The sequence below is a fragment of the Streptomyces sp. NPDC000594 genome (genome assembly GCF_040299965.1).
Lineage (GTDB): Bacteria > Actinomycetota > Actinomycetes > Streptomycetales > Streptomycetaceae > Streptomyces.
In genome coordinates this window covers 114,408-172,078 of the sequence record NZ_JBEPCY010000009.1, presented here as the reverse complement: position 1 = coordinate 172,078, position 57,671 = coordinate 114,408, and the positions used below count along the sequence as shown (strand labels likewise).

48 protein-coding genes and 1 tRNA gene (1 of these 49 only partly in view) are annotated in these 57,671 nt (G+C 72.1%); 27 read left to right on the top strand and 22 right to left on the bottom strand.

From position 1 onward, the window contains the following. Positions 1-2,786, top strand: partial view of an ATP-binding protein gene (locus ABT354_RS16100; protein ID WP_351493972.1) — the 3' portion only. Its footprint begins 547 nt before the window's first position; 2,786 of the gene's 3,333 nt are visible here — the last part of the coding sequence; the start codon falls outside the window, past its left edge; the stop codon is at positions 2,784-2,786. On the opposite strand, the gene ABT354_RS16095 is transcribed toward ABT354_RS16100, so the two are convergent. Then, positions 2,752-3,576: a hypothetical protein gene (locus ABT354_RS16095; RefSeq protein ID WP_351493970.1), complete on the bottom strand. Its 825-nt coding sequence runs from the start codon at positions 3,574-3,576 to the stop codon at positions 2,752-2,754. The two genes, ABT354_RS16100 and ABT354_RS16095, sit on opposite strands and share 35 nt — an antisense overlap. Positions 3,577-3,843: 267 nt before the next feature. Then, positions 3,844-5,451 carry a penicillin-binding transpeptidase domain-containing protein gene (locus tag ABT354_RS16090; protein ID WP_351493968.1) on the bottom strand — a complete coding sequence of 536 codons (1,608 nt, stop codon included), beginning with the start codon at positions 5,449-5,451 and terminating at the stop codon, positions 3,844-3,846. A 197-nt stretch (positions 5,452-5,648) separates the two neighbouring features. On the opposite strand from ABT354_RS16090, the gene ABT354_RS16085 reads away from it, so the two are divergent. Continuing rightward, entirely contained in the window at positions 5,649-6,077 is a 429-nt protein-coding gene (locus tag ABT354_RS16085; protein WP_351493966.1) for a PPOX class F420-dependent oxidoreductase, read from the top strand. A gap of 84 nt (positions 6,078-6,161) precedes the next feature. On the opposite strand, the gene ABT354_RS16080 is transcribed toward ABT354_RS16085, so the two are convergent. Both ABT354_RS16080 and ABT354_RS16075 read right to left on the bottom strand, forming a co-directional pair. Beyond that, complete coding sequence (locus tag ABT354_RS16080; protein WP_351493964.1) at positions 6,162-6,779, bottom strand: DUF805 domain-containing protein; 618 nt, start codon at positions 6,777-6,779, stop codon at positions 6,162-6,164. Between the two features lie 183 nt (positions 6,780-6,962). Continuing rightward, a complete protein-coding gene (locus ABT354_RS16075; protein ID WP_351493962.1) occupies positions 6,963-8,735 on the bottom strand; it encodes a dolichyl-phosphate-mannose--protein mannosyltransferase in 1,773 nt (590 codons plus the stop codon). Between the two features lie 114 nt (positions 8,736-8,849). On the opposite strand from ABT354_RS16075, the gene rsmI reads away from it, so the two are divergent. From rsmI to ABT354_RS16005, 14 genes are all read left to right on the top strand, one after another. Continuing rightward, complete coding sequence (rsmI, locus tag ABT354_RS16070; RefSeq protein ID WP_502983427.1) at positions 8,850-9,905, top strand: 16S rRNA (cytidine(1402)-2'-O)-methyltransferase; 1,056 nt, start codon at positions 8,850-8,852, stop codon at positions 9,903-9,905. 182 nt (positions 9,906-10,087) lie between these two features. After that, positions 10,088-10,603: a hypothetical protein gene (locus tag ABT354_RS16065; protein ID WP_351493960.1), complete on the top strand. Its 516-nt coding sequence runs from the start codon at positions 10,088-10,090 to the stop codon at positions 10,601-10,603. Between the two features lie 85 nt (positions 10,604-10,688). Further along, the gene (locus ABT354_RS16060; protein WP_351493958.1) at positions 10,689-11,558 is read left to right on the top strand and encodes a TatD family hydrolase; all 870 of its coding nucleotides are present in this window, start codon (positions 10,689-10,691) and stop codon (positions 11,556-11,558) included. A gap of 160 nt (positions 11,559-11,718) precedes the next feature. Further along, positions 11,719-13,077: a resuscitation-promoting factor gene (locus tag ABT354_RS16055; RefSeq protein WP_351493956.1), complete on the top strand. Its 1,359-nt coding sequence runs from the start codon at positions 11,719-11,721 to the stop codon at positions 13,075-13,077. A 19-nt stretch (positions 13,078-13,096) separates the two neighbouring features. After that, the gene (rsmA, locus tag ABT354_RS16050) at positions 13,097-13,987 is read left to right on the top strand and encodes a 16S rRNA (adenine(1518)-N(6)/adenine(1519)-N(6))-dimethyltransferase RsmA (RefSeq protein WP_351493953.1); all 891 of its coding nucleotides are present in this window, start codon (positions 13,097-13,099) and stop codon (positions 13,985-13,987) included. Further along, positions 13,984-14,895 (top strand): 4-(cytidine 5'-diphospho)-2-C-methyl-D-erythritol kinase, encoded by a 912-nt coding sequence (locus ABT354_RS16045; protein WP_351493951.1) that lies wholly within the window; start codon positions 13,984-13,986, stop codon positions 14,893-14,895. Before rsmA ends, ABT354_RS16045 begins: the two co-directional genes overlap by 4 nt. A gap of 392 nt (positions 14,896-15,287) precedes the next feature. Further along, positions 15,288-17,084, top strand: a complete 1,797-nt coding sequence (locus tag ABT354_RS16040; RefSeq protein WP_351493948.1) for an ABC-F family ATP-binding cassette domain-containing protein — start codon at positions 15,288-15,290, stop codon at positions 17,082-17,084. A 235-nt stretch (positions 17,085-17,319) separates the two neighbouring features. Then, a complete protein-coding gene (locus tag ABT354_RS16035; RefSeq protein ID WP_351493946.1) occupies positions 17,320-19,194 on the top strand; it encodes an outer membrane protein assembly factor BamB family protein in 1,875 nt (624 codons plus the stop codon). Positions 19,195-19,353: 159 nt separating this feature from the next. Beyond that, positions 19,354-21,084, top strand: coding sequence for an outer membrane protein assembly factor BamB family protein (locus ABT354_RS16030; protein ID WP_351493944.1), 1,731 nt, complete (start codon positions 19,354-19,356; stop codon positions 21,082-21,084). Between the two features lie 223 nt (positions 21,085-21,307). Beyond that, entirely contained in the window at positions 21,308-22,015 is a 708-nt protein-coding gene (locus ABT354_RS16025) for a response regulator transcription factor (protein WP_351493942.1), read from the top strand. A 254-nt stretch (positions 22,016-22,269) separates the two neighbouring features. Further along, positions 22,270-23,313, top strand: coding sequence for a galactose-1-phosphate uridylyltransferase (gene galT / locus ABT354_RS16020; protein ID WP_351493940.1), 1,044 nt, complete (start codon positions 22,270-22,272; stop codon positions 23,311-23,313). Beyond that, complete coding sequence (gene galE, locus ABT354_RS16015) at positions 23,310-24,269, top strand: UDP-glucose 4-epimerase GalE (protein WP_351493938.1); 960 nt, start codon at positions 23,310-23,312, stop codon at positions 24,267-24,269. Before galT ends, galE begins: the two co-directional genes overlap by 4 nt. Beyond that, the gene (galK, locus tag ABT354_RS16010; RefSeq protein ID WP_351493936.1) at positions 24,266-25,420 is read left to right on the top strand and encodes a galactokinase; all 1,155 of its coding nucleotides are present in this window, start codon (positions 24,266-24,268) and stop codon (positions 25,418-25,420) included. The genes galE and galK overlap by 4 nt, the downstream gene beginning before the upstream one ends. Positions 25,421-25,744: 324 nt before the next feature. Further along, positions 25,745-26,524 (top strand): LuxR C-terminal-related transcriptional regulator, encoded by a 780-nt coding sequence (locus ABT354_RS16005; RefSeq protein ID WP_351493934.1) that lies wholly within the window; start codon positions 25,745-25,747, stop codon positions 26,522-26,524. Here the strand turns inward: ABT354_RS16005 and ABT354_RS16000 are convergent. After that, a complete protein-coding gene (locus ABT354_RS16000; protein WP_351493932.1) occupies positions 26,483-26,980 on the bottom strand; it encodes a MarR family winged helix-turn-helix transcriptional regulator in 498 nt (165 codons plus the stop codon). The two genes, ABT354_RS16005 and ABT354_RS16000, sit on opposite strands and share 42 nt — an antisense overlap. A 153-nt stretch (positions 26,981-27,133) precedes the next feature. Between ABT354_RS16000 and ABT354_RS15995 the strand changes: the two genes are divergently transcribed. Beyond that, positions 27,134-28,039, top strand: coding sequence for a trans-aconitate 2-methyltransferase (locus ABT354_RS15995; RefSeq protein WP_351493930.1), 906 nt, complete (start codon positions 27,134-27,136; stop codon positions 28,037-28,039). Positions 28,040-28,166: 127 nt separating this feature from the next. Here ABT354_RS15995 and ABT354_RS15990 read toward each other — a convergent pair whose 3' ends face one another. Then, positions 28,167-28,850 (bottom strand): TetR family transcriptional regulator, encoded by a 684-nt coding sequence (locus ABT354_RS15990; RefSeq protein WP_351493928.1) that lies wholly within the window; start codon positions 28,848-28,850, stop codon positions 28,167-28,169. Next, a complete protein-coding gene (locus ABT354_RS15985) occupies positions 28,847-29,824 on the bottom strand; it encodes an acyl-CoA desaturase (protein WP_351494109.1) in 978 nt (325 codons plus the stop codon). The genes ABT354_RS15990 and ABT354_RS15985 overlap by 4 nt, the downstream gene beginning before the upstream one ends. A 218-nt stretch (positions 29,825-30,042) precedes the next feature. Here ABT354_RS15985 and ppc point away from each other — a divergent pair, with 218 nt between their 5' ends. Continuing rightward, the gene (gene ppc / locus ABT354_RS15980; RefSeq protein WP_351493926.1) at positions 30,043-32,772 is read left to right on the top strand and encodes a phosphoenolpyruvate carboxylase; all 2,730 of its coding nucleotides are present in this window, start codon (positions 30,043-30,045) and stop codon (positions 32,770-32,772) included. Positions 32,773-33,171: 399 nt separating this feature from the next. Here ppc and ABT354_RS15975 read toward each other — a convergent pair whose 3' ends face one another. The 6 genes from ABT354_RS15975 to ABT354_RS15950 all read right to left on the bottom strand — a co-directional run bounded on the left by ABT354_RS15975 (position 33,172) and on the right by ABT354_RS15950 (position 37,922). Beyond that, positions 33,172-33,624: a hypothetical protein gene (locus ABT354_RS15975; protein ID WP_351493924.1), complete on the bottom strand. Its 453-nt coding sequence runs from the start codon at positions 33,622-33,624 to the stop codon at positions 33,172-33,174. 43 nt (positions 33,625-33,667) lie between these two features. Next, positions 33,668-34,267, bottom strand: a complete 600-nt coding sequence (pth, locus tag ABT354_RS15970) for an aminoacyl-tRNA hydrolase (RefSeq protein WP_351493922.1) — start codon at positions 34,265-34,267, stop codon at positions 33,668-33,670. 119 nt (positions 34,268-34,386) lie between these two features. Beyond that, positions 34,387-34,968 carry a 50S ribosomal protein L25/general stress protein Ctc gene (locus ABT354_RS15965; RefSeq protein WP_351493920.1) on the bottom strand — a complete coding sequence of 194 codons (582 nt, stop codon included), beginning with the start codon at positions 34,966-34,968 and terminating at the stop codon, positions 34,387-34,389. Positions 34,969-35,205: 237 nt separating this feature from the next. Beyond that, positions 35,206-36,180, bottom strand: coding sequence for a ribose-phosphate diphosphokinase (locus ABT354_RS15960; protein ID WP_351493918.1), 975 nt, complete (start codon positions 36,178-36,180; stop codon positions 35,206-35,208). A gap of 115 nt (positions 36,181-36,295) precedes the next feature. Then, the gene (gene glmU, locus ABT354_RS15955; protein ID WP_351493916.1) at positions 36,296-37,744 is read right to left on the bottom strand and encodes a bifunctional UDP-N-acetylglucosamine diphosphorylase/glucosamine-1-phosphate N-acetyltransferase GlmU; all 1,449 of its coding nucleotides are present in this window, start codon (positions 37,742-37,744) and stop codon (positions 36,296-36,298) included. Positions 37,745-37,851: 107 nt separating this feature from the next. Further along, positions 37,852-37,922 (bottom strand) — tRNA-Gln (locus tag ABT354_RS15950). Positions 37,923-38,203: 281 nt separating this feature from the next. Between ABT354_RS15950 and ABT354_RS15945 the strand changes: the two genes are divergently transcribed. Together ABT354_RS15945 and ABT354_RS15940 are read left to right on the top strand one after the other, a co-directional pair. Further along, positions 38,204-39,529, top strand: a complete 1,326-nt coding sequence (locus ABT354_RS15945; protein ID WP_351493914.1) for a sensor histidine kinase — start codon at positions 38,204-38,206, stop codon at positions 39,527-39,529. Positions 39,530-39,699: 170 nt separating this feature from the next. After that, positions 39,700-40,572: a MerR family transcriptional regulator gene (locus ABT354_RS15940; protein WP_351493912.1), complete on the top strand. Its 873-nt coding sequence runs from the start codon at positions 39,700-39,702 to the stop codon at positions 40,570-40,572. Positions 40,573-40,674: 102 nt separating this feature from the next. Here the strand turns inward: ABT354_RS15940 and ABT354_RS15935 are convergent, their stop codons facing one another. Continuing rightward, a complete protein-coding gene (locus ABT354_RS15935; RefSeq protein ID WP_351493910.1) occupies positions 40,675-41,166 on the bottom strand; it encodes an SUKH-3 domain-containing protein in 492 nt (163 codons plus the stop codon). Between the two features lie 10 nt (positions 41,167-41,176). After that, the gene (locus ABT354_RS15930) at positions 41,177-41,692 is read right to left on the bottom strand and encodes a YwqJ-related putative deaminase (protein WP_351493908.1); all 516 of its coding nucleotides are present in this window, start codon (positions 41,690-41,692) and stop codon (positions 41,177-41,179) included. Positions 41,693-41,944: 252 nt separating this feature from the next. Between ABT354_RS15930 and ABT354_RS15925 the strand changes: the two genes are divergently transcribed. From ABT354_RS15925 to ABT354_RS15915, 3 genes are all read left to right on the top strand, one after another. Beyond that, positions 41,945-42,991 (top strand): SMI1/KNR4 family protein, encoded by a 1,047-nt coding sequence (locus ABT354_RS15925; RefSeq protein ID WP_351493906.1) that lies wholly within the window; start codon positions 41,945-41,947, stop codon positions 42,989-42,991. A gap of 7 nt (positions 42,992-42,998) precedes the next feature. Next, complete coding sequence (locus ABT354_RS15920; RefSeq protein ID WP_351493904.1) at positions 42,999-45,464, top strand: SUKH-4 family immunity protein; 2,466 nt, start codon at positions 42,999-43,001, stop codon at positions 45,462-45,464. 120 nt (positions 45,465-45,584) lie between these two features. Next, a complete protein-coding gene (locus ABT354_RS15915) occupies positions 45,585-46,472 on the top strand; it encodes a coiled-coil domain-containing protein (RefSeq protein ID WP_351493902.1) in 888 nt (295 codons plus the stop codon). Positions 46,473-46,889: 417 nt separating this feature from the next. Here the strand turns inward: ABT354_RS15915 and ABT354_RS15910 are convergent, their stop codons facing one another. Then, positions 46,890-47,132, bottom strand: coding sequence for a hypothetical protein (locus ABT354_RS15910; protein ID WP_351493900.1), 243 nt, complete (start codon positions 47,130-47,132; stop codon positions 46,890-46,892). Between the two features lie 555 nt (positions 47,133-47,687). On the opposite strand from ABT354_RS15910, the gene ABT354_RS15905 reads away from it, so the two are divergent. Continuing rightward, positions 47,688-49,007 (top strand): NsdA family TPR-like regulatory protein, encoded by a 1,320-nt coding sequence (locus ABT354_RS15905; RefSeq protein WP_351493898.1) that lies wholly within the window; start codon positions 47,688-47,690, stop codon positions 49,005-49,007. Positions 49,008-49,073: 66 nt separating this feature from the next. Here ABT354_RS15905 and ABT354_RS15900 read toward each other — a convergent pair whose 3' ends face one another. After that, entirely contained in the window at positions 49,074-49,379 is a 306-nt protein-coding gene (locus ABT354_RS15900; protein ID WP_351493896.1) for a hypothetical protein, read from the bottom strand. After that, positions 49,372-49,596, bottom strand: a complete 225-nt coding sequence (locus tag ABT354_RS15895) for a hypothetical protein (RefSeq protein ID WP_351493893.1) — start codon at positions 49,594-49,596, stop codon at positions 49,372-49,374. The genes ABT354_RS15900 and ABT354_RS15895 overlap by 8 nt, the downstream gene beginning before the upstream one ends. 332 nt (positions 49,597-49,928) lie before the next feature. Here ABT354_RS15895 and ABT354_RS15890 point away from each other — a divergent pair, with 332 nt between their 5' ends. Continuing rightward, entirely contained in the window at positions 49,929-50,510 is a 582-nt protein-coding gene (locus tag ABT354_RS15890) for an XRE family transcriptional regulator (protein ID WP_351494107.1), read from the top strand. Positions 50,511-50,525: 15 nt separating this feature from the next. Here the strand turns inward: ABT354_RS15890 and ABT354_RS15885 are convergent, their stop codons facing one another. From ABT354_RS15885 to ABT354_RS15875, 3 genes are all read right to left on the bottom strand, one after another. Next, positions 50,526-50,858 carry a hypothetical protein gene (locus ABT354_RS15885; RefSeq protein WP_351493891.1) on the bottom strand — a complete coding sequence of 111 codons (333 nt, stop codon included), beginning with the start codon at positions 50,856-50,858 and terminating at the stop codon, positions 50,526-50,528. Between the two features lie 189 nt (positions 50,859-51,047). Further along, the gene (locus ABT354_RS15880) at positions 51,048-51,356 is read right to left on the bottom strand and encodes a hypothetical protein (RefSeq protein WP_351493889.1); all 309 of its coding nucleotides are present in this window, start codon (positions 51,354-51,356) and stop codon (positions 51,048-51,050) included. 130 nt (positions 51,357-51,486) lie between these two features. Further along, positions 51,487-53,073: an MFS transporter gene (locus ABT354_RS15875; protein WP_502983426.1), complete on the bottom strand. Its 1,587-nt coding sequence runs from the start codon at positions 53,071-53,073 to the stop codon at positions 51,487-51,489. A 400-nt stretch (positions 53,074-53,473) separates the two neighbouring features. Here ABT354_RS15875 and ABT354_RS15870 point away from each other — a divergent pair, with 400 nt between their 5' ends. Further along, a complete protein-coding gene (locus ABT354_RS15870; RefSeq protein WP_351494103.1) occupies positions 53,474-54,244 on the top strand; it encodes an ABC transporter ATP-binding protein in 771 nt (256 codons plus the stop codon). Next, on the top strand, positions 54,241-56,817 hold the full coding sequence (locus ABT354_RS15865) for an ABC transporter permease (protein ID WP_351493887.1): 2,577 nt from the start codon (positions 54,241-54,243) through the stop codon (positions 56,815-56,817). Before ABT354_RS15870 ends, ABT354_RS15865 begins: the two co-directional genes overlap by 4 nt. 71 nt (positions 56,818-56,888) lie before the next feature. Here the strand turns inward: ABT354_RS15865 and ABT354_RS15860 are convergent, their stop codons facing one another. Continuing rightward, on the bottom strand, positions 56,889-57,455 hold the full coding sequence (locus ABT354_RS15860) for a SigE family RNA polymerase sigma factor (RefSeq protein WP_351493885.1): 567 nt from the start codon (positions 57,453-57,455) through the stop codon (positions 56,889-56,891). Positions 57,456-57,671 lie beyond the last annotated feature (216 nt).

Here is a 57,671-nt window from a genome sequence, read left to right as displayed (position 1 = left end):
GCGATCTGGTCACCCGGCACCCGCTCCGCGAACGGCTGCGGACCGCCCGGATCCGCGCCCTGTATCTCGCCGGGCGGCAGAGCGAGGCGCTCCAGGGGTACGAGGAGCTGCGCGCCCTTCTCGCCGATCAGCTCGGCGTGGACCCCGGGCCCGGACCGGCCGCCCTGCACCGGGCGATCCTCACCCAGGACCCGGCGCTCACCGCCCCGCCGCCGCCCAGTACCACCGCCGCCCGGCCGCCCTCCGACCTCCCCGGCCCGCTCACCGAGCTGATCGGCCGGGAGACGGCCCTCCGGGAGCTGGACACCGCCCTCGCCGGGCACCGGCTGGTGACCCTCACCGGGCCCGGCGGTGTCGGCAAGACGCAGCTCGCGCTCGCCGCCGCCGCCCGGCGGACGGCGGACTTCCCCGGCGGGGTGTGGCTCGTGGAGTTCGCCGCCCTCGACCACCGCTGCCCGGGGCTCGGGGCGGACGAGGTGCGCCGGCTGGTCGCCGGGGCGCTCGGGGTACGGGACGACACCTCCCCGCGACCCGCCCCCGACACCGGCACCCGCACCGGTCCCGGTGGCCTCGTCGACCGCATGGCCCACGCCCTCGGCGACCGGCCCGCCCTGCTCGTCCTCGACAACTGCGAACATGTCGCCGCCCCCGTCGCCGCACTCGTCCACGACCTCCTCGCCGCCGCGCCCCGGTCGCGGATCCTCACCACCAGTCAGGTGCCGCTCCAGGTCCGGGGCGAATGGCTGTACGAGGTGCTGCCGCTGGACGGGGCCGACGCCGTGGCCCTCTTCACCGCCCGCGCCCGCGCCGCCGCGCCCCGGCTCGAACTGGACGGCGACCGCGCCGCGACCGTGGCGTCCATCTGCCGCCGCCTCGACGGCATCCCGCTCGCCCTGGAGATGGCCGCGACCCGGGTACGGGCCCTCGGCGTCACCGAGCTGGCCGCCCGGCTGGACGACCGCTTCCCGCTGCTGGCCTCCGGCGCCCGCGACGCCCCCGCCCGGCAGCGCACCCTGCGCGCGGTGATCGACTGGAGCTGGTCGCTCCTGGACGAGCGGGAGCGCACCGTGCTGCGGCGGCTCGCCGTCCACGCCGACGGCTGCACCCTGGAGGCCGCCGAGGAGATCTGCCCCGCCGGCGGGGTGGACCGCTCCCAGGTGCTGGATCTCCTGGACCGGCTGGTGGCGGCCTCCCTGGTGGTCGTCACCGAGGCCGCCGACAGCGCCGACGGGCCCCGCTACCGGCTGCTCGAATCGGTCGCCGCGTACTGCCGTGAACGGATACAGGAGCACGGGGAGTCGGCCGCGCTGGAAAGGCTCCACCGCGACCATGTCACCCGCTTCGCCGAGCGGGCCGAGAGCGGGCTGCGCGGCCCCGGACAGCGCCGCTGGCTGCGCCGGCTGGACGCCGAGAGCGCCGATCTGCGGGTCGCCCTGGAGACCGCGTTCCGCGACGGCGACACCGAACGGGCCCTGCGGCTGGTGAACGCGCTCGCCTGGTACTGGCATCTGCGGGGCCGCTACAGCGAGGCCCGCCGCTCCCTGGCCCAGGCCCTGGCGCTCGCGCCGCCCGCCGGGTCACCGGAGGGGGCGATCCCGGACCCCGCGCGGGCCGCCCGGGTCGCCACCGCCACCGCCTGGCTCGGCGGGATGACCCTGGCGCTCAGCGGCAGCACCGACCCGGTGGCCCACTACCGGGCCGCGCTGGAGCCGTACGAGCGGATCGCCGACCCGGCCGGCCGGGCCCGCGCCCAGTGGTACCTCGGCTCCCATCTCTACGGCATCGCCGACCTCGCCCCGAGCGAGGAGCTGGTCACCGGGGCGCTCGCCGCCTTCCGCGCCCTGGGCGACACCTGGGGGCGGGCCGTCGCCCTGGCGAGCCGGGCCTTCCAGGCGAAGCTGCGCGGGGACTTCGACGCGGTGCGCCGGTACGGCGAGCAGAGCCTCGACCTTTTTCACGACCTCGGCGACGGCTGGGGCCGGCTCCAGGCCCTGGTGCCGCTCCAGACCCGGGCCGAGGCGGTCGGCGACTACGCCCGCGCGGGGCGGCTGCTGCGGGAGGGGCTGCGGCTCGCGGAGGAGCTGGAGCTGTGGACGGAGGTCTCCCACCATCTCTCCGGGCTCGGCCGGATCGCGATGCTGACCGGCGATCAGCCCCGGGCGCGGGAGTTCCACGAGCGGGCACGGCGGCTCGCGGTGGAGCAGTCCGACCTCTTCGGGGAGCAGTACGCCGAGACGGGGCTCGGGATGGGGGCGCGCCGCGCGGGCTCCCTGGATGAGGCCGAGGAGCATCTGCGGCGGGTGCTGCGGCTGCACCGCAGGATGGGGTACCGCACGGGTGAGCCGCCGCTGATCCTCGCGGAGCTGGGCTTTGTCGCGGAGGCCCGGGGCGAGGCGGCGGAGGCACTGCGGCTCCAGTGCGAGGGTCTCGCGGCGGCGCGCGTCCACGGTGATCCACGGGCGGTGGCGCTGGCCCTGGAGGGGCTGGCGGGGGCCTCCCTGCTGAACGGTGACGCCCGGGAGGCGGCGCGGCTGCTGGGGGCGGCCCAGGCGGCGCGGGCCTCGGTGGGGGTGCCGCTGCCCCGGGGGGAGCGCGGCGATGTCGACCGTATCGCCGGGGCCGCCCGTACCCGGCTGGGCGAGGCGCGTTACACGGAGGCGTTCCACGACGGCGCCGCTGGACCGGTCGGCGGCGGGGACGACGAAGGCCCCCCGGACGGCCGTCCGGGGGACCCTGTCGAAGCGGGAGGGGTCAGCGCACGTCGACGAAGTCACCGGCGGTCGTGACCGCCGGGGTGGTCGAGGTGCCCGCGAAGGCGTAGCGGTAGTAGCCGTCCGCCGTGGCCTTCACCGTGGTCTTGAGGTTGCCCTTGGAGTCGGTCTTCACCGTCTTCAGGGTGGTGTAGCTGGTGGCGTTCTTGGCCCGGTACTGGAGCTTCACCGGCTGCGCGGTGTAGCCCTTGTAGTTCAGGCTCTCCCAGTTGGCGCGGGTCAGGGCGCCGGTGACCGTGAGGGTCTTGCCCTTGACGACCGGCTCCGGGGCGGCGTTCACCGTCAGCTTGGAGGCACGCTGGAGGGTGACGGTCCGGTAGTTGAACTTCACCTCGCCGTCGGCGTCCTTGCCCTCGGCGAAGACCGCGAGCTTCCAGGCGCCCGCCCGGTCGTTGATGTAGAGCTTCGTCGGGTCCAGCGTGAAGGTCACCTTGCAGGTGCCCTTCGTGCCCTGGTTGGAGCAGCTGAACTCCTGCTTGTCGGCGAGGATGCCGTCGGTGGCCTTACCGGCGCTCTTGCCCCGCCACAGCCAGGCGCCGCCGACCCGGATGCCCTTGCTGTCGGTGGCCGTGATGGTCGCGGTGACCTTCTTCTTCTCGGAGACCCCGAGGACGATCGGCTTGCCACCGTTGATGGAGACGCCGGTGATACGGGTGTCGCCGTCGCGGATGTCATCGGCCGTCGCGGCGAATCCCTTGACGGCCGAGCGGGCGCTCTGGCCGTCGGCGGCCTGGGCGGCGGGGGCGGCGAGGGCGGTGGCGGCGAGGGCGCCCGACACCACGGCGACAGAAACACGGAAGCGCATGCAGTTCCCAGTTCACAGGGGGCCCCGGCGCATGGATCGCATGCGCCGACAGGGGCCCGGGGGCAGAAGGTGAGTCAGTCGACTCACCCACCAGACCCCTGACACCGGTACATGGTTGTACGGCTCATGGAAAAAGTTCCCCGTGAGCCGCGCCACAGCCGGTGGGCACGAGCGCCGAGTGACCTCGGGCGGACGTCGGGGGCCGGCCCCGAACCCCGCTCCTCAAACTCCCGGACCCCCAGGGGGCTTGATTTTCGGGTACGGGTATCAGCGCGCGTTCAGGAGGTCGGCGACGACCGGGCCCGCCGACTCGCCGCCCCGGCCGCCCGCCTGGACGACCGCTGCCGCCGCGAGGTCGTCCGCGTACCCCGTGAACCAGCTGTTGGACTTGCCCTGCCCCGCGACCTCGGCGGAGCCGGTCTTCGCGCCCTTGTCGCCGGAGACCGGCGCCATCGGCTCGGCCCCGCTGCCCGAGACCGCCGTGGCCCGCATCATCTCCCGCAGCCCGGCCGCGATCGGCGCGGGCAGCGGTTCGGTGGTCGCCAGCGGGCGGCCGTCCAGGTCGGCGGGGACCAGCAGGGGCTGCTTGAAGCCGCCGTTCTTCACGGTGGCGCTGATGGAGGCCATGTTCAGGGCGTTCATGGTGATCCGGCCCTGGCCGATGTACGAGGCGGCCGTCTCGGTCCCGTTGGACACCGGCACATCGCCGTCGAAGCTGGGCACGCCCGACTTCCAGTCCAGTCCGATCCCGAAGTACTTCCCGGCCGTCTCGCTCAGCGCCGAGCCCGACTTCGCGCCCAGCTTGGGGATGGCCTTGATGAAGGTGGTGTTGCAGGAGCGGGCGAACGCCTCCCGGAACGCGGGCGTCCCCGGGATGTCGAACTTCTTCAGATTCTGGAAGGTGGCCCCGTCCCAGACGACCGTCGCCGGACACTCCACCTTGGCGTTCGGGCCGTCGACGACACCCCGGTCCATCATCATCGCGGCGGTCACGATCTTCATCGTGGAGCCGGGGGCCTGCTTGCCCAGCATCGCGGCGTTGAAGCCGCCCGCCGGGCTGTTGGCGACCGCCCGGATCTCCCCGGTGCTCGGCCTGATGGCCACCGCCGCCGCCTGCTTGTGCTTGCCCACCGCCCGCTCGGCCGCCGCCTGCACCTCCGCGTCGAGCGTGGTGGTCAGCGTGCCGGGGGTCCCCTTGCCCAGGGTGAGCAGGGTGTGGTCGGCGACGCCCTCCCGGGAGGAGGTGACGACCAGTTCGACGCCGGGGGTGCCGCCGGCCTCCTTGCCGTACTTCTGCCGCAGGACATCAAGGATCGGGCCGAGGGAGGGGTACTTCTCCCGGGTCAGCTCCCGGCCCTCCCGGTCCACCGCCTTGATCGGCGGGGCGCTCGACGCGGAGGTCTTCAGCGAGGTCGTCGTCGTGAGCTTGGGGTGGACCACGGTCGGCTTCCAGTCGACCAGCGGCCGTCCGGTGGACTTGCCCCGGACGACGGTGAGCGATCCGGAGTACGACCAGGGCTTGCTGACACCCTCATGGGTGACGGTCGCCTCCACCGTGAAGGGGACCTTGGTACCGGCCGGCGTCCCCGGGGTGATCACCGCCCTGGAGACCTTGGCGTCCTTGCGGTAGCCGATGAGCAGCGGCTCGGCCTGCACCGGCTGGTTGGTCAGCCGGGCGGCCTGGGGCCCGCGCCCGGCGGCCCAGGCGGCGAGGAAGTCCCGGGACGCCTGGTCGATCTCCTCGGTGGTCAGCGGTCCGGTACGGATCTCGGGCTCGTCGGAACTGGTGAGATAGGCATAGCCGCCGTACCCCGCTCCGCCGGCGGCGATCAGAAAAACCCCGCCGGCTATGGCGACCTTCGCTCCGGTGCGCACGGCTCGCAGTTCCCTTCTCATCGCCGGGCCCACCAGAACGCGTTCAAGCAGGCGATACCCCAGTGAACCCTAAGGGACGGGGTGTGTCCGCCAGGGAACCGAGGGTCCCTTGTTACGGGAACGGGACGGTAGGCACAGGGGTCACCCACCCGGCGAGCCTGACCGTTCGTCACCCCGGACTGTCGGAATATGGCCAAATGGCGAAAACGATGACGAGGGGCGAGTGGCACAGGTTTGTCTCCGAGGGCACGCGTACCGCGAAGCTCGCGACCGTACGGGCCGACGGCAGTCCGCACATCGCTCCGGTGTGGTTCCTCCTCGACGGGGACGAGCTGGTGTTCAACACCGGTGCCGGGAGCGTCAAGGGGCGCAATCTGGCCCGGGACGGCAGGGTCGCGATCTGTGTGGACGACGAACAGCCGCCGTTCGGGTTCACCGTGCTCCAGGGGGAGGCCGAGATCAGCGACGATGTCGAGCAGGCACGGCACTGGGCGACCCGGATCGCCGCCCGCTACATGGGGGAGGAGCGGGCGGAGGAGTTCGGCACGCGCAACGGGACCGAGGGAGAGCTGACCGTACGGGTGAAGGTGAGCAAGGTGGTGGCCCTGGCGGGGCTCACCGACTGACACCCGGCGCGGGAACGGCGAAGGACCGGCGGGGAGCGGTTCCCGCCGGTCCTTCATCGGTGTCGGACACGGCCCGACGCGCCGTCAGTTCTGCGGCGGCTGACCGTAGGGGCCGGGCTGCTGGCCGTAGGGACCGGGCTGGCCGGGCTGCTGACCGTACGGGCCGGGCTGGCCCGGAGCCGGGTACTGGCCGGGCTGCTGGCCGTACGGGCTCGCGTCGGGCGCCGGGTACTGGCCGGGCGCGGGGTACTGGCCGGGGGCGGGGTACTGACCCGGCTGCTGGCCGTAGGCGCCGGGCTGGCCGGCGATCGGGTACTGGCCCGGGTACGGCGCGTCGTAGCCGCCGCCCAGCTCGTCGTGCTTCGGGTTGGAGCCCCACTTGTTGAGGTGCGGATCGCCGTCCAGGCAGGTGAAGACGAGCAGCACGATCGCACCCACCAGCGGGACCAGGGCTATGAGGTACCACCAGCCGGTGCGGCCGGTGTCGTGCAGTCGCCGGACGCCCACCGCGAGGGCCGGGACGATGGTGCCGAGGAAGTAGAGAAGGGCCAGCCAGCTGTCCGGCGACCAGAGCACCCAGTCCACGACCGTCACCGCGATGGTCGCGATGAGGTGGAACAGGGTGAACATCCAGTATTCCTTGCGCCGGGCGCGCCCGGAGAAGGTGGCGTACTTCCTGAAGGCTTCCAGGTAGTAGTTCATCGAGCGGACCTCCGGGGGACGGCGACAGGGAAAAGCCCGCTCCGCGTGCGGAGCGGGCTGGAGTCGCCGAACGCTATGTGTCATGAACTGGACGGGTCAAGCCGATTCCGGGTGATGACAAGCGGGTATATCGTTTTGTCATCTTTATGTAATGAGGAGGGACATGAGACGTCCTGTGGGGCGTCAGACCCAGGTGTCCAGCCACATCCGGTCCCGCCACTCCTCCATGGGAATGGGCGCGCCCGTGTAGAGCGGGTGGAAATAGATGAAGTTCCAGATGATCAGGAGCACCAGCACCCCGGAGGCGACGGCGCCGATCGCGCGCCGCCGTTCGTCCGACCCGGGCGGCCCCAGCATCGCCCCGATCATCATCGCCACCGCCAGACAGAGGAACGGGACGAAGACCACCGCATAGAAGAGGAAGATCGTCCGCTCCTGGTAGAGGAACCACGGCAGCCAGCCCGCCGCGACCCCGCAGACGATGGCCCCCGCCCGCCAGTCCCGGCGGAAGACCCAGCGCCACAGCACATAGACGAGGGCGAAACACGCCGACCACCACAGCAGCGGGGTCCCCAGCGCCAGCACCTCGCTGGCGCACTGCTTCCCGGCGTCCGCCGGACAGGCGCCCGTCCCCGCCGCCGGGCTCTCGTAGAAGTACGAGACCGGGCGGCCCAGGACGATCCAGCTCCAGGGGTTCGACTCATAGGTGTGCCCGGACTTCAGATTCACATGGAAGCTGTAGACCCCGGACTCGTAGTGCCAGAAGCTGCGCAGCGACTCCGGCACCCAGTCCATGCCGAACTGCGGCAGATCGATCCGTCCCAGCAGCGGCAGGGAGATGTGGTCGGGGGAGAGGCCGGAGCGGCCCTCGGCCCAGTCCCGGGCGTAACCGCCCTTGGTGGCGAACCAGCCCCACCAGGAGAGCAGATAGGTGACGACCGCCACCGGCACGGTCGACACGAAGGCCGGGACCACATCGCGGCGGAGCACCGCGCGGTACGGACGGACCGCGCCCGCCGTGCGCCGGGCGCCCACGTCCCAGACCACCGCCATCAGACAGAAGGCGACCAGGACATAGAGCCCGTTCCACTTGGTGCCCGCCGCCAGACCCAGCATCACCCCGGCCGTGATCCGCCAGGGGCGGGCGCCGAAGCGGAAGGTCTCGGCGATCCGCGCGTCCGGGCGGAGCATCCCCTCCTCGTCCTCGGGGAGCGCGGCGGCGAGCCGGGCGCGTGCCCGGTCCCGGTCCACCACCAGGGCGCCGAACGCGGCCAGCACGAAGAACATCAGCACCAGATCGAGCAGCGCGGTGCGGCTCATCACGAAATGCAGACCGTCCACGGCGAGCAGCAGCCCCGCCAGACAGCCCAGGAAGGTCGAGCGGAAGAGCCTGCGGCCGATCCGGCAGAGCATCAGCACCGAGAGGGTGCCGAGCACCGCGACCATGAACCGCCAGCCGAAGGGCGTGAAGTCGAACATCTTCTCGCCGAGACCGATCACCCACTTGCCGACCGGCGGATGGACCACATAGCCGGGGTCGGTGGGGACGGCGACATCGCCGGGGGCGCGCAGGATCGCCTTGTCGATGTCCTTGGGCCAGTGGCCCTCGTACCCCTGGTTGATGAGGGCCCACGCGTCCTTGGCGTAGTACGTCTCATCGAATATCACCGCATCGGGCTTGCCCAGGTTCCAGAACCGCAGCACCCCGGCGACCAGGGCCACCAGCAGCGGGCCCAGCCAGGCGGAGAGCCGGACCAGGGTGTCCGCCGCCACCGGGCCGATGCCGAAGACCGGCCACAGCCGCTCGGACGGGCGGCTCCAGCCGGGGACGAGGCGCTCCCGCAGCCCCGGCCCGGACGGAGGTGTGTAGCCGAATCTGCGCAGCCGCCGCTGCCAGCCCGGGGGGTCCTGGCCGGTGTCCCTGTCCTGCACGGTCTCTGGCGCGGTACTGGTCACCGCGCCATCGTAGGGAACGTCCGTGTGCGACGGGCCGCGTCCGGGTACGGGGTGGCGCCGGGGGTGCTCGCGGGGATCCCGGGCGGACCGCCCCGGCCTGGGAGAATGGGGTACGTGACCACTGCGCATGCCGCCACCGGACCCACCGGAGCCACCGGACCGATCAGTCCCGCTGAGCCGGACGAGCACGACGAGCAGCCCTGGAAGGACGCCGAGCACGCCGAGGACGCCGACGACGGCGACGACGGCCGGGACGCCGAGTACGGCGAGGACGCGGAAGGCGGGCCCGTGGCGGCTCCCGGGCCGGTCCCGTCCGGCGGCGCCGGGCTGCTGGTCCTCGCCGGGACCCCGATCGGCGACACCGCCGACGCCCCGCCCCGCCTCGCCGCCGAGCTGGCCCACGCCGATGTGGTCGCCGCCGAGGACACCCGCCGGCTGCGCCGTCTCACCCAGGCGCTCGGGGTCCGCCCCTCGGGCCGGGTCGTGGCGTACCACGAGGTCAATGAGGTGGCCAGGACCCCGCAGCTGGTCGAGGCGCTGACCGGTGGCGCCCGGGTGCTGCTGGTCACCGACGCCGGGATGCCCTCCGTCTCCGACCCCGGCTACCGGCTGGTCGCCGCCGCCGTCGAGCACGGGGTACGGGTCACCGCCGTCCCCGGGCCCTCCGCCGTGCTCACCGCGCTCGCCCTCTCCGGGCTGCCCGTGGACCGCTTCTGCTTCGAGGGCTTCCCCCCGCGCAAGCAGGGCGAGCTGCTGGCCCGGCTGCGCGAGAACGCCACCGAGCGGCGCACCCTCGTCTACTTCGAGTCCCGGCACCGGCTCCCGGCCACCCTCGCCGCGATGGCCGAGGTCTTCGGCGCGGACCGCCGGGCCGCCGTCTGCCGTGAGCTGACCAAGACCTATGAGGAGATCAAGCGCGGCGGCCTCGGGGAGCTGGCGGACTGGGCCGAGGGCGGCGAGGTGCGCGGCGAGATCACCATCGTGGTCGAGGGCGCGACCGCCACCGCCTCGGCGGAGCTGGGCCCCGAGGAGCTGGTGCGCAGGGTCCGGGTGCGCGAGGAGGCGGGCGAGCGCCGCAAGGAGGCCATCGCCGCCGTCGCCGTGGAGGCCGGGCTGCCCAAGCGGACCGTCTTCGACGCGGTCGTGGCGGCGAAGAACGCCGGGGGCTGAGCCCCGGCGGTCCCGCCGGCAGGTGCCCGGAAAGGGTAAAGGACTACCGTGGAAGGCAAAGCGCAGACCGGCTCCGGTGCCGATTCGGCATGGGAAGGCCAAAGAGCCCTTCAATAATCGACAGACGCTGATGCGCTCCCGCCGGAATGGGCGTCCACTGGAACAGGTGGAGAGGAGCTGGCATGACTGAGATCGTTGGCGCCGCCAAGGTCCACGAGGCATACGCCTTCGCCTGTATGCGCTGCGGGTACGGCTGGGAACAGGGCTATGAAATCGAGCACCACCTGGATGCCGCCGGTCATGAATATGTCGTCTACCGGGCGAACGGCGAACGGGTGCCGTCCCCCCTGTCGAGTCCGACCTGTATGAGCTGTGGGGGGCATGTCGTCCGCATCATGCGGTCCGGCCGGGTCTCCACCGTGCTGGACATGATGGCGCGCACAGCGAGCCCGTCCCGGATCTCCGGCACGGTCCGGGAGACCGGCCCGGCGCCCATCGCCGGACCCATCGGTGCCGAGGCGCTCGCCGAGCCCCCGGCCACCGGCCCACAGCCCCCCGGTCCCCAGGAGCCCCCGTCCGCCGGGCCCCCGACCTCGGTGGACGGGCCCGCCGGGCAGGAGGCGAGTGCGGAGCGGGCCTCCAGACCGCAGCCCCCGTGGCGGCTCACCGATCTGTTCCACCCCTTCCGGAGGCGCTAGCCCCCAGGAGCCCGGCCGCCCGGTCCCGGCCCCGCCCCCCCCGTGGGGCCGGGACCGGAGCGTACGGCCTCGTAGGATCGCGGACATGACCTCGAAGTCCACCCCGCCGCCGCTGCCCGAACCGCTCCGGGTCCCTGTCGCCGACTCCCACACCCACCTGGACATGCAGGAGGGCACCGTGGAGGAGGCGCTGGCCAGGGCCGCCGCCGTCGGGGTGACGACGGTCGTCCAGGTGGGCTGCGACCTCAAGGGCTCCCACTGGGCCGCGCGGACCGCCGCCGAACACGAGCGGGTGCACGCGGCGGTGGCCCTGCACCCCAATGAGGCCCCCCGGATCGTGCTGGGCGACCCCGACGGCTGGTCCCGCCAGGGTGAGCGGCCCCCCGGCGGCACGGCCGCCCTCGACGACGCCCTCGCCGAGATCGACGCGCTGGCCGCCCTGGCGCAGGTGCGCGCGGTCGGCGAGACCGGCCTCGACCACTTCCGTACCGGACCGGAGGGCATCGCCGCCCAGGAGTACTCCTTCCGCGCCCATATCGAGATCGCCAAACGCCATGGCAAGGCGCTGGTGATTCATGACCGGGACGCGCACGCGGATGTGCTGCGCATTCTGGCGGAGGAGGGCGCGCCGGAGCGCACGATCTTCCACTGCTATTCCGGTGACGCGGAAATGGCGAAGGTGTGCGCGGGCGCGGGCTACTACATGTCCTTTGCCGGGAATGTGACCTTCAAGAATGCCCAGCCGCTGCGGGACGCCCTCGTGGTCGCCCCGAAGGAACTCGTCCTGGTGGAGACGGACGCCCCCTTTCTGACCCCGGCCCCCTACCGGGGACGGCCCAACGCGCCGTATCTCATCCCGGTGACCCTGCGGGCGATGGCGGCGGTGAAGGGGCTGGACGAGGACGACCTCGCGGCGGCGGTCGCGGCCAATACGGCCGAGGCGTTCGACTACTGACCCACCCACGTCCGCCGGCCCGCGCCCGGCGGAGGGCGGCGAAGCGTACCGCTCGCAACGCCGAGTAGTCGAATGCTTGGGAGAGTGACGGTCGCTCGGGTACCGTCCCGGGGCCGGGCCACTCCTCAGCGGGCCGGCCCCGGATCTGTGGAGCGTGGTCGTGACCGATCTGAGCCTGCTGGGCAGCCGTGGGCGGGGCGGGTACCGGACGGAGGCGGGACAGCCCGCGCAGCCGCCGCCCCCCAGGAGATACGGGGAGTACGGGGAGTACGGGGAACACCGCGCGTACCGGGAGCCCCGGGAGCCCCGGGCGTACGACGAGGATCTCGTCCTCGGCACCTTCCGCCCGCTGCGCGAACCCGAGCCCCGGCCCCGAAGACGCGCCGCCCACCGCGCCCCCGGCAGCCATCGCCGGGCCCCCGCCGAGGGCACCGCGCTGCGCAGGCTCATCCCCCAGGCCCTGGTGATCGCCTTCCTCGCGGGCGGCACCGCCGCCTTTGTCGCGGGCGACCGCGCCGTCCGGCTCACTGTCGACGGCCGCACCCGCACCCTGCACACCTTCGCCGACGACATCGGCGAGCTGCTGGCCGCCGAGGGCATCGGCACCGGCCCCCGCGACCGGGTGACCCCCGCCCCGGACACCGCCCTCACCAGCGGCGACGAGGTCGTGGTCCACTACGGCCGCCCCCTCGACCTCACCCTCGACGGACGGCGCGGCCGGATGTGGACCACCGCCCGGACCGTCGGCGAGGCCCTCGGCCGGATCGGGGTCCCGGTCGACACCGCCCGGCTCTCCCGCCCCCGTACCCAGCCGATCCCCCGGGACGGTCTGGCGCTGGAGGTACGCACCGAACGGAGCGTGACCGTCCGCGCCGACGGCTCCCACCGGGCCCTGCGCACCCACGCGCTCACCGTCCGCGAGGCCCTGCTGGACGCCGGGATCGCCCTCGCCGGTCTGGACACCACCACCGTCCCCCTCGACAGCTTCCCGCGCCACGGCCAGACCATCGTTGTACTCCGGATCACCGGCACCCGGGAGCTGCGCGAGGAGCCCGTCCCGTACGACGTGATCCGGATCCCCGACCCCGGGCTCTACCAGGGCACCGAGATCGTGGACCGGCAGGGCGGCCCCGGACTGCGCCGGGTCACCTATGAGGTGCGCACCGTCGACGGGGTCCCGCGCGCGCCCCGGCGTATCGCCGAGATCGTGCTCCGGCCCCCGGTCGTCCACCGGGTCCTGGTCGGCACCCGGCCCCCGCCGCGCTCCGTGCCCGGCGCCGACCGGCTGAACTGGCACGCCCTCGCCCAGTGCGAGTCCGGCGGCCGGCCGGGCGCGGTCGACTCCACCGGCACCCATGGCGGGCTCTACCAGTTCGACACCGGGACCTGGCGCTCCCTCGGCGGCGCCGGACGCCCCCAGGACGCCTCCGCCGGGGAACAGACCTATCGAGCCAAGAAGCTCTATCTGCGGCGCGGAGCGGCCCCCTGGCCCCACTGTGGCCGTACGCTCTTCCGCTGAACACCCGTAGGCTGTATCGGTGAGCACCACTGACCCCTCCGGCCCCCCCGACGAGACCCCCGACCCGACGGCTCTGCTCGGCCCCGCCGACATCCGCGAACTCGCCTCGGCGCTGGGCGTACGCCCCACCAAGCAGCGCGGCCAGAACTTCGTCATCGACGCCAACACCGTCCGCCGGATCGTCCGCACCGCCGGGGTCCGCGAGGACGACGTGGTCGTGGAGGTCGGGCCCGGACTCGGCTCGCTCACCCTGGCGCTGCTGGAGGCGGCCGACCGGGTGGTCGCCGTCGAGATCGACGATGTCCTCGCGGGCGCCCTGCCCGCCACGGTCCTCGCCCGGCTGCCGGAGCGGGTCACCCGCTTCTCGCTGGTCCACTCCGACGCGATGCTCGTCCGGGAGCTGCCGGGGCCGCCGCCGACCGCGCTGGTCGCGAACCTCCCGTACAACGTCGCGGTGCCGGTGCTGCTCCATATGCTCGAACACTTCCCCACCATCGAACGCACCCTGGTGATGGTGCAGGCGGAGGTCGCCGACCGGCTCGCGGCGGGCCCGGGGAGCAGGGTGTACGGCGTCCCGTCGGTCAAGGCGAACTGGTACGCCGAGGTGAAGCGCGCCGGGTCGATCGGGCGCAATGTCTTCTGGCCCGCGCCCAATGTCGACTCCGGACTGGTGTCGCTGGTGCGCCGGGACCCGCCGCAGACCACGGCGACCCGCAAGGAGGTCTTCGCGGTGGTCGACGCGGCCTTCGCGCAGCGCCGCAAGACCCTGCGGGCGGCCCTCGCGGGCTGGGCGGGATCGCCCGCTGCGGCGGAGGCGGCCCTGGTGGCCGCCGGGGTCTCCCCCCAGGCACGCGGGGAGTCCCTGACAGTGGAGGAGTTCGCACGGATCGCGGAGGCGAAGGCGGCGTGAGCGGGGTCACGGTACGGGTACCGGCGAAGGTCAACATCCAGCTGGCGGTCGGCGGAGCCCGGCCCGACGGCTACCACGACCTCGCCAATGTCTTTCTCGCGGTCTCCCTCCACGACGAGGTCACCGTCCGCCCGGCGGACCGGCTCACCCTCACCTGCGAGGGGCCCGGCGCGGAGCAGGTCCCCCTGGACACGACCAACCTCGCGGCCCGTGCCGCCCTGCTCCTCGCCGAGCGCCATGGCATCGCCCCCGATGTCCACATCCATATCGCCAAGCGGATCCCCGTCGCCGGGGGCATGGCGGGCGGCAGCGCGGACGGCGCGGGCGCGCTGCTCGCCTGCGACGCCCTGTGGGGGCTCAAAACCCCCCGTGACGAGCTGCTGGAGCTGTGCGCACGGCTCGGCAGCGATGTGCCGTTCAGCCTGGTGGGCGGGGCGGCGCTGGGCGTCGGCCGGGGCGAGCTGCTGACGCCGCTGGAGGTCGGGGGCACCTTCCACTGGGTCTTCGCCGTCGCGGACGGTGGGCTCTCCACTCCGGCGGTGTACGGGGAGTTCGACCGCCTCACCGAGGGGGTACGGGTCCCTGAGCCCCAGGCGTCGCGCGCCCTGCTGGACGCGCTGCGGGAGGGGGACGCGCCGGGCCTCGGGGCGGCCCTGGTGAACGACCTCCAGCCGGCGGCGCTGGCGCTGCGGCCGTCGCTGGCGCGGACGCTGGACGCGGGGGTCGCGGGGGGCGCCCTCGCCGGCCTCGTCTCGGGCTCGGGCCCGACGACCGCGTTCCTGACCAAGTCCGCCGACGCCGCCGCCGAGGTCGCCCACACCTTGCGCACCTCGGGCACCTGCGCGACCACCCACATCGCGACTTCCCCCGCGCCGGGAGCGAGCCAGGTCAGCCCGTCCGGCGATTGAGGACGTCCCTGGCGCCCGGGGGCTGGAGAGGGGCCGGGGCGCCAATTTCCAGCCTCGACGGGCAGGTAAATCCAGCCCCTCCGGCGATTGAGGAGCGGGGGCCTCGGGGGCCGGCCCCCGACACGGGCCTCAAAATCCAGCCCGTCCGGCGTTTGAGGACGGACCCGAGCCCCGAGCAGCCTCGGGCACACGTCGGGGCCAGCCCCGAACCCCGCGCCTCAATCGCCGGCGAGGCTGGATTGTGAGGCCCTCGTCCAGGGCGACCCCCTGAGCCTGGGTTTGCCGTGGCCGGGGCCGGGGCCAGGGCCAGGGTCGCGGGGACCGTGGGACGCGGGGGTGGGTGGGCGGACTACCCTGGAAGGCCGTACCCATTACGGCGAGCATGGAGTGAAATGGCCGTCAATCTGGTCAATGTCGAGGCCGTCAGCAAGGTCTACGGCACCCGCGCCCTGCTCGACACCGTCTCCCTCGGAGTCTCCGAAGGCGACCGCATCGGTGTCGTCGGACGCAACGGCGACGGCAAGACCACCCTCATCAGAATGCTTGCCAAGCTGGAGGACCCGGACAGCGGCCGGGTCACCCAGAGCGGCGGGCTGCGCCTCGGCGTGCTCACCCAGCACGACTCGCTCGACCCCGACGCCACCGTCCGCCATGAGGTGATCGGCGACCTCGCCGACCACGAGTGGGCGGGGAACGCCAAGATCCGCGATGTGCTCACCGGACTCTTCGGCGGGCTCGACCTGCCCGGCTTCCCGCAGGGTCTGGACACCGTCATCGCCCCCCTCTCCGGCGGTGAGCGCCGCCGGGTCGCCCTGGCCAAGCTGCTCATCGCCGAGCAGGACCTGATCGTCCTGGACGAGCCCACCAACCATCTGGACGTGGAGGGCATCGCCTGGCTCGCCCGGCACCTCCAGGTCCGGCGGTCCGCGCTGGTCTGCGTCACCCACGACCGGTGGTTCCTGGACCAGGTCTGCACCCGGATGTGGGACGTCCAGCGGGGCTCGGTCTACGAGTACGAGGGCGGCTACAGCGACTATGTGTTCGCCCGGGCCGAGCGCGAGCGCATCGCCGCCACCGAGGAGGCCAAGCGCCAGAACCTGGTCCGCAAGGAGCTGGCCTGGCTGCGCCGGGGCGCCCCCGCGCGTACCTCCAAGCCCCGTTACCGCATCGAGGCGGCCAATGAGCTGATCGCCGATGTGCCGCCGCCCCGGGACACCAGCGAGCTGATGAAGTTCGCCGGGGCCCGGCTCGGGAAGAGCGTCTTCGAGCTGGAGAACGTCACCGTCCAGGCCGGTTCCAAGGTGCTGCTGAAGCATCTGACCTGGCAGCTGGGGCCCGGCGACCGGATCGGCCTGGTCGGGGTGAACGGCGCGGGCAAGACCTCGCTGCTGCGGGCGCTCGCCGACGCCTCCCGTTCGGAGGGCGAGATCCAGCCCGTCGCCGGGCGGGTCACCGTCGGGAAGACGGTCCGCCTCGCCTATCTGTCGCAGGATGTCACCGAGCTGCCCGGCACCCTGCGGGTGCTGGAGGCGGTCCAGCAGATCCGGGACCGGGTCGACCTCGGCCAGGGCCGGGAGATGACCGCCGGACAGCTCTGCGAGCGGTTCGGCTTCGGCAAGGAGAAGCAGTGGACCCCCGTCGCCGACCTCTCCGGCGGTGAGCGGCGCAGGCTCCAGCTGCTGCGGCTGCTGATGGACGAGCCGAATGTCCTCTTCCTGGACGAGCCCACCAATGACCTCGACATCGAGACCCTGACCCAGCTGGAGGACCTCCTCGACGGCTGGCCCGGCTCGATGGTGGTCATCTCCCACGACCGGTTCTTCGTGGAGCGCACCACCGACCGGGTGCTCGCCCTGCTCGGCGACGCCACCCTGCGGATGCTGCCGCGCGGCATCGACGAGTATCTGGAGCGCCGCCAGAAGATGATCGAGGCGGCGGCGCCCGCCCCGGCCGCGCCCCCGGCGCGGGTGAAGTCGGCGGTCGAGGCCCGTGCCGCCCAGAAGGAGCTGGCCCGGATCGAGCGCCGGCTCGACAAGATCTCCGAGAAGGAGGGCACCCTCCACGAGGGGATCGCCCAGAACTCCACCGACTTCGAGAAGGTCGGCCGGCTCGACGCGGAGCTGCGGGAACTCGCGGCCGAGCGGGAGGAGTTGGAGATGCGCTGGCTGGAGCTGGCCGAGGACTCCTGATCCACCCGGGACCCCGTGGAGCGACCGCCCCACGGGGTCCGTCCCCTGGACCGCCCCCGGTCCGGGGAGGTGCCGGGTGATAGAAAGAAGCCCCGCTCCAAGTGATGTGAACACGCGGGACCGATGTCCGAAAACGCTCCTTTCCGGCAGGCGGCAGCACTGGGTGCCCGCCCCGGCGCCCACCGGAACAGCGGGGGAGGCCGTTCGGGCAGCGGCCCGTAGGAAAGGGGACGTGATGTCCCAGCCGCCCAGCCCGCCCCCGCCGGACGGCTTCGGCGCCCCGCCCGATCCGCCGCCGGTACCCACCGCGTGGGATCCGCCCGCCCAGGGTGGCCATGAGCAGTCGGCCGGGTACGGCGGCGACCCGATGGGGCACTCCCCCTACGGGCAGCCGCCGTACGAGCAGCAGCAGCAGCCGTACGGGCAGCCGGCGTACGGGCAGACCCCGTACCAGCAGGCTCCGTACGGCCAGGCCCCCTACGGGCAAACCCCCTACGGGCAGACCCCGTACGGCGCCCCGGCTCCCCCGCCCGTACCGCCGGGATATCCCGTACCGCCCGGACACCCCGCTCCGTATGTGTGGCCCACCCCCGCCCCGGCACCGCCCGGCGGTACGGGCGGCGGGCGGAAGGGGCTCCTCCGGCGGAAGCCGGGCGTGGTGGTGGCCGGGGCCGTCGCCGCCCTGCTGGTGGTCGGTGGCGGTGGCTGGATCGCGCTCTCCGGCGGCAGCGAGCCGACCTCCGACCGCACCGCCGGGACCGCCTCCGAGCGGGACGGGGGAGAGCGGGCGAAGGGCGCGGAGCAGGGCGGCGCGGAGGCCGCTGGACCCGACCGCTCCGGTGACGGGGACAGTGACGGTGGTGAAGGGTCCGGCGACGGGCTCACGGAAGGGCGCAAGGCGGGCGAGGCCCGGGTCGCCTTTGTCACCACCAACGACATCGACCTGCCCCGTAACGGTGTCGACGCCTTCGGCCCCTGGGTCGCCGGGGACATCGTCGCCCGCGCCTACCACCGGGGGATGGTCGGCCACTCCACCGCCGACGGTGGCAAGAAGTGGTCCCTCCCGGTCCCCACCGATGTCTGCTCGGCCACCCTGAACCCGTCCGCCGGCGGCAAGGTCGTCATCGGGGTCAAGGACGGCACCGGTGAGCGGGCCGAGTGCCTGGAGCTGTGGATGGTGGACATCCGCACCGGCGAGGTGGGCTGGAAGAAGCGCCTCACCACCGGCGAGGGCTTTGGCTCCCTCACCGACTTCACCCTCACCATCAGCGGGAACACCGTCGGGGTCGCCGGGCTCGGCAACTCCTTCGGCCTCTCCCTGGCCGACGGGAAGCAGCTCTTCAAGGGCCCGGCGAGCGGCTGCAAGCCCTTCGCCTTCGCGGGCGGCCCCCGGCTGCTCGCGGCGGCCGCCTGCCCGGTCAAGGACTGGACGAAGCCCCGCCACCGGCTCCAGGAGATCGACCCCCGTACGGGGAAGGCGAAGTGGACCTATGAGGCCCCCGAGGGCTGGGAGGTCGAGAAGGTCTTCTCCGCCGACCCGGTCGTCATCTCGCTGAAGCAGACCCAGGAGAAGAAGTGGGGGGTCGTCGCCCTCACCGGCAAGGGCACCGAGCGTTCCCGCGTCCAGGGCGGAACCGACCGTTTCCAGCCACGCTGTGGGGGCAACTTCGTGGTCCTCGGGGAGCATCTGGAGGGCTGTATCGGGGTCGCCGCCGATGACGACGCCCTCTATATGGCCACCCAGCCGCAGCGCCCCGGCGGGGCCAACGAGATCGTCGCCTTCGACCTCGACACGGGCAAGCAGAGCTGGCGCAGCCCCTCGGGCGGGGACAGCACCATCATGCCGCTGCGCATGGAGGGCTCCGCCGTGCTCGCCTACCGTGAGCCGACCTATGACCGGGGCGGTCTCCTCGCCACCGTCGCGCCCACCGGCGGTGCGCCGAAGCCGCTGCTGAGGCTGCCGGACGCCACCGCCGGGACCGAGTCGTCCTTCTACTCGCCCCGGCTGGTCTACGAGGGCGGTACGTTCTTCATCGCCAGCGGCCGGGTCAGCGCGCGCAATGACGCCGAGGAGAAGCAGACCCGGACCATGATGGCCGTCACCCGGTGATTCCGCCCCGGGGCCGGGCGTTTCCGCGCCGGCCCCGGGGTCTCTCCTTCCCCCGCCGTCCGTCCTCGCCGTCCGTCCCGCAGCCGTCCCCGCAGCCGTCCTCGCTCCGTGCCCGTGGACCGTCCGGGCCGGTCCGCCGATCCTTCGAGGTGCCTCCGTATGAGCCAGCCACCGCCGCCCCCGGGCTTCGGCCCGCCGCAGCCACCGCCGCAGGGCGGTTTCGGCCCGCCGCCGTCCTTCCCGCCGCACGGCCCGCAGGTCCCGCAGCCTCCGCACGGCCCGCAGGTCGCTCACGGTCCGCAGGGCCCTCCGGGCGCCCCCGGTCACGGGATACCCCAGGGAGCCCACGGGTACGGCCCGTACGCCGCCCAGCAGCCCCTCGGCCCTCCAGGCCCGCCCGGGCCCCCGCTCCCGGCCGGACCGCCCGCGCCGCAGGGTTCCGGCGGCGGCCGGCGTACCCGGATCCGGATCGTCGTCGCCGCCGTCACCGCGATGGCGGCGATCATCGGCGCCGGGGTCTGGTACTCCGCCACCCGCGACGAGGGCGCCCCCGCCGCACAGGAGAGCCGGGAGCGGGCGAAGGGGTCCGGTGGCGAGGAGTCCGGCGGCAAGGGCGCCCCCGGCGGTGGCGGCAGCGAGAAGGCGCCGGCCGATGTCGCCGCCCGGCTCTCCTTCCGGCTCCCCGAGCCGCCCGTCGAGGACATCACCGATGTCGGCGGCTCCTGGGCCACCGAGAAGCTCGTGGTGAAGCCCGCCATCCACGCGATCGTCGGCCACCGCCCCAAGGACGGGAGCACGGCCTGGAAGCTCACCCTCCCCGGCCAGATCTGCGCGGCCTCCCGCCATCAGTCCGAGGACGGCCGGGCGGCGATCGTCTTCGAGGCGGCCAAGCGCACCGCGCCCCGCTACTACCAGCCCTGTACCGAGGTCGGGGTGGTCGATCTGCACACCGGTGAGCTGCTCTGGCGGAAGTCCGTGACCAGTGCGCTCAGCGGTGACGAGAAGGTCTCCTTCAGCGAGGTCACCCAGAGCGGGCGGACCGTCGCGGCGGGCGGGGTCAGCGGTGGCGCCGCCTTCGACCTGGCCGGCGGCGATGTCCTGTGGAAGCCGTCCGCCGCCGACGACGGCTGCTACGACCGGGGGTACGCCGGCGGCCCGGCCCTGGTCGCCGTCCGGCAGTGCGGATCGCCGAGCGACCCCCGGTTCACCGTGCAGCGGGTCGACCCGCGCAGCGGCCGCCCGGTCTTCTCGTACCGGCTCCCCGACGGCACCGACAATGTGAGCGTGGTCTCGGCCGAACCGCTGGTGGTCGCCGCCGATGTGGGCGACAACGCCGGGGCGGGCGGATTCTCGGATCTGTTCTCGGTGGACGGGAAGGGCCGCCAGCTGGCTCGTATCCCGGCCACCGGCGACGCCTTCGCCGCCGACTGCCGGGTCACCGAGGTGGAGGGGTGCGAGCGGATCGCCGTCGGCAATGGCCGGGTCTATCTGCCGACCGCCGAACGCGAGGGCGCGTCGGGCTTCCGTAACACCAATGACCTGGTCTCCTACGACCTCGCCAGCGGAAAGCCCACCAGCGACCGGCTGGAGGCGGGCGACAAGCACATGATCTACCCGCTGCGGATGGACGGCGGGAATGTCATCGCCTACCGGGGTCCCTCGTACGAATCCGGGGGCCGGGTGCTCAGTGTGGACGGCGGCACTTTCCGGCCGACGGTGCTGATGACCAACCCGGACGAGAAGGAGGCGCTGGCCGCCGAGAACTCCTTCGCGGGCGGCGGCGACGAGATCCTCTACGACCGGGGACGGCTGTATCTGAGCGCCACCCTGATGAACAAATCGACCGCGCCGGACCGGCATCTGATTCTGGCCTATACGACCGCCGACTGATTTTCTCGCTACGTCTGAACCCGGGGCCCGGTATATCGGTACTTCGATATGCCGGGCCATGGTCATGCGTTGGTCATGGTGTGGTCATAACTGTCCCTTCTCCGCGACTGATTCAGCACGATGGGGGACTTCTGTCGATGTACGGCCGCGCACAGTCGAACAAGCGTGTAGCTTGCCGGGGCAGGGCCGGGGGCGATGACAACGGGGGAGTGGGGGTTGCCCGATGGGCGTGCGGCTCATGGTGGTCGACGATCACCGACTGCTCGCGGAGGCGCTCGCGTCGGCCTTGAAGCTGCGCGGGCACCGGGTGCTCGCTGCGGCTGCTCCGGCGGCGGGCGCCGCCGATCTGGTGGTCAGCAGAGCACCTGAGGTCTGTCTGCTGGGTACGGCCGGTCCGGCCGAGCCCGGCGCCTTTGATCCGGTGGTGAAGATCAAACGGGAGCGGCCCCAGGTGGCGGTGGTGGTCCTCGGGCCGGTGCCCAGCCCCCGGGGGATCGCCGCCGCCTTCGCCGCGGGCGCGTCCGGTTATGTGCGCCACGACGAGCGGATCGAGGGCGTGGAGCGGGCCATGATGAAGGCGCGCGCCGGGGAGGCGGTGGTGGCTCCCGCGCTGCTCCAGGGCGCCTTCGCGGAGCTGCTGAACCCGGTGGCCCAGCCCGACGACGAGGGGCAGCGGCTGCTGCGGCTGCTGACCCCGCGCGAGATCGAGGTGCTGGTCAGGGTCGCGGAGGGGGAGGACACCCGGCTGATCGCGGCGGGTATGGGCATCGCGCCCAGCACCGCGCGCACCCATGTCCAGCGGGTGCTGATGAAGCTGGGTGTCGGCTCCCGGCTGGAGGCGGCGGCGCTCGCCGCGCGGACCGGGCTGCTGGACCGGGCCACCACGGCCGCCGCGCCGCTCGCCCGGGTCTCCCGCCTGCCCGGCCGCTGACCCGCGCCTTCTCCCCACCGTCCGACCGCTGATCCGCACATTCTCCGTACTGTTCCCTGTCGTTCCGACCGCTCTTCGCGCCCGCCCGGGTCTCACCCGGGCGGGCGCGCGCGTTATCGGTCATCTTCCCTCCGAAACATGAGTAGATATGAGGGTGTTTGGCGTGAAGTCCCCAGCACACCGGGCCCATTGACGACTCTGTTGACTCATGATTTGTTGTGTGCGGTTATGTTGGGGGAGGTGAGGGAGTCTCCGTGAAGAAGACGTCGACCCGGCTCGCCGACGGTCGTGAACTGCTCTACTACGACTCCCGTGACGACACCGTGCGCGACGCCGTCGACCGCCGCCCGCTCGGCCCCGTCGCCACCCGGACCGAGATCCGGCACGACCCCCTCCTCGGGGACTCGGTCGCCGTCGCCGCCCACCGCCAGGACCGCACCTACCGGCCGCCCGCCGGTGAGTGCCCGCTCTGCCCCTCGCGCGGCGGCCGGCTCAGCGAGATCCCCGCCGACGACTACGACGTGGTCGTCTTCGAGAACCGCTTCCCCTCCCTCGCGGGCGACACGGGCCGCTGCGAGGTCGTCTGCTTCACCCCCGACCACGACAGCTCCTTCGCCGACCTCGGTGAGGAACAGACCGCGCTGGTCCTCGCCGCCTGGACCGACCGCACCACCGAACTCGCCGCACTCCCCCAGGTCGAGCAGGTCTTCTGCTTCGAGAACCGGGGCACCGAGATCGGGGTCACCCTCGGCCATCCGCACGGGCAGATCTACGCGTACCCCTTCGTCACGCCCCGCACCCGGCTGATGCTCCGCACCGCCGCCGAACACCGGCTCCGGACCGGCCGCAACCTCTTCGAGGACGTGGTGGAGCGGGAGCGGGCCGCCGGTGAGCGGGTCGTCCTCGCCACCGGCCACTGGCTGGCCTTCGTCCCGTACGCCGCGCACTGGCCGTACGAGATCCACCTCTACCCCCGGCGGCGGGTCGCGGACCTGCGGGCGCTGGACGCCGCCGCCCGCGCCGAGTTCCCCGGCGTCTATCTGGAACTGCTGCGCCGCTTCGACCGGGTCTTCGGCGACGGCCAGCCCCCCACTCCGTACATCTCGGCCTGGCACCAGGCACCGTTCCACGCCGAGGGGCGCGCGGACCTCGCCCTCCATCTGGAGCTCTTCACCGTCCGCCGCACTCCCGGCAAGCTGAAGTTCCTCGCCGGTTCGGAGTCGGGCATGAGTGTGTTCATCAATGACGTGCCGCCGGAGACCGCGGCACGGCGACTGCGAGAGGCGGCGAGCGTGTGAGCAGGTACCTGGTGACGGGCGGGGCGGGATATGTCGGCGGAGTGGTGGCGCTGCGGCTGCTGGAGTCCGGCCACCAGGTCACCGTCCTGGACAACCTCTCCACCGGCTTCCGCGAAGGCGTCCCCGAGGGCGCCGAGTTCATCGAGGGCGATGTCCGGGACGCCGCCAAATGGCTCGACCCCAGCTATGACGGGGTCCTGCACTTCGCCGCGTTCTCGCAGGTCGGCGAGTCGGTCACGCACCCCGAGAAGTACTGGGAGAACAACGTCGGCGGCTCCCTGGCCCTCCTCGCCGCCATGCGCGCGGCCCGGGTCGCCACCCTGGTCTTCTCCTCCACCGCCGCCACCTACGGCGAGCCGGCCCGCACCCCGATCGCGGAGACCGACCCGGCGGTGCCCACCCATCCGTACGGCGCCTCCAAACTCGCCGTCGACCACATGATCGCCGGGGCGGCCCGCGCCCATGGCCTCGCCGCCGTCTCGCTGCGCTACTTCAATGTCGCGGGCGCCTACGGCGGGCAGGGCGAGCGCCATGACCCCGAGTCCCATCTGATCCCGCTCCTCCTGGAGGTGGCCCTCGGCCGCCGGGAGTCGATCGCGGTGTACGGGGAGGACTACCCCACCCCCGACGGGACCTGTGTACGGGACTACATCCATGTCGCCGACCTCGCCGAGGCCCATCTGCTGGCGCTGGCCGCCGCCCGCCCCGGTGAGCATCTGATCTGCAATCTCGGGAACGGCAACGGCTTCTCGGTACGGGAGGTCGTCGACACCGTGCGCCGGGTCACCGGGCATCCGGTGCCGGAGCGGACCGCCCCGCGCCGGGCGGGCGACCCGGCGGTCCTGGTGGCCTCCGCCGCCACCGCCCGGGACCGGCTCGGCTGGGAGCCCCGCAGACCGGGGCTGTCCGGGATCGTCATGGACGCCTGGGAGTTCGCCCGGGGCCGGTACGCGTGAGCGCGGGCAGGGGGGAGGCCCCCCGCGCGGGCGTCCGGGAGGCCGCGGGCGTCTGGGAGGCCCCCGGCCGGGTCAATCTGATCGGCGAGCACACCGACTACAACGACGGTCTGGTGATGCCCTTCGCCCTCGATCTGACCGTGGTCGCCGAGGCCCGGCGCCGGGACGACGGGGTGCTGCGGCTCTCCTCCGACGGGGCGGAGCCCGGCCGCGAGACGGTGCGGCTGGAGGTCGCGGACCTCGCCCCCGGGCACGGGCCACGCGGCTGGACCGACTACCCGGCGGGGGTGGTCTGGGCGCTGCGCGCGGCCGGCCACCGGGTGGGCGGCGCCGAACTGCGCTACACCTCCACCCTGCCCGCCGGGGCCGGGCTCTCCTCCTCCGCCGCGCTGGAGGTGGTGACCGCGCTCGCCCTGAACGATCTGTACGGTCTCGGCCTGGACCGGACCGAACTGGCGCTGCTGGCCCGCCGGGCGGAGAACGACTACGCCGGGGCACCCACCGGGATCATGGACCAGATGGCCTCCGCCTGCTGTACGGAGGGGCGGGCGCTGGTCCTGGACACCCGCGACCTCACCCGCCGGGACATACCCTTCGACCCGGGCGCCGAAGGGCTCGCGCTGCTGCTCCTCGACACCCGGGTCACCCATGCCCACAGCACCGGCGAGTACGGCCGGCGGCGCGCGGGGTGCGAGGCGGCGGCCCGCGCGCTCGGGGTACGGGCCCTGCGGGACATCGGCCCGGGGGAGCTGGCGGACGCCCTCGGCCGGCTCGGCGACCCGGAGCTGCGGCGGCTCACCCGCCATGTGGTCACCGAGAACGAGCGGGTGGCGCGGGTGGTGGCGGCACTGACGGCGGGGGACGTCCGGGGGGTGGGCCCGCTGCTCACCGAGGGGCATGCCTCGCTCCGGGACGACTTCCGGGTCTCCTGCCCCGAGCTGGATCTCGTGGTGGCGGCGGCGCTGGACGCCGGGGCGCTGGGGGCACGGATGACGGGCGGGGGTTTCGGCGGCTCGGCGATCGTGCTCACGGAGGTGGCGACGGCGGCGGCGGTGACCGGCGCGGTGGAGCGCGCGTTTGCGGAGGCGAGCCTCGGGGCGCCGGTCGCACGGATGGCCCGGCCCGCCGGGGGCGCGCGCCGGCTGGCCTGAGCGAGCCCGTTCTTCCTGGGCGCGAACCCGTTCTTCCGGGCTCGGGGACCCGGCGATCTCTGTGGACTCGCGCCCCAGTTCAGAACTTCCGGCTCAGCTTGCACACAGCAGGCAAACAGTTCTGCAAATAGCCTTCCCCAGCCGTCGACCACCCGTACTCTGATGCTCAGCACCGGTGGGGGCCGGTGTTTATCAGGGGGCGAGAACAGTCGGGTACGACGCCCGGGGCGGGGCAGTGGTGCGACCACGGCGGCGGTCGTGCGCATCCTCCCGTTCCCCGGGCGCCGTGCCCGCGCCATCCGTCCTCCGAGCCTGGGGGTGTCTGTGATCCGTATCCGGGTCCTGGTGGTGGACGACCACCGAATCTTCGCCGAATCGCTGGCCGCGGCGCTCGCGGCCGAGCCCGATGTCGACGTGGCCGCGGCCGGGAGCGGCCCGGCGGCACTGAGATGTCTGGAGCGCGCGCTCGCCGACGGGCGGGCCTTCGATGTGATGCTCGTCGACACCGACCTCGGCGCCATCGCGGGGCAGCAGCCGGTCCGCGCACCGGTCGCCCGTGCCGTGTCCGACGACGGGGACGAGGGGCTGGTGGACGGGATCACCCTGGTCACCGGGGTCCGTTCGGCCCATCCCGCGGTGCGGACGGTGGTCCTCGCCGAGAAGGACGACCCGCGCCGGGCGGCGCTCGCGCTCCAGGCGGGGGCATCCGGCTGGGTCGCCAAGGACTGCTCGCTCCAGCGGCTGCTCGCGGTGATCCGGGGGGTGCTGCGGGACGAGACCCATCTGCCGCCCGCGCTGCTCACCGGGGTGCTGAGGGAGTTGACGGCGGCGCGCAAGCACCGTACCGAGAGCGAGCGCCTGGTGGAGTCGCTGACCCCGCGCGAGCGGGAGGTGCTGCGCTGCATGGTGGCGGGGCTCGGCCGCAAGGCGGTCGCCGAGCGGCTCTTCCTCTCGCCGCACACCGTCCGCACCCATATGCAGAACGTGCTGGGCAAGCTGGGGGTGCACTCCACCCTGGCGGCGGTGGCGCTGGCCCGGCGGGCGGGGGTCGGCCCCGTCGATCTAGCCGGGGATGTTGTCGAACGGGGCGGTCAGCTGGCGTAGCAGCGCCGCCAGTTCGGCCCGCTGGGCGTGGGAGAGCCGGGCGAGGATGGCCCGCTCCTGGTCCAGCAGCCCGGCCAGGGCCTGGTCCGCGCGGTCCCGTCCCTCGGTGGTCAGGCGTACGAGCACACCGCGCCGGTCACTGGGGTCGGGCAGCCGCTCGACCAGGCCCTTCTTGGCGAGCCTGTCGATGCGGTTGGTCATGGTGCCCGAGGTGACCAGGGTCTGGGTGAGCAGCTGGCCGGGGGAGAGCTGATACGGGGCCCCGGCGCGGCGCAGGGAGGTCAGCACATCGAACTCCCAGGGTTCGAGCTGATGCTCGGAGAAGGCGAGCCGACGGGCGCGGTCGAGATGGCGGGCGAGCCGTGAGACCCGGCTCAGCACCTCCAGCGGTTCCACGTCGAGGTCGGGGCGCTCCCGGCGCCATGCCGCCACCAGTCGATCGACCTCGTCCTCCATGACGATCAGTGTAGTTGGTCTGTCGACATGAAGTCTCTTGACGTCAAGATATTTCGGGACGCAGGATGGTGGCCCTGGGGCACGGGAAGCCGTATGCCCCTTGTGTTCGGTTCTGTACTTAGTTCTGTACTGGCCCGTGGTGAGGAGCCCGTCATGCCGTCCACCCCCGCGTCGTCCACTCCCGCGTCGTCCATCCCCGCGTCGTCCATCCCCGCTTCGACCGCCCCTGCTTCGTCCGCCCCCACCTGGGACCCCGGGCAGTATCTGCGCCATGCCGGGCACCGCGCCCGGCCCTTCCTCGATCTGCTCGCCCGGATCCCCGAGCCCGCCCGCACCGCCGACGGGGCACCGCTGAGGATCGCCGACATCGGCTGTGGCGCCGGCAATGTCACCGCGCTCCTCGCCGACCGCTGGCCCGACGCCCTGATCACCGGGTTCGACAACTCCCCCGAGATGGTCGCCCACGCCCAGGAGCGGTATGCGGGCCCCACCCCGGGCGGCGGGCGGATCGACTTCCGGACCGGGGACGCCCTCGACTGGGTGCCGGACGACGGCGCGTACGACCTGATCGTCTCCAACGCGGTCTTCCACTGGGTCCCCGGCCATCTCGACCTCTTCGCCCGCTGGACGGAGCGCCTCGCCCCCGGCGGGGTCTTCGCCTTCCAGGTCCCCGGGAACTTCGCCGCACCCAGCCACACCCTGGTCACCGAGGTCTGCGCGGATCCCCGCTGGCGGGAGCGGATCGGCGGCATCGGGGTCGTCGCCTCGGTCAGGGAGCCGGGCGAGTATCTGACCCGGCTGGTCGGCCTCGGCTGCACCGCCGATGTCTGGGAGACCACCTATCTCCAGCTGCTCACCGGGGAGGACCCGGTGCTGGACTGGATCAAGGGGACGGTGCTCCGCCCGATCCTGACCGAGCTGGGCGAGGGGACGGAGGCTGCCGATGCCTTCCTCGGGGAACTCGGCGCCCGGCTGCGCGAGGCCTATCCGCCGGGTCCGGCGGGCACGGTCCTCCCCTTCCGCCGGATCTTCGCCGTGGCCCGCCGCGAGGAGGCGTAACAGGAGGTACGGGGGGACTGGGGTACGGGCGCCCCGGCACGGGCCGCCGCGGGTTCCCGCGCCGGCAGGTCCCGCGCGGTGTGCAGGTCCGGCGGTGTCAGGTTCCGCGGTGCGGGTTCCCGCGCTGTCAGTTCTTGCGGTGGCCTATCAGCCGGGGCTTGGGCTCCAGCCCGTCCAGCCCGTGCCACGCCAGATTCACCAGATGCGCGGCGACCTCCGCCTTCTTCGGCCGCCGGGCGTCCAGCCACCACTGACCCGTCAGTGCCACCATCCCCACCAGCGCCTGTGCGTACAGCGGCGCCAGCTTGGGATCGAAGCCGCGGTTCTTGAACTCCATCCCCAGGATGTCCTCGACCTGGGTGGCGATATCGCTGATCAGCGAGGCGAAGGTGCCCGTGGACTGGGCCACCGGGGAGTCCCGCACCAGAATGCGGAAGCCGTCGGTGTACCGCTCGATGTAGTCCAGCAGGGCGAAAGCGGCCTGCTCCAGCAGCTCCCGGGGGTGCCCGGCGGTCAGCGCGCCCGTCACCAGGTCGAGGAGCTGGCGCATCTCACGGTCGACCACGACCGCGTACAGCCCCTCCTTGCCGCCGAAGTGTTCGTACACCACCGGCTTGGACACGCCCGCCTTGGCGGCGATCTCCTCCACCGAGGTGCCCTCGAACCCCTTGTCGGCGAAGAGGGTGCGACCGATGTCCAGCAACTGCTCACGGCGCTCCGCACCGGTCATCCGCACCCGGCGTGCCCGCCGGGACCGGGTCTTCTCGGTACTGCCATTGCTGCTGCCGTCGGTCGCCACATCTCCCATCATGCCGTGCCGGACGCCGCGGTATCGCGCCGGGCGTCGATCCGCTCCTGGCTGGGCCACCGCACGTCGTACGCCCACCCCGCCCGCTCGAACCAGCGGATCAGCCGGGCGCTGGAGTCCAGCTGGCCCCGGAGCACCCCGTGCCGGGCGCTGGTCGGGTCCGCGTGATGGAGGTTGTGCCAGGACTCACCGCAGGAGAGCACGGCCAGCCACCACACATTGCCCGAGCGGTCCCGGGAGCGGAACGGGCGGCGGCCCACCGCGTGACAGATGGAGTTGATCGACCAGGTCACATGGTGCAGCAGGGCGACCCGCACCAGGGAGCCCCAGAAGAAGGCGGTGAAGGCGCCCCACCAGGACCAGGTCACCAACCCGCCGACCAGCGGCGGGATCGCCAGCGACAGGATCGTCCACCAGATGAAGTCACGCGAGATGCGGCGGATCGCCGGGTCCTTGATCAGATCCGGCGCGTAGCGGTGCTGGGGGGTCTGCTCGGCATCGAACATCCAGCCGATATGGGCCCACCAGAGCCCCTTCATCAGCGCGGGCACACTCTCCCCGTACCGCCAGGGGGAGTGCGGATCACCCTCCGCGTCCGAGAAGCGGTGGTGCTTGCGATGGTCCGCCACCCAGCGCACCAGGGGGCCCTCCACCGCCATCGACCCCGCCACCGCCAGCGCGATCCGCAGCGGGCGGCGCGCCTTGAAGGCGCCATGGGTGAAGTACCGGTGGAAGCCGATCGTGATGCCGTGGCACCCGAGGTAGTACATCCCCACCAGCAGCCCGATATCGAGCCAGCTCACCCCCCAGCCCCAGGCCAGCGGCACCGCAGCGGCCAGTGCGAGGAAGGGGACCACGATGAAGAGGACCAGCGCGTACTGCTCGACGGAACGCTTGGTGTCGCCGCCGAGGGTCGCCGACGGCAGCCCGTCGGCGTCGGTGTCCGTGACGTCGGCCACATCCGGACTTGTTGTCATGAAGAGCCCCCGGGGGAAGAAGACGATCACGGCGATCACAACCAGCCACCGGCCCATGACCCGGGGCGACGCCAGTATGGCAGTGCCCGCCCCGGCGGCAAGGGCCCTGTGGATAAGTGCCGAGGCGCGGAGACCTATCCTGGGTCTCGTCGGACAGCGCGGTCCGCCGCCTGCAGTACCCCTCCAGACGTGCTCAAACACTGCAAGGAGCCGCACCTGTGAGCAGTGCCGACCAGACACCCACGGCCAGCGCCGAACTCCGTGCCGACATCCGCCGACTGGGCGACCTCCTGGGCGAGACCATCGTCCGGCAGGAAGGATCCGACCTCCTCGAACTGGTCGAGAAGGTACGCGCCCTGACCCGCAGCGACGGCGAGGCCGCCGCGACGCTGCTGGGCGACACCGACCTGGAGACCGCGGCCAAGCTGGTCCGCGCCTTCTCCACCTACTTCCACCTCGCCAATGTCACCGAGCAGGTGCACCGGGGCCATGAGCTGCGCCGGCTCCGCGCCGACGAGGGCAGCCTCCTCTCCCGTACCGCCGACCGGTTGAAGGACGCCGACCCCGAGCATCTGCGCGAGGCCGTCCGCAACCTCAATGTCCGGCCCGTCTTCACCGCGCACCCCACCGAGGCCGCCCGGCGCTCCGTCCTCAACAAGCTCCGGCGGATCGCCGAACTCCTGGACACCCCCGCCGTGCCCAGCGACCGCCGTCGGCTCGATCTGCGGCTCGCCGAGAACATCGACCTCATCTGGCAGACCGATGAGCTGCGGGTGGTCCGTCCCGAACCCGCCGACGAGGCCCGCAACGCCATCTACTACCTGGACGAGCTGCACGCCGAGGCCGTCGGCGACGTCCTGGAGGACCTCGCCGCCGAACTCGAACGCATCGGCGTCGAGCTGCCCGCCGGCACCCGCCCGCTCACCTTCGGCACCTGGATCGGCGGTGACCGCGACGGCAACCCCAATGTCACCCCCGCCGTCACCCGCGAGGTGCTGATCCTCCAGCACGAGCACGGCATCACCGACGCCCTCGCCCTCATCGACGCGCTCCGCGGACAGCTCTCCCAGTCCATCCGCTACACCGGCGCCACCGATGAACTCCTCACCTCCCTCCAGGCCGACCTGGAGCGACTGCCGGAGATCAGCCCCCGCTACAAGCGGCTCAACGCCGAGGAGCCGTACCGGCTCAAGGCCACCTGCGTCCAGCAGAAGCTCGTCAACACCCGCGAGCGGCTCGCCAAGGGCACCCCGCACCAGCCCGGCCGCGACTACCTCGGCACCGCGGAACTCCTCACCGACCTCACCCTGATCCAGACCTCGCTCCGCGAGCACCGGGGCGGGCTCTTCGCCGACGGGCGGCTCGACCGCACCATCCGCACCCTGGCCGCCTTCGGCCTCCAGCTCGCCACCATGGACGTCCGCGAGCACGCCGACGCCCACCACCACGCCCTCGGGCAGCTCTTCGACCGGCTCGGCGAGGAGTCCTGGCGGTACGCCGACATGCCCCGCGAGTACCGGCAGAAGCTGCTCGCCAAGGAGCTGCGCTCGCGCCGCCCGCTGGCGCCGACCCCCGCACCGCTGGACGCCGCCGGGGCCAAGACCCTCGGTGTCTTCCACACCGTGAAGGAGGCGTTCGAGCGGTTCGGCCCCGAGGTCATCGAGTCCTACATCATCTCGATGTGCCAGGGCGCCGACGATGTCTTCGCGGCGGCGGTGCTCGCCCGTGAGGCCGGGCTGATCGACCTCCACACGGGATGGGCCAAGATCGGCATCGTGCCGCTCCTGGAGACCACCGACGAGCTGCGCGCGGCCGACGTCATCCTCGACGGCATGCTCTCGGACCCGTCGTACCGGCGGCTGGTCTCGCTCCGGGGCGATGTCCAGGAGGTCATGCTCGGATACTCCGACTCCTCCAAGTTCGGCGGCATCACCACCTCCCAGTGGGAGATCCACCGCGCCCAGCGGCGGCTGCGGGACGTGGCCCACCGGCACGGGGTACGGCTGCGGCTCTTCCACGGCCGGGGCGGCACCGTCGGCCGGGGCGGCGGCCCCACCCATGACGCGATCCTCGCGCAGCCCTGGGGCACGCTGGAGGGCGAGATCAAGGTGACCGAGCAGGGCGAGGTCATCTCCGACAAGTACCTCATCCCCTCGCTGGCCCGGGAGAACCTGGAGCTGACGGTCTCCGCCACGCTCCAGGCCTCCGCGCTGCACACCGCGCCGCGCCAGTCGGTGGAGGCGCTCGCCCGCTGGGACGCGGCGATGGACACCGTCTCGGACGCGGCCCACGCGGCGTACCGGGCGCTGGTGGAGGACCCGGACCTGCCGGCGTACTTCTTCGCCTCGACCCCGGTCGACCAGCTCGCCGATCTCCACCTGGGCTCGCGTCCCTCGCGCCGCCCGGACAGCGGGGCCGGTCTCGACGGGCTGCGGGCGATCCCGTGGGTCTTCGGCTGGACCCAGTCCCGGCAGATCGTGCCCGGCTGGTACGGGGTGGGCTCCGGGCTGAAGGCGCTGCGGGAGGCCGGTCTGGACACGGTCCTGGACGAGATGCACGAGCGCTGGCACTTCTTCCGCAACTTCGTCGCCAATGTCGAGATGACCCTCGCCAAGACGGATCTGCGGATCGCCCGGCACTATGTCGACACGCTGGTCCCCGATGAGCTGAAGCATGTCTTCGACGCGATCGAGGCGGAGCACCGGCTCACCGTGGACGAGGTCCTGAAGATCACCGGTGGTGAGCGGCTGCTCGACTCCAACCCGGTCCTCCAGCAGACCTTCGCGATCCGGGACGCCTATCTGGACCCGATCTCCTACCTCCAGGTCTCGCTGCTGGCGCGGCAGCGGGGGGCGGCGGAGCGGGAGGAGGCGGCGGATCCGCTGCTGGCGAGGGCGCTGCTCCTCACCGTCAACGGCGTCGCCGCGGGCCTCCGCAACACGGGCTGACCTCGCCCACAACCCTCGCCGGGGGCCCGCCCCCGGGCCCCCGGCGAGGCCGAGCACGCACCCCTTCCGGCGCGCCGGGGCAGTTCCCGCCCCGGTCCCCGGGGCGCCTCAATCTCCCCCAGACTCCGTCCGGGGGGACCCCCACGAGGCTTCATTTGAGCCTCGTCGGCGCCTCGGAAAATTCAGCCTCGCCCGTGCACCGGGCAGTTCCTGCCCCGTTCCCCGGGGCGCCTCAATCGCCGGCGGGGCTTGATTTTGGCGCTTGAGGAGCAGGGCCTCAAAAATTAGCCCCGCCGGCGGAAAAATCAGCCTCGCCGGCGATTGAGGCGCGGGGTTCGGGGCTGGCCCCGACGAGGGCCCGAGGTGACTCGGGGGTGGGCCGGCTCGGGGGTGGGCCGGTCAGACGGTGAAGAAGGTACCGGCGATCACTATCGCGCCGAGGAGCGCGGAGCCCAGGCCCACCTTCGTCAGCCCCATCCCCCCGATGAGAAACGCCGCCAGGATCAACGCCCCGCCCAGCGGCAGCCACGCGTAGAAGACGCCCCCCGCCCCCCGCCGGATCACCTCTTCGCTGTCCGGTTTGACGACGACATCGATCCGGTCGCCCTTGTCGACGGTGACGGACTCGTCGATGGTGAGGCCGGCGCGGGCCGCCGCGGGGCCCTCCGGGTCGTAGAGCCCCGTGCAGGTCTCCTCGCCGCAGCCGGAGACGGTGATCGTGCCGCGCTCACGGTCGTCGGTGAACATGATGTGCCGCGCGGAGTCCCACGACGACCAGCCGCCCGCCGCGAGCAGTACCAGCGCGACCAGACCCATCGCCGTGAGGCGGACGTACAGGAGCATCCCACTCATGGGGCGCGATCCTTCGGCATCCCCACGGGTGCGGTCAACTCCGTCAGGAGTTGTACGCGCTCTGGGCGCGCTCCAGGCCCTCGGAGACCAGGGCCTCGACCGCGTCGGCCGCCCGGTCCACGAAGTAGTCCAGCTCCTTGCGCTCGGTCCCGGAGAAGTCCTTGAGGACGAAGTCGGCGACCTGCATCCGGCCCGGCGGCCGGCCGATGCCGAAGCGGACCCGGTGGTAGTCGGGCCCCATCGCCTTGGTCATCGACTTCAGCCCGTTGTGGCCGTTGTCGCCGCCGCCCAGCTTCAGCCGGAGGACGCCGTAGTCGATGTCCAGCTCGTCATGGACGGCCACGATCCGCTCGACGGGGATCTTGTAGAAGTCCCGGAGCGCGACGACCGGGCCGCCGGAGAGGTTCATATAGGACATCGGCTTGGCGAGCACCACCCGGCGGGAGCCCGGGCCGGGCGGCCCGATGCGCCCTTCGAGGACCTGGGCCTGCGCCTTGGAGGCCCGCTTGAAGGTGCCGCCGACCCGCTCGGCCAGCAGATCGGCGACCAGGAAGCCGACGTTGTGCCGGTTGGCGGCGTAGCCGGGGCCGGGGTTGCCGAGGCCCACGATCAGCCAGGGCGTGTTCGGGTCGGGCGTGGTCATCGCTGTGGTCTCCATCCGAAACCGGACCGCCGTCCGCACCGGGTGGTGCGGACGGCGGCCGGGAAGGGTCTACGGGACGGGGTCCCGTGGAAGAGGGGGCCGGGAGCCCCCGGAGGGGATCAGGCCTCGGCGGAGGCGTCGCCCTCGGCGGCCGGCTCCTCGGCCTGCGCGGCCAGGACCTGGATGACGACGGCGTCGGCGTCCACGGCCAGGGAGACGCCCTTGGGCAGGGTGATGTCCTTGGCGGTGATGGCGTCACCCGCGGTCAGACCGGCGACGGAGACGGTCAGCGACTGGGGGATGTGGGTGGCCTCGGCCTCGACCGGCAGCGCGTTCAGGACGTGCTCCAGCAGGTTGCCACCGGCGGCCAGCTCGCCCTCGGTCTCGACGGGGATCTCGACGGTGACCGTCTCGCCCCGCTTGACGACCAGCAGGTCGACGTGGATGAGGGAGCCCCGCAGCGGGTCACGCTGGATGGCCTTCGGGATCGCCAGCTCGCTGCGGCCCGCGATGTCCAGGTTGAGCAGGACGTTCGGGGTACGGAGGGCGAGCAGCAGCTCGTGGCCCGGGAGGTTCAGGTGGACCGGGTCGGAGCCGTGGCCGTAGAGGACGACGGGGACCTGGTTGTTGCGGCGGACGCGACGGGCGGCACCCTTGCCGAAGTCGTTGCGGGCCTCAGCGGTGATCTTTACCTCGGACATGTGCACTCCTCGTACAACAGACGGATCGTTGGTCACCCGGCCATGAACGGCCTGCTACGCCTGCTGCGAAGAGCGCGTCGATTACGGACAGCCGCACCGTGGTGCGGCCTCCCTCGCCGAGCAACCCGCACAGTCTACGCAAGCGGGTGCCCGGCCTCCAATCGATCATCCACGCCACAGGGCCGCACCCCCGTCGGTCGGGGGTGCGGCCCTGTGCGGTGCGGGTGCCCGGAAGGCTTACTGCTCCTCGAAGAGGCTGGTCACCGAGCCGTCCTCGAAGACCTCACGCACGGCGCGGGCGATCGTCGGCGCCATCGAGAGCACCGTGATCTTGTCCAGCTCCAGGTTGCCCGGGTCGGGCAGCGTGTTGGTGAAGACGAACTCGCTGACCTTGGAGTTCTTCAGGCGGTCCGCGGCGGGGCCGGAGAGCACACCGTGGGTGGCCGTCACGATCACGTCCTCGGCGCCATTGGCGAAGAGGGCGTCCGCGGCGGCGCAGATGGTGCCACCGGTGTCGATCATGTCGTCGACCAGGACACAGACCCGGCCCTCGACATTGCCGACGACCTCGTGGACGGTGACCTGGTTGGCCACGTCCTTGTCCCGGCGCTTGTGGACGATGGCGAGCGGGGCGCCCAGCCGGTCGCACCAGCGGTCGGCGACCCGGACCCGGCCGGCGTCGGGGGAGACGACGGTGAGCTTGGTCGGGTCGGTCTTGGCGGCGACGTAGTCGGCGAGGACCGGAAGCGCGAAGAGGTGGTCCACCGGGCCGTCGAAGAAGCCCTGGATCTGGTCGGTGTGGAGATCCATGGTGAGGATCCGGTCGGCACCGGCCGTCTTCATCAGATCGGCGACCAGACGGGCGGAGATGGGCTCCCGGCCGCGGTGCTTCTTGTCCTGGCGGGCGTAGCCGTAGAACGGGACGATCACGGTGATGCTCCGGGCGGAGGCCCGCTTCAGAGCATCGATCATGATCAGCTGTTCCATGATCCACTTGTTGATGGGCGCCGTGTGGCTCTGCATCAGGAAGCAGTCGGCGCCGCGCGCGGACTCCTGGAACCGGACGTAGATCTCACCGTTCGCGAAGTCGAAGGCTTTGGTCGGCACCAGGGTGACACCCAGTTGATGTGCCACTTCCTCGGCCAGCTCGGGGTGGGCGCGGCCGGAGAAGAGCATCAGCTTCTTCTCGCCGGTCGTCTTGATCCCGGTCACAGCACTGTCTCCTCAGACGGGGGGTGTTCTCTGGCCGCGAGTGTTGGGGGGCGCGAGCCAGCCGAATTTGTGTGCACGTATCACGGTACGCCGAGTTCGGCGCAGCTGTTTCCGGTCAGTTCTCGCCGGTGGCTCGTTCGGTGGCCGCCGTGGCGGCCTGTGCGGCGGCGCTGGCGGGACGCTTGCGCGCCACCCAGCCCTCGATATTCCGCTGCTGGCCACGGGCGACGGCGAGGGAGCCGGCGGGTACATCCTTGGTGATCACGGAGCCGGCGGCGGTGTAGACGCCGTCCCCGACCGTGACAGGCGCCACAAACATGTTGTCCGCGCCCGTCCGGCAGTGCGAGCCGATGGTGGTGTGGTGCTTGGCCTCGCCGTCGTAGTTGACGAAGACGCTGGCCGCGCCGATGTTGGTGTATTCGCCGATGGTGGCGTCGCCCACATAGGAGAGGTGGGGGACCTTGGTGCCCTCGCCGATCGCCGCGTTCTTCATCTCCACATAGGTTCCGGCCTTGGCCCGGGCCCCGAGTCGGGTGCCGGGGCGCAGATAGGCGTACGGTCCCGCGCTGGCCCCGGGGCCCAGCTCGGCGCGGTCGGCGACGGTGTTGTCCACCCGGGCGCCCGCGCCCACGGAGGTGTCCGTCAGCCGGGTGTTGGGGCCGACCTCAGCGCCCTCGGCGAGATGGGTCGCGCCCAGCAGCTGGGTCCCGGGGTGCACCACGGAGTCCGGCTCAAAAGTGACGGTGACATCGATCTGGACCGAGGCGGGGTCCACCACGGTCACCCCGGCGAGCATCGCCCGCTCCAACAGCCGCTCGTTGAGCAGCCGGCGGGCCTCGGCGAGCTGCACCCGGTTGTTGATGCCCAGGATCTCCCGGTGGTCCCCGCCGACACAGGCGCCGACCCGGTGCCCGGCGGAGCGCAGGATGCCGAGGACATCGGTCAGATACTCCTCGCCCTGGCTGTTGTCGGTGCTCACCCGAGTGAGCGCCTCGGCGAGGAGACGGCCGTCGAAGGCGAAGACCCCGGAGTTGATCTCCCGGATCTCCCGCTGGGCGGGGGTGGCGTCCTTGTGCTCCACGATCGCGGTGACCGCGCCGGTCTCCGGGGAGCGCACGATCCTGCCGTACCCGGTGGAGTCGGGGACCTCGGCGGTGAGCACGGTGACCGCGTTGCCGTCGGCGGCGTGCGTGGCGGCGAGCGCCGTCAGCGTCGCGCCGGAGAGCAGCGGGGTGTCGCCGCAGACGACCACCACGGTGCCGTCGGTGACGCCGCCCAGCTCCGCCAGCCCGATCCGGACCGCGTGCCCGGTGCCGTTCTGCTCCGCCTGGAAGGCGGTACGGGTGCCGGGGAAGCGTTCCTCCAGATGGGCGGTGACCCGCTCACCGGCATGGCCGACGACCACGACCAGCTCGCGGGGGTCCAGTTCCCGGGCGGCCGAGACCACATGTCCGACGAGCGAGCGGCCACAGATCTCGTGCAGCACCTTCGGGGTGTTCGACTTCATACGGGTGCCTTCACCCGCTGCGAGAACGACGACGGCGGCCGGGCGGTTGGCGCTCACGGGAATGCCCTTCGGCTTCAGGGGGTGGACCTCCGAAGGATACCGGGGGGTCCCACCAGCCAAATATGGGTGGGGCCCGGCACACGGCCGGGCCCCACCCATCCAGGCTCCCAGGGAAGGAATCGAACCCTCATTCAATGGACCAAAACCATTTGTCCTGCCATTAGACGACCTGGGAAAGAGTCGCCCGCCCGGCCCCGGATTCCACCGGACCGCCGGACGGCAGCCCCTACTATGCCGTACCCGACCCCTTCGACGCGACGGTCGGAATCCGGCATCCGGACCACCTGTGGGGGCCACGGAGCGATCCCGGCCACATACCGGCCACCTGCGTGAGGGCCGAAACCCTCTCCTCCACCGGATGACCTGCCGGAGGGCGTGCGCCGGGCCCGCCACGCCGCCCCGGCCACGCGATAACCCCTACGGGGACCCCCCGCACCCGCCCGTAGGCTGGGAGACATGACCACAACGGGGGCACAGCAGGACGCCGAGGGCCCGCCGCCCGGCACCTGGATGGGGTGGGCGCGGCGGCGGAGCGCGGTACTCGACATGTCGCTCGGCGCGGTGTCGGCGATGGAGTGCGCCATCGAAGGGGCCCGCTTCGCCTCCAAGACCGGACTGCCGCTGCCGCTCGGGGTGCTCTTCGGACTGCTCACCGGATCGATGCTGGTGGTACGGCGCCGCTGGCCGGTCGCGGTCGTCCTGGTCGCCATCGCCGTCACCCCCGCCGAGATGGGGTATCTCCTCGGCCTGGTCGGCCTCTACACCCTCGCCGCCTCCGAGGTGCCGCGCCGCATCATCGGCGTCCTCAGCGGGATGTCGCTGACCGCGACCCTGATCGTCAGCTTTGTGAGCGTCCGGCAGGATGTCGAGGCGTCCGAGCTGGACGACCCGGGGGTCTGGTACGTCCCGGTGATGGCGGGCTTCATAGCGGTCGGGATCACCCTGCCGCCCGTCCTCTTCGGCCTCTACATAGGGGCCCGGCGGCGGCTGATGGAGAGCCTGCGGGACCGCGCCGACAGCCTGGAGGCGGAGCTGGACCTCCTCGCCGACCGCGCCGAACAGCGCGCCGAGTGGGCCCGTACCGAGGAACGCACCCGGATCGCCCGTGAGATGCACGACGTGGTCGCGCACCGGGTGAGCCTGATGGTCGTGCACGCGGCCGCGCTCCAGGCCATCGCGCTCAAGGACCCCCAGAAAGCGGTCCGGAACGCGGCGCTCGTCGGCGACATGGGGCGCCAGGCCCTCACCGAGCTGCGCGAGATGCTGGGCGTGCTGCGCTCCGGCGAGGGCGAGCAGCGCCGCCCGACCCCGCCACCGCTGGCGGCGGTGGGCGCGGCTGCCGCAGCGGCTGCCGCGGCAGCGGCGGGGGACGGGCCCCGTATCGCCGATGTCGAGGACCTGGTCGGGCAGTCCCGGCAGGCGGGCATGGTGGTCGAGCTGTCCGTCCAGGGGGACGCCCGGGAGTACGCGCCCGAGGTCGAGCAGACCGCGTACCGGGTGATCCAGGAGGCCCTCACCAATGTGCACAAGCACGCGGCCGGGGCCAAGGTCATGGTGCGCCTCGCGCACCGGGACGACGAGATCGCCATGCAGGTGGAGAACGGGTCGCCGGGGGCGTCGGGCACGGGCGACGCGGGGTTGCCCAGTGGGGGCAACGGCCTGGTCGGCATGAGGGAACGGGTGCTGGCGCTGGGCGGCGTCTTCGTCTCGGGCCCGACGGACGCGGGCGGCTTCCGCGTCTCGGCGGTGCTCCCGCACGGATCGAGCCCGTCCGGGCGGTGAATCAAGCCCGTCCGGCGTTCGAGGACATCCCTGGGGCCCGGGGGCCTCGTCGTGAGCAGGCCCTTGCGCCGGTCTGCTCGGCCACACGTCGGGGGCGGCCGTGTGCAGGGCCGTTCCCAGGTTTGACCTTGACCTTGGGACAGGGCCCAGAGTGCGGCGCGGAGGACGGCATGGTGAACGAGACAACGGAACGGCTGTCGATCGGGGCGTTCGCGACCCGGTCGCGTCTGTCGGCCAAGGCGCTGCGCCTGTACGACCGGCTGGGGCTGCTGGTCCCGGAGCGGGTGGACCGGAGCACGGGCTATCGCTGGTACGGAGCGGGGCAGGTGGACCGGGCCCGGCTGGTCGCGCTGCTGCGGCGGCTGGACATGCCCCTGGCGCGCATAGCGGAGCTGGTGGAACTGCCGGACGAGCCGGCGGCCGAGGCACTCGCCGGGTTCTGGTCCGAGGCCGAGGAGCGGTTCGCCGCTCAGCGGGCCGTCGCCGTCTTCCTTCAGAACCGACTGTCAGGAAAGGGACAGGACATGTTCCAGGTGGACGTGATGGAGACCGAGGAGCACGTGGTGCTCACCGAGCGCAGACGGCTGCTCGCGGACGAGCTGCCACGGTGGATCCCGGCCGCGTGCGAGCGGCTGAGAGCCGCGGCGGAGCAGTGCGGCGGCGTTCCCGGGCTGCCGTTCGTGGTGTACCACGCGGAGGTCTCCGAGGAGAGCGACGGGCCCGCGGAGGTGTGCATGCCGGTACGCGACCGGGCCGCGGCCGAGGCGTATGTGGCGGGCCTCGGGGCATCCGGCGGGAAGGACGGCGGGAAGGACGGCGGGACACAGGTCAGGACGGAGCCGCCGCGCCGGCTGGTGTACACCCGGATCACGAAGGAGCAGATGGTGTACCCGCGGATTCTGTCGGCCTACCACGCGGTGGACACCTGGGCCGCGGAACAGGGACTCACCTGCTCCGGGCCGGGCCGTGAGATCTACTTCGCGCACTGGGAATCGGCCGCCCCGACGGATCCGGTGTGCGATATCGCGATTCCGGTGAGCTGACCCGGGCGCCGGTGGGCCGGAGGGCCGGAGGGAGTCCATCCGGCCCGCCGGCGCCCGCGTGCCGGGCCACGGCAGGCTCGGCCCGCGCCCGCGGGGCCGGGGCTACGGCAGGCTCAGCCGTCTCGGGAGGAGCCCCGTCACCAGCCCCGTCAGCGCCGTCTCCACGTCCGGGCCCAGATACCAGTCCCCCGTGTGATCGACGCTGTACACCCGCCCCGCCGCGTCGATCGCCAGCACCGCCTGGTCGTCCCCCTCCACCCCCAGCGGAGCGACCTCCGTCTCCAGCGCCCGCCCCAGATCCGCCAGGGTGCGCGCCATATGGAGCCCGGCCAGCGGCTCCACCAGGACCACCGGCGGCGCGGTCTGCCGGCCCGGACCCGGCGCCGTGATCCGCAGCCCGCCGAATTCCGCCCAGGCCTCCACCGCCGCCGGTGAGACCGTGTGCCGGTGCCCCGCCGGGGACTCGTACGCGCGCAGGGTGTCGGCCCAGTGCTCGGCCAGCTTGATGTCCCAGCGGCCGGGCTGCCACCCCGCCTCGCGCAGCGCCGCGTCGACCGCGACCGGGAACCGGGTGGGCTTGAGTTTGTCGGACATCGGTGCTGGTTCAGCCGTTCTCGGGTGCGGTCGGGTCCACGGCGCGGACCCCGAAGTGGTCGAGCATGGCCGTACAGGAGCGGCAGGGCGGCGCGTAACGGCCGTGCAGCGGGTCGCCGTCCTCCCGGATCCTGCGGGCCGTCAGCCGCGCGCCCCTCAGCGCGCGTTTCGCCTCGCTGTGCGAGAGCGGACGGCGCCGCGCCCGCTTGGAGCGCAGCTCCTCCGCCGCCGTCAGATGCCGGGAGAGCAGGATCGCCTCCGCGCAGCGCCCGGTGAACCGCTCCCGCTGTCCGGTCGGCAGCGCGTCGAGGAAGTCGCTCACCAGCGGATGGAGGACCGGCGCCCGGTCCCCCTTGCCCGCCGTCGACTTCAGTGTCTCGCCGCGTATGGAGAGCGCCGCCGCCACGGCGGGCAGAATGCCGTCCCGCCGGTGCCCGAGCGCCGGTGGACGGACCTCACCCGTGGCGCTCCAGCTGAGGCGGGGATCGCCCGTGGTGGCCGGAGTCTCTGGTTGCGCTGTGTACATGGCGTTGTCGTTTCCTCCCCGCACTCCCCCGAAGTGAAGGAACAGCGTGCCAAATGCGACGCTGCGGGGGGAAGCCGGGCCGGAAAAGGGTGCGCCGTCGTGGGCGTTCGGTCACCCCGCCGTGACAGTTCGTAACGTTTCCGCGCCCCTTCGGGCGGGGCGCCCCGGCACCGGCCGCCGGTCCTGAGGGGAGTGGGGTCCCACGCCTTAGGCTGTCCCGGACAGTCAGCAGCCAGCAGGGGGCGGATCGCCATGACGACAGATCGGCAAGGACCGGTGGCCCCGCCCGGTGTCCGGGCCCGGCCAGCCGGGGAACCCACCGCACCGGGCGGTCCCGGCCGCACCGCGCCGCCGAACGCGGCCTACGCCGGTCAGTCCGTGAACTTCCCGGACCCGGTACGGGCCGCCCGGCATCCCCGGGGGGTGCGGATGGACGCCGACGGCTACCCGGACTTCTCCCCGTACGCCCGTGCCGCCGCCGAGATCGCGGATCCCCCGGCCGGTTTCGGCGTCGACGAACTCCGGCTGACCGACTACGTCTCGGCCAACGCCGCCCTGCATGCCTCCGGGCATCCGCTGTGGGCGACCCTGCCGCCCGTCGCGACCCCGCACGGCTGGACCTGGCACCACGTCCGGGGCACCCGCCGGCTGGAACTGATCCCCGTCGAGGTCAAGGCGCTGCTGCGGCACCACGGCGGTGTCGCCACCGCCGCCGTCGACCAGTCCAAGCGCGGCACCCGGCAGCTCCAGGAGGAGCGGCCCGCGCACTTCCGGCTGCCGAAGGGCGTACTCGCCGTCTCCGAGCAGCAGATCCTCGGGGTCGAGGAGGACCTGGGCTTCCGGCTGCCCGGCGCGTACCGCACCTTCCTGAAGGCGGCGGGCGGCTGCGCCCCGGCCGGGGTCGCGCTCGACGCGGAGCTGGGCATCCTGGTCGACCAGCCGTTCCTGACGGTGCGGGACGCGGCATCCGTCAACGATCTGGTCTATGCCAACAAGTGTCTGCGGGACCATCTGACCAAGGACTATCTGGGTGTCGGCTTCGTCCAGGGCGGTCTGCTGGCGGTCCGGACCCAGGGCCGGGGGACCGGCTCGGTCTGGTTCCTCCCGTACGACGACAGCCGGGACCGTGACGGACGGCCGGTGGGGGAGCGGATGGCGGAGCTGCTGCTGCCCTGCGGCGACGACTTCGACGCCTTTCTGAAGCGGCTCGCGGGCAATCCGCCCGAGCTGGAGAACGTGGCGAAGCTGATGGTGGACGGTGGCTTCGCGCGCGCGGTGCCCGTCCCGGACGAGGAGTGACGCTCCGATGGTGACGTTCGCGCAGGCGCAGGAGCGCGCGGAGGAGTGGGTCAACGGCGATCTGCCGCCGTATCAGCACCGTGAGGTGCGGGTACGGGAGTTCGAGCTGGGCTTTGTGGTCTGGGCCGAGGACCGCGAGGGCGGGGTGCGCGCCGACGGTGGACAGCAGCGGCTGGTCATCGCCCGGGACAGCGGCGAGTCCACGCTCTGGCCCGGGGTGCCGGTGGGGGAGGTGATCCGGCGGTACGAGGAGGAGTACGGGGTACGGGACACCGCCCCGGCGCCGGTGCCGCAGCAGCCCCGGCGGATCGACCAGAACCAGACGTCGTTCCTGCTGAGTCCGCCGGAGTGGCTGGAGGACACTGCGCCGGCGCCGGCTTCCACGCCTGCGCCTCCGCCGCCTCCGCCGCCTCCGCCGCCGGTGCCCGCGCCCGCGCCCGCGCCGGTCGCTCCGAAGCCGGTGCCGGTCCAGGTGCCGGGGCCGGAGTCCGCGCCGGAGCCGTCCGTTCCGTCGAAGCCGGAGCCGGAGCCGGTTGTTCCGGAGCCCGTACCCGTCACGAGCACTCCGCCCGCTTCCACCACGTCCACCACCTCCAACGCCTCCCAGGCCGGTGGGAGCACCCGGGGCGGCGACGAGGCGTGGACGGAGTCCTCGGGGCCGTCCGGCGAGCGGCCCTCCGGTGAGCAGGCCGCCCGCTGGACGGACACCAGCGCGGACGAGGCGGACGACGCCTCTGTGCCGCTGCCCGAGACCGTCTTCACCGCGCCGGTCGGACGGCCGGAGCGGGACGCCGCCGAGGTCGAGGCGGACGCCGAGCTGCCGACCGCGCTGATGCCCGAGGGCAGTGCGCTTCCGCCGACGCTGAAGGAGTCCCGGAAGAAGGCCCTCCGGGAGATCGTCGAGGCGTCGGCGCGGAAGGACCGGCCCGAGGCCCCGGAGAGCGGGCCCGGGGCGGGGGTGCCCGCGCAGGGCCGTACGCCTGCGGTTCCGCCGACTCCGCCGCCGTCCTCGCCCACGGGCGGGTACCGGCCGACGCAGCAGAACACCCCGCCCACGCCGCCGCCTCCGGTGTCTTCGCCGCCTTCGGGTACGCCTTCGGGGGGTGTGCATCATGCGGCGACGGTGCTGGCGTCACCGGCTCAGTTGGGCGGTACGGGCTCTGCGACCCCGCCGCCCCCCGCGCCGCCGTCACCTCCCGGGCCCCCTGCTCCTCCTGGACCTGTTGCGCCTCCGTCGCCTCCCGGTCCGCCCACTCCGCCGCCGCCGCCCGTCTCGTCACCGCCCGTCTCGTCGGCGCCTCCGGTGTCCTCGGGTACGCCTTCGGCGGGTGTGCACCATGCGGCGACGGTGCTGGCCTCGACGGGCCAGTTGGGCGGTACGGGTCCCGCGACCCCGCCGCCCCCCGGCCCGCCGCCCGCGCCCCTCGGGGCCTCCCAGGGCGGGGCTCCCCAGGGTGGCGGCCCCGCGCCCTACGGCTACCCCCAGGGCCCCGTCGGGGTGCCCACCGTCGGCCCCGGCTATCAGGCCGTGCTCCGGTACCGCGCCCCCGACGGCTCCGAGGCCCAGCTGATCCGCCGCTCCGCGCCGGGCACCCCGCACCCGGAGTGGCAGATGCTGCACGAGCTGCGGGCGCTCGGCGTACCGCCCCAGCAGGTCCTGGAACTCCACACCGAGCTGGAGTCCTGTCTGCTGCCCGGCGGCTACTGCGCCCGCATGATCGCCGAGACCTGGCCGCAGGCGAGGATCACCAGCATCGCCCCGTACGGCACCGATCACGCCGCCCGGCAGCAGGGCATGAGCCAGCTCCTGACCCATCAGGGCGAACTCCACCAGGTCGCCGACGGCCCGGCGCGCCCCGCTCCGGTACGGGTCCCGCTGCCCCAGGTGCAGTCCGCGCCGCCGGTGCCCCCGCAGGCGCTGGCCCAGGAACTGGCCGCCGCCTTCGGTCCGCAGGGGCTGTGCCGCTTCGACCAGCGGGCGGTCTCCCGGCAGGGGGTCCCCGAGGTGGTGGCGGCGACGCTGGTCTGGGCGGGGCTCCCGGCCGACTTCAACCCGTTCTTCTGGGCGCAGCCCGCGCACCCGGTCGTGCCGACCCTCGCGGAGCTGGCCGCGCAGCGCCAGGTCCAGGCCGCGATGGACGCGAGTTCGTATCTGGTGGTGGGCAATGACTTCGGCCGCCAGATCTGTGTCCAGTACGGCACCGCGCACATCGTGGCCGTACCGCTCGAAGCGGGCCCGGACGGGCGTTCCGTACCGCCGCAGTTCGTGAACAGCGGACTGCCCGAGTTCGTCCGCTGTATGGCGATGCTCGGGCGGATGTGGCGGTTCCGCTACGGCCTGACACCGGAGCAGGCCGGGCGGTGGACGGTCGACTTCCAGGCGCATCTGGCGGCGCTGGACCCGGCGGCGCTCTCGTCCCCGGAGAACTGGTGGTCGGTACTGCTCGAACAGATGTGGGACGGTTTGCTCTGACCCCGCCGCCGTTCGGCTCCGGGTGGTGTCGTGATACGTGTGTTTGTCTTGAATCCGAGAGGATATGAGCACAATCGCGTAATGCGTTGTCGGGACCGGGTTCGATGAAGGGGCTGAAGGATGAGTGCTGCATCGGTGTCGCCGCACGGTTTCACCGTCGTACGCCGTGGCTACCGCACCGATACAGCCGACGCGCAGGTCGGTGCCCTGGCCCGGGAACGGGATGCCGCGTGGGAGAGGGTCTCCCGGCTGACGGCCCTCCTGGGCGAGGCGGAGGAGGAGGCGGCGCGGCTCCGTGCGGCGGTCGCCGCGCTGGAGACCCCGACGTACGAGACCCTCAGCGCCCGCGCCCGGCAGGTGCTCACGCTGAGCGAGGAGGAGGCCGCCGAGGTGGCGTCGACCGCGCTCGCCGACGCCGCCGAGCTGCGGGAGACCTCCGAGAACGACGCCTGGCAGCTGGGGGAGCGCTCCCGGGAGGCGGCCTCGGCGGTCCAGACGGCGGCGGACGCCCACGCCGAGGAGGTGCTGCTGTCGGCCCGTACCGAAGGGTCCACCCTGGTCGCCGACGCCACCGCGGAGGCCAAGGAGGTACGGGCCCGCGCCCTCGACGAGTGGCAGGAGACCCGCCAGCGCGCCGAGGCGCTCCTCGCGGAGCTGGAGGCCCAGCAGGCCGAGCGCTGGGAGTCCGACGGCCGCGAGCTGACCGCCCTCGCCGCCGACCACGACGCCCGCCTCACGGAACTGCTCACCCGCGCCGAGGCCGTCCTCGACCAGGCGACCCGCGCCCTCACCCAGACCCAGGAATCCGCCCGCCACGGCCAGGAGGACGCCGACGCCCGCGCGGAGGAGACCCTCGCCCAGGCCCGCCTGGAGGAGGAGCGCACGGTCCGCGAGACGGAGCGGATCCTGCGGGAGCATGAGGGTGCGCGCGACGAGATGCACGCGCATATGACCCACATCCGCAACAGCCTCGCGGCCCTGACGGGCCGCGCGTCTCCGGAGGAGTGACCTTGCCTCCGGCCCGCGTCAACTCACCGCCCCTTGATGCGCGGGCGCCTCAGGCCCAGGCCGCGCTGGGGTCCCCGGACGGGTGCATCAAAAATCAGCCTCGCCGGCGATTGAGGCGCGGGGTTCGGGGCTGGCCCCGACGTGTGCCCGAGCTGGCTCGTGCCTCGGGTCCGTCCTCAAGCGCCGGACCGGCTGAGTTTGTGCGGGCAGCCCTTGCCATGAGGGTTGGAGCGAGGTGACTCGCAAGCGCGGGGGCGGGGGCCTCCGGGCTCACCTCCTCGGGGCCGGCAGACTGAGGTGCCGTGTCCAGCTCGGGGGCCGTCCGCCGGTCCCCTGCGGGGGCGACCCTGCACCCCCCGACCTCGTGTCACGAGGAACGGGCCCCTTGTGGTGCGGGCGGTCCGCGACGGGGAGGGGTCAGAGAAGGTCCGGCTCGGGCGTCTCGTGCTCATGGGACCAGCGGGCGGTCTTCCGGGCCTCGGCCATCTCCGCGTCGGTCGCCAGGAGGTGGTCCAGCCTTCCGGCCCGGGCGTCGGTGATGAAGACGGTGAGGGCGACCCTGGGGACGATCAGCGCGGGCTGGGGGCTGTCGCATTCCCGCAGCCGGATCATCCGGAGGCCGTACGGCCCGTCGGGGGCGGGCGTGGCGGACAAGGACATGGGTGTCTCCCTGAGGGTGTGGTGGGGGTGGGTTCTACGGGTGGGCCCCGGCCGCGTGTGCGGGGTGACGGCCGGGGCCCGGGGGACCCGCCCAGGGCAGGGGTGAGGGCGGACCCCGCTTGAAGCCGCCCTCCGTGGCACCGGTGAGAGGAACACCGCTGAACCTGCCGGTGCCACGGAGGACGGGGCTTTAGAGCCTGTCGGCAAGGCTCATCGTGTGCAGACCGACGGACAGCGACCACGCCGCGAGCATCGCGACCGTGCGGGCTATCGACCTACCTCGTCGCTCTCGCACGAATGTGCCTTTCTGACCGTGTCGTGGAACGGACCGAACCGAACCCGGAGATCGTGATCACGCTGTATTCGGGCACGTAGAGCCAGGAGGAGAGGACTGTCCCCGGCCGGCTCGGGCAAGGGCTGGAGCGGGTCGTTCACGGGTCACCTCCTCGTGGTGTCTGCTATCCAGGAAACAGGTCGGACAGCGCCGGGGGTACCGTGGCCGCTCCACCTGGGCATAAGGCCAATAAGTTTCCTGAATCAGGGAGTTGACAGCCGGTGGTCCGCAAGCAGAACGATCACCTCGCGAGCCTGTTCGATGACACGGGCTGGACAGAACGCCAGATGGCGCAGGCGATCAACCGCATCGGGACGGAGCGGGGCACCCCCACGACTTGTCAGCAGCCATCTGTCCATCAGTGGCTCAATGGGAGCATTCCCAGAGCATCGACCCGCCCGCTCATCCTGGAAGCCCTGTCGCGAAAACTTGGTTACCCCATCAGCCCTGGCCGGGCGGGTTTTCCTGAACCCCCCGAGCAATCCTTAGCGTATTCGATCGCAGAAAGTCTGATCGACCTGGGAAGGCAGGACATGGAGCGTCGCAACTTCCTCGGATCGGCGGCGCTCTTCAGCGTCGCAATGAACATTCCCGAGTGGCAGGAGACCATCGGTAGAGCCGAGGTCATCCATGCGGGAGAGGCCCGCCGTATCGGCATGGGCGATGTCGAGATGGTCAGGAAGATGACCGAGTTCCTCTCCGACACGTATGACCAGTTCGGAGGCAGACATGCCCGGCCGATGGCGGCGGCCTTTCTGGTGAACACCGTGTCGCCCTATCTTCGGGCGGACGCGAAAGAAGACGTGCGCCAGGCGATGATGTCCGCCGCATCCACCCTGTGCTATCTCACCGGCTGGATGGCAGTGGATGACGAGCTGCACGGCCTGGCGCAGCGCTACTACATCAAGGGCCTGGAGCTCGCCAGAGAGGGCGGCGATCACCTGACGTACTGCCATGTGCTCCGTGGGATGTCGGTTCAGGCAGCGGATCTGGGCCACGGCCGGGAGGCCGTCCGCTTCGCCGATGCGGCTGCTGCGGCGGTGCCACGCGTGGGCCCACAGAAGCGTGCCTTCTTCGTCGCCCAGCAGGGGTATGCGTCGGCTGTGGCCGGAGAAGGCCGGGCGGCACTGCACCATGTCCGGGAAACGGAGAAGGCCCTGGACATCGCGGAGAGCGGCACGGCGACGTTCGGTGGCTTCAACCATTCCACCCTGGCCTACGCGGTGTCGCATGTGCGCTACCAGGCAGGGGATATCAAGGGAAGCGTGGACTCCCTCAACCTCCACTTCCGTCTGCGCGACACGAGCGACACCCCCAGATCAGCGGCCCGGTTCAACTCGCTTCTCGCGGAGCGGCAGATGGAAATGGGGCACCTCGACGCGGCCTGTGCTACCTGGAGCGATGTGCTCGACATCTACCCCGAGATCCATTCCGGGCGAGTCGACCGGCATGTGGCGAACATCGTGACCCTGCTGCGCCCGCATCTCGCGAACGGTGGGGCGCGCGAGGTCTCCGAGAGGGCCCGTCTGGCCATCGGATGACCTAAGGGGAGGGGGTGGCCCCGCTCCCTCCATCGGACGGAGGGGTGGCGGGGCCGCATGCTGGTGTCACACGGGCAGAGGTGGAGGCACGGGGACCACGGCGGGGGTGGACATGCCGTTGGAGTCGAGGTCGAAGTGGTCCAGTTCCACACTGCTGATCAGGACACCGGGGAAGTCCTCGAAGAAGTCGAGCGCTTCCGCGATGGCCTCGGTCAGGGTCTCGGTCGTGAAGAGGCAGCTGAACTCGGTGTGCCCTGGGCTCTCCACACGGCCGATCCGACCGTCGTTGAAGCGGTCGAGCCCGTCCAGGGTGTCTGCCTGATCAGGTGTCAGCGGCTCCTGCAGGTGGAGGGTGAAGTACCAGCTACGCACAGTTCCGGTGCCTTTCCGTGAATTGGTTGATGCGGTTCGCCATGTCTCCCGTGCTCCGGGGGGTGCAATACACCAACTCGGACCTGGAGCACGGGCAGCAGATGACCCAGCCCCACCGATGGCGGCTCTTGTCGTGTGTGACCTTGAGCCCCGCCGCCTCCGCGCGCTTGAGTGCAGCTTCGACGTCCTTCTTCTGGTGCCGGTCGCCAAGTCCCATGCCACCAGGTCCTAACGCCCCGATGATGGCCCCGGCTGCCGAACAGTAGGCCAATCGCCCGAACGAGCTATCTCCTGGCATCGCCGTCCACGCGGGCGCCCCGGCCCCAGCCGCAGGCCGGGCCGGCTGTGCGGCCTTGGGCCCGCGCTCTGCGAAACCGGTCGGCCAGCGCCGGGTGGGTACCGTGGTCGCCCAAACGGCTCGGGGTGAGGTGTCTCGTAAGTGCGGGGGCGGCGCCTGAGACCGTGGAACGATGGATCGCGGACGAAACGCGAACACCGCATGCGCGCACGGCGGCGCGAGTGGCAGACAAGCTAGGAGTGGCCGTGGAAATGCTGTGGCCCAAGCAGATAAGGCAGACCTTTAAATCTGGCCCGGATCGCGAAATCGTGGCCACGTATCCCTTCAGATCCGCTTGCCCCCGGTCCGTCTGGACGACTCTGATCGACAGGGCGCAGTGCGACCTGTTTTTCGCCGGGTACACCAACTACTTCCTCTGGACCGAGCAGCCTCAACTCCTGGAGACCCTGCGAAGGAAGGCCGGCGAAGGCTGTCGTGTCCGATTCCTGGTGGGTGACCCGGAGGGTCGGATCACCCAGATGAGGGAGCGGGTCGAGGACAACCCCTTTCCCGTTTCCACCAGGATCAGAATTACGCTCGGAAACCTTGCGAAACTCTCCGATGTTCCCGAGGTGGAAGCTCGCTACAGCGCTGACCTGGACGGGATGAACCATGTTTCGCTGAGCGTCTTCCGCATGGACTCGGAGGCTCTTGTGACGCCGCACCTCGCGTCCGCGGTGGGCCATGATTCCCCGATGTTTCATCTGAAGCGGATGGCGAGCAAAGGGCTGTACGGCCAATTCGTGGACAGCGCCGAGGAGCTCTGGGAACGCGGGACGCCGGTGCGCGCATAGGTGTGCGGGCGCTCGTCACACGGGAGGTGGGACCATGCTGGTCTCACACGGACAAGGGCGGCGGCGCGGGCACACGGAAGGGGTCGCCATGCCGTTGTCCTCCAGTGCCATCTCGTCCAGTTCGACACTGCGGACGAGGACCCCGGGGAAGTCCTCGAATCGGCACAATGCGTCCGCGATGGCCCCGGTGAGGGTTTCCGCGTCGAAGGAGCACCAGAACTCGGCCGAGTCCGGCCCCGCGACGAGGCAGATCCGCCCGTCGCTGAAGCTGTCCAGAACGTCCAGGGTGTCCGACTGCTCCGGGGTCAGCGGGCCCTGGAGGTGCAGGGTGAAACGCCAGCTGCGCACAGTTCCGGTGCTTTCTGTGAAGGGGTTGATGCGGTACGCCATGCCTCCCGCGCGGGAGAACGGACCCAACCGCAGGCCGGGCTGGTACGGCGTCCTCGGCGGGGCGACCGGTAGGAGCGAACGCCGGGGCGCGCGAGGTCTCCGAGAGGGCCCGCTTGGCCATCGGGTGACCGGGGCCGTCCGCTGGTGTCACGCGGGCAGTGGCGGCGGCGCCGGGACCACGGACGGGGTGGACATGCCGTTCTCGGCCAGCTCGATCCAGTCCAGTTCCACGCTGCGGATCAGGACACCGGGGAAGTCCTCGAAGAAGTCGAGCGCTTCCGCGATGGCCCCGGCGAGGGATTCCGCCTCGAACACGCAAGTGAACTTCGCCGAGACACCGGGCACCTCAACCAGGCCGATGCGACCGTCGTTGAAGCGGTCGAGGCCGTCGAGGGTGTCCGCTTGAGTGGGTGTCAGCGGCTCCTGAAGGTGCAGGGTGAAGTACCACTTGCACATGGCCGGCGTGGCGCTTGATGAAGTTGTTCTCTGGTGCCGGTCGCCAAGTCCCATGCCACCAAGTCCTACGCCCCGGGCGGTGGCACCGGCTGCCGAACCGGGGGCGAGTCGCCCGGGCGGGTGAACGGGCTCAGTCGCGGGCCGGGGTCGGTGAGGGGTCGTCCAGGATCGGGAAGTGGCGGGGGGCCAGGAGGAGGAGGGCGAGGAAGCCGAGGACCGCCGCCAGCGACGCGCCCACGTAGACATGGTCCACCGCCGCGTCCACCGCGCGGCGCAGGGTCTCCGCCGTGGCCGGGGGGAGGGCGTCCGTCTCCTCCAGGGTGCGGGAGACCGCGTCCAGGTCGCCCGCGTCGCCGAGCCGGGCGGCCAGGGTCGCGTTGGCGATGGCGCCGAAGAGCGCCGCGCCCACGCTCTGGCCTATCTGGCGGTAGAAGAGGATCGAGGCGGTCGCGGTGCCCCGTTCGGACCAGCCGACCGTGGCCTGGACGCCGACGATCAGGGGGAGTTGGAAGAGGCCCAGCGCGGCGCCGAGGAGCAGGCTGAGCAGGGCGGGCTGCCAGGGTGATCCGGGGTACGGCAGCAGCGGGAAGGCCGCCAGGACCAGGGCCGCCAGGCCGATGCCGATCAGGGCGGTCTGGCGGAAGCCGATGCGGTTGTAGAGCCGGTTGGAGAGCGCGGCGCTCACCGGCCAGCTCAGGGTCATCACTTCGAGCACCAGACCCGCGGCCACCGGGCCGAGCCCCAGGACGGACTGGGCGTACGTCGGCAGAAAGACGATGGGCGCGATCATCAGCACCCCCAGCGCGCCCAGGGCCAGATTGACCGCCGCGATGGTGGGCCGCCGCCAGACCCAGCCCGGCAGGATGGGTTCGGCGGCCCGGCGCTCCACCAGTACGGTCGCCGCCACCAGGCCCGCGCCCGCGCCGAGGAGTGCCAGGGAGGGGGCGGAGAGCCAGGGCCAGGCGACCCCGCCCTGGACGAGCGCGGTGATCAGGGCCGCGCCCGCCGCGAAGATGCCCAGCGCCCCCGGCCAGTCGATCCGCCGCCCCGCGCCCTTCCCGGTACGGGCGGCGGGGGCCGTCTCCCGGGCGGTTTCGCGCAGATGGCGGACGATCAGCCAGAGGGCGAGCGCCCCCACCGGCAGATTGACGAGGAAGATCCAGCGCCAGTCGGCGTAGGACGCGAGCAGCCCCCCGATCGCGGGGCCCGTCACCGCCGAGACCGCCCACACCGTGGAGATCCGTGCCTGTATCCGGGGGCGTTCCTTGAGCGGATAGAGATCGGCGGCGAGGGTCTGCACCGTCCCCTGGAGGGCGCCGCCGCCCAGGCCCTGGAGGATCCGGAAGGCGATCAGCGAGGCCATGTTCCAGGCGAGGGCGCAGAGCAGGGAACCGGCCAGGAAGAGCACGATGCCGACGATCAGTACCGGCTTGCGGCCCACGGTGTCGGAGAGCTTCCCGTACACCGGGAGGGAGACGGTGACGGCGAGCAGATAGCCCGCGAAGAGCCAGGAGAAGGCGGAGAACCCGCCGAGGTCGGCGACGATCTGGGGGACTGCGGTGGCGATGATCGTGCTGTCCAGCGCGACGAGCGCCATGCCGGTCATCAGCGCGGCGACCACCGGTCCCCGGCGCCCGGTCGCCCCCGTGGAACCGGCCGCTCCCGGCTCCGGTCCCGATCCCGTGCCGGACGCCGACAGCCTTGGACGCTCCCCCACCACAAGGTCCCTTCGTCGTACAACCACATCGGGGGACACCTTCTCACCGGGATACGTGCCGGGGGGAGGGCCGAGCCGGGGGCGTGACCCCGACAGCGTTCGCCCGGGAAGCCGATTTCCCCTAGGGGCTTCACCCCCGTACGGGCCAGGGGGCGTTCGTCCCCGGGGACGACGTGCGGCGGACCGCTCCCTCCGTACGTTGATGGCGGACGAGGGGACACCGGATCACGGGGGTGGGGATAACCCCCCACCCAGGACTGCACCGGGCACCAGCGCGCCGGAGCGCCCGGCGCGACAGACTCAAAACGCACACGGGGCCCCCGGGACCCGCCTGCGGAACCGGCTCCGGCCGCCCCTGAAGAGATGACCGAGGAGACATACAGTGACTACGCCTGTGACCATGCACCGCCCTGGGGGAGCCGCAGGGCTGACGGCCGTCGCGGCGCGCGGACGCCAGGTCGTCAAGGCGTACGGCTCCGGGGAGACCCGGGTCGTCGCGCTGGACCATGTCGATGTCGACATCCACCAGGGGCAGTTCACCGCCATCATGGGCCCCTCCGGCTCCGGCAAGTCCACCCTGATGCACTGCCTGGCCGGTCTGGACACCGTCACCTCCGGCCAGATCTACCTGGACGACACCGAGATCACCGGGCTCAAGGACAAGAAGCTCACCCAGCTCCGCCGGGACCGGATCGGCTTTATCTTCCAGGCGTTCAATCTGCTGCCCACGCTCAACGCCCTGGAGAACATCACCCTCCCCATGGACATAGCCGGCCGCAAGCCGGACACCGCCTGGCTGAACCGCGTGGTGGAGACCGTGGGCCTCTCCGAGCGGCTGAAGCACCGCCCCACCCAGCTCTCCGGCGGCCAGCAGCAGCGGGTCGCGGTCGCCCGCGCCCTCGCCGCCCGGCCCGCGATCATCTTCGGTGACGAGCCCACCGGAAACCTCGACTCCCGGGCCGGCGCCGAGGTGCTGAGCTTCCTGCGCCGCTCGGTGGACGAGCTGGGCCAGACCATCGTCATGGTCACCCATGACCCCGTCGCCGCCTCCTACGCCGACCGGGTGCTGTACCTCGCCGACGGCCGGATCGTGGACGAGATGCTCCGTCCCACCGCCGACCAGGTCCTGGACCGCATGAAGGACTTCGACGCCCGGGGACGTACCTCGTGACCGTGCTCAAGACCTCCCTGCGCAACTTCCTCGCCCACAAGGGCCGCATGGCCCTCTCCGCGGTGGCCGTCCTGCTCTCCGTGGCATTCGTGTCGGGGACACTCGTCTTCACCGACACCATGAACACCACCTTCGACAAGCTGTTCGCGGTCACCTCGGCCGATGTCACCGTCGCCCCGAAGGACAAGGACGGCGAGGACGAGAACCCGCAGTCCGGCAAGGTCGAGACGATCCCCGCCTCGACCGTGCAGAAGGTCCGCGCGGTCGAGGGCGTGAAGTCCGTCGAGGGCTCCGTCTCCATCATGAACGCCACCGTGGTGGACGCGGAGAACAAGAACCTCGGCCCCACCACCGGCGGCCCCACCATCGTCGGCAACTGGACCGAGAACGACCTGCGGGCCATGGAGATCTCCGAGGGGAAGTCCCCGCGCGGCCCCACCGAGGTGATGGTCGACGAGCAGACCGCCGACAAGCAGAAGCTCTCCCTCGGTGACGAGGTGCGTGTCATCGGCACCTTCGGCGACCACCGCGCCAAGATCTCCGGCCTGATCTCCTTCAAGGTCACCAACCCCGGTGCCGCGCTCTTCTACTTCGACACCCCCACCGCCCAGCGGTATCTGCTCGGCGCCACCGACCGGCTGAGCTACCTCCATGTCACCGCCGTGGACGGCCTCGCCGACGAGACGCTCAAGAAGCGGGTCGACACCGCCCTCGGCGGCGGCGCGTTCAAGCTCACCACCGCCAAGGAGACCGCCGACCAGGGCCGCGAGGAAGTCGGCCAGATGCTGGATGTGATGCGGTACGCGATGCTCGGCTTCGCCGGGATCGCCTTCCTCGTCGGCATCTTCCTCATCGTCAACACCTTCTCCATGCTGGTCGCCCAGCGCACCCGTGAGATCGGTCTGATGCGGGCCATCGGCTCCAGCCGTCAGCAGGTCAACCGGTCCGTGCTGCTGGAATCGCTGCTCCTCGGCATCGTCGGCTCGGTCCTCGGTGTCGCCGCCGGTGTCGGACTCGCCATCGGGCTGATGGAGATGATGGGCGCGGTCGGCATGAGCCTCTCCACCGACGATCTGACGGTGAAGTGGACCACCCCGGTGGCCGGCATCGTCCTCGGTGTCGTCGTCACCGTCGTCGCCGCCTATATCCCGGCCCGCCGCGCCGGCAAGGTCTCCCCGATGGCCGCCCTGCGGGACTCGGGCGGCCCGGTGGACGCCCGCGCCGGCTGGAAGCGCGCCGCCATCGGCCTGGTGCTGACCGGTATCGGCACCGCCGCGCTGCTGGGCACCACCCAGGTGGAGAAGGCCGCGGACGGCTCCCTCTACCTCGGCCTCGGCGTCTTCTTCACCCTGCTCGGCTTTGTCGTCATCGGCCCGGTCCTCGCCGGGGTCGTGGTCCGGGCGCTGAGCGTGGTCGTCCTGCGGATGTTCGGCCCGGTCGGCCGGATGGCCGAGCGGAACGCGCTCCGCAACCCCCGCCGCACCGGCGCCACCGGCGCCGCCCTGATGATCGGCCTCGCCCTGGTCGCCGCGCTCTCCGTCGTCGGCTCCTCCATGGTGGCCTCGGCCACCGATGAGCTGGACCGCAGTGTCGGCGCCGACTTCATCGTCAGCAGCGGCAACGGCCAGCCGGTGATGCCCCAGGCCCGCAAGGCCATGGCGGACGCCGCGGGCATCAAGCACCTCACCGACTACCGCCTGGTCAACGCGAAGGTCACCGCCCCGGGCGGCACCACCGTGCGGGAGGAACTGGTCGCCACCGACCCGACCTACGCCCAGGACCTGCGCCGCGAGATGGTCGAGGGCAAGCAGTCCGCCGCCTACGCCAAGAACGCCATCACCATCGGCGAGGAGTACGCGACCAAGCACAAGGTCAAGGTCGGGGACACCCTCTCGGTCGCCTTCGTCCAGGGGGAGACCGCCCGGCTCAAGGTCGGCGCGATCACCTCCGACGAGAGCGCCATGGAGAGCGGTGTGAAGTACATCAGCACCGAGACCATGCGCTCCTACGTCCCGGCCGACAAGCTGCCGCTGAGCTTCATGGTGCTGGCCGCCGCCCAGGACGGCCAGCAGGAGCGGGCCGCCGCCGCGCTCAAGAAGACGATCGCCGACTACCCCCAGTACAAGGTCCGCGACCAGACCGACTACAAGGAAGAGCTGCGGGAGCAGATCGGCAGCCTGCTGAACATCGTCTACGGTCTGCTGGGCCTCGCGATCGTCGTCGCGATCCTCGGAGTGGTCAACACCCTGGCCCTCTCGGTGGTCGAGCGCACCCGGGAGATCGGGCTGCTGCGGGCGATCGGTCTCTCCCGGCGCCAGCTGCGCCGGATGATCCGCCTGGAGTCCGTCGTCATCGCCCTCTTCGGAGCCTTCCTCGGCCTCGGTCTGGGCATGGGCTGGGGCACCTCCGCCCAGCAGCTGCTTGAGCTGGAGGGGCTGATGGTCCTGGAGATCCCCTGGCCGACGATCATCATGGTCTTCCTGGGCTCCGCCCTGGTGGGCCTGCTGGCCGCGCTGGTCCCCGCCTTCCGCGCCGGACGGATGAACGTCCTGAACGCCATCGCCACCGACTGACCCCGGTACGGGGAAGATCCGGTACGGGATCGGGGGATCCGGTTACGGGGAAAGTGGCCCCGGTCGTCCTGTTACGGGGAAAGTGGCCCCGGTCGTCCTGCGGGACGGCCGGGGCCACCGGCGTGCACAGGGACAGGGCAGGGCCGGGATCCTGCCTGCTCCTGGAAGGCCAGCTGGTCCCGCAGCGCCGCCCGCGCGCGGAAGAGATGCGTCTTGACCGTGCCCGCCGCCAGCCCCGTCTCGGCCGCGACCTGATCGACACCGAGATCGCACACATAGTGGAGAACGGCCACCCGCCGCTGTCGCTCCGGCAGCCGCCGCAACGCGGCCACCAGCGCCACCGTCTCCGCGTCCGGCGGGGGAGCCGACCCCGGCAGACCGCCGCTCCGCACCCGCCAGGCCGCCGCCGCCCGGCCGCGCCGCCGCCACCGGCTCACCGCGAGCCGCCAGGCCACCGTACGGATCCATGCCTCGGGCCCGGCCTCCCGCCGGAGCCGGGCGCGCCGCGACCAGGCCCGGACAAAGGCCTCCTGGACCACGTCCTGGGCCTCATGGAGATCGCCCGTCATCAGATACACCTGCCCGACCAGGCGTTTCACGGAGTGGGAGTAGAACTCCTCGAACTCCTCGTCGGTCATACGGGCTCCTGGCTGGTGGTACGGGATCCCCCGGGACACCCCGGCGGACCCCCGGGACACCCCGGCGGGCCGCGCCCGGCCGTTCCCGGTCGCGGAGGCGGCGGCCCGGCGGGCGGGCGTACGCTGGAGACCCCCGGCCCGTCAGACGTGTCGGGTCCTTCGCGTTCCCCCCAGTCTCACCCACACCGCGTTGCCCCATCCCCCCCTCTTACCCCG

Excerpts from the sequence above, each read along its gene's own strand:
- ABT354_RS15935 (WP_351493910.1), bottom strand. The coding sequence starts at position 41,166 with ATGTCCGACAAACTCAAGCCCACCCGGTTCCCGGTCGCGGTCGACGCG.
- ABT354_RS15995 (WP_351493930.1), top strand. The coding sequence starts at position 27,134 with ATGCCGTCCACCCCCGCGTCGTCCACTCCCGCGTCGTCCATCCCCGCG.
- ABT354_RS16030 (WP_351493944.1), top strand. The coding sequence starts at position 19,354 with ATGAGCCAGCCACCGCCGCCCCCGGGCTTCGGCCCGCCGCAGCCACCG.
- ABT354_RS15985 (WP_351494109.1), bottom strand. The coding sequence starts at position 29,824 with ATGACAACAAGTCCGGATGTGGCCGACGTCACGGACACCGACGCCGAC.
- ABT354_RS15880 (WP_351493889.1), bottom strand. The coding sequence starts at position 51,356 with ATGTGCAAGTGGTACTTCACCCTGCACCTTCAGGAGCCGCTGACACCC.
- pth (WP_351493922.1), bottom strand. The coding sequence starts at position 34,267 with ATGACCACGCCCGACCCGAACACGCCCTGGCTGATCGTGGGCCTCGGC.
- ABT354_RS15920 (WP_351493904.1), top strand. The coding sequence starts at position 42,999 with ATGGTGACGTTCGCGCAGGCGCAGGAGCGCGCGGAGGAGTGGGTCAAC.
- ABT354_RS15860 (WP_351493885.1), bottom strand. The coding sequence starts at position 57,455 with ATGACCGACGAGGAGTTCGAGGAGTTCTACTCCCACTCCGTGAAACGC.
- ABT354_RS15915 (WP_351493902.1), top strand. The coding sequence starts at position 45,585 with ATGAGTGCTGCATCGGTGTCGCCGCACGGTTTCACCGTCGTACGCCGT.
- ABT354_RS15910 (WP_351493900.1), bottom strand. The coding sequence starts at position 47,132 with ATGTCCTTGTCCGCCACGCCCGCCCCCGACGGGCCGTACGGCCTCCGG.
- ABT354_RS15890 (WP_351494107.1), top strand. The coding sequence starts at position 49,929 with ATGCTGTGGCCCAAGCAGATAAGGCAGACCTTTAAATCTGGCCCGGAT.
- ABT354_RS16065 (WP_351493960.1), top strand. The coding sequence starts at position 10,088 with ATGACTGAGATCGTTGGCGCCGCCAAGGTCCACGAGGCATACGCCTTC.
- ABT354_RS16080 (WP_351493964.1), bottom strand. The coding sequence starts at position 6,779 with ATGAACTACTACCTGGAAGCCTTCAGGAAGTACGCCACCTTCTCCGGG.
- ABT354_RS15975 (WP_351493924.1), bottom strand. The coding sequence starts at position 33,624 with ATGAGTGGGATGCTCCTGTACGTCCGCCTCACGGCGATGGGTCTGGTC.
- ABT354_RS15870 (WP_351494103.1), top strand. The coding sequence starts at position 53,474 with ATGCACCGCCCTGGGGGAGCCGCAGGGCTGACGGCCGTCGCGGCGCGC.
- ABT354_RS16040 (WP_351493948.1), top strand. The coding sequence starts at position 15,288 with ATGGCCGTCAATCTGGTCAATGTCGAGGCCGTCAGCAAGGTCTACGGC.
- ABT354_RS16085 (WP_351493966.1), top strand. The coding sequence starts at position 5,649 with ATGGCGAAAACGATGACGAGGGGCGAGTGGCACAGGTTTGTCTCCGAG.
- ABT354_RS15965 (WP_351493920.1), bottom strand. The coding sequence starts at position 34,968 with ATGTCCGAGGTAAAGATCACCGCTGAGGCCCGCAACGACTTCGGCAAG.
- ABT354_RS15940 (WP_351493912.1), top strand. The coding sequence starts at position 39,700 with ATGGTGAACGAGACAACGGAACGGCTGTCGATCGGGGCGTTCGCGACC.
- ABT354_RS15925 (WP_351493906.1), top strand. The coding sequence starts at position 41,945 with ATGACGACAGATCGGCAAGGACCGGTGGCCCCGCCCGGTGTCCGGGCC.
- ABT354_RS15990 (WP_351493928.1), bottom strand. The coding sequence starts at position 28,850 with ATGATGGGAGATGTGGCGACCGACGGCAGCAGCAATGGCAGTACCGAG.
- ABT354_RS16025 (WP_351493942.1), top strand. The coding sequence starts at position 21,308 with ATGGGCGTGCGGCTCATGGTGGTCGACGATCACCGACTGCTCGCGGAG.
- ABT354_RS16095 (WP_351493970.1), bottom strand. The coding sequence starts at position 3,576 with ATGCGCTTCCGTGTTTCTGTCGCCGTGGTGTCGGGCGCCCTCGCCGCC.
- ABT354_RS16060 (WP_351493958.1), top strand. The coding sequence starts at position 10,689 with ATGACCTCGAAGTCCACCCCGCCGCCGCTGCCCGAACCGCTCCGGGTC.
- ABT354_RS16035 (WP_351493946.1), top strand. The coding sequence starts at position 17,320 with ATGTCCCAGCCGCCCAGCCCGCCCCCGCCGGACGGCTTCGGCGCCCCG.
- ABT354_RS15895 (WP_351493893.1), bottom strand. The coding sequence starts at position 49,596 with ATGGGACTTGGCGACCGGCACCAGAAGAAGGACGTCGAAGCTGCACTC.
- ABT354_RS15945 (WP_351493914.1), top strand. The coding sequence starts at position 38,204 with ATGACCACAACGGGGGCACAGCAGGACGCCGAGGGCCCGCCGCCCGGC.
- ABT354_RS15930 (WP_351493908.1), bottom strand. The coding sequence starts at position 41,692 with ATGTACACAGCGCAACCAGAGACTCCGGCCACCACGGGCGATCCCCGC.
- ABT354_RS16000 (WP_351493932.1), bottom strand. The coding sequence starts at position 26,980 with ATGGAGGACGAGGTCGATCGACTGGTGGCGGCATGGCGCCGGGAGCGC.